This is a genomic window from Frankia umida (assembly GCF_023242945.1).
In the GTDB taxonomy this organism is placed as follows: Bacteria; Actinomycetota; Actinomycetes; order Frankiales; family Frankiaceae; genus Frankia; species Frankia umida.
Map to the genome: position 1 here is coordinate 1 of NZ_JALKFT010000016.1, position 55,776 is coordinate 55,776.

Here is a 55,776-nt window from a genome sequence, read left to right on the forward strand (position 1 = left end):
CTGGTGGTGGGGGCTGGGGCGGTGGGGTTGGCGACGGTGCTGGCGTTGCGGGCGTTCAGTGAGGCCGGTGCGGTGGCGGTGGTGACCGGGGGTGGGGCGTTCGCGGCGGGGATGGCGGCCCGGTTCGGGGCGTCGTCGGTGGTGGGGCCGGCGGCGGCGGTGGCGGGGGTGCGTCGGGTGACGCGGGCGGTGCGGGTGGCGCCGCGCGGCGGCGAGGATTTTCTGCTGGGTGGGGTGGATGTGGCGTTTGAGGCGTCGGGGCGGGCGTCGGGGTTGTCGGTGGCGGTGCGCACGACCCGTCCGGGTGGTCGGGTGGTGCTGGTGGGGGTGCCGTCCGGTCGGGTGGATCTGGCTCCGGTGTGGGCGCGTGGTCTGACGCTGGTCGGTGCGGGCGGGGTGGGCGACAGGGATGTGGACACCGGCGATGCTGTCGGGGCGGGTGATGCCGCGGGCGGGGTGGCGGCGCGGGTGTGGGAGCTGGCCGGGGATCGGCGGTTGGATGCGGTGGTGGGGGTGGTGTATCCGCTGTCGCGTTGGCGGGAGGCGGTGGATCATGCGCTGCGGGCCCGGCGGACGGGTGTGGTGCGGGTCGCGTTCGATCCGGCGGTGGGCGGGTGACGGGCCGTCGGGGGGGTCTGGCAGGGTCGGGGGCTGGCAAGGTCGGTGGTGTCGGGGTCCGTGTGGAGGGTGACTTCATGCGGCGGACGGAAAAGGACGTGCGTCGGTGAGACCGGGGTTCGTGCTCGAGGTGGACGAGCGGACTCCTCCGCTGTTGGTGCACCAGGGCGACGGGGTGTTGTTGGAGCGTTTCCCGGTGGGGACGCGGGTGGTGTATCCACCGTTGCCGCGGCCGGGGGTCGACGCGGTGGGGGCCGCGGTGGACGCGGCGTTGGCGGCGCCGGTGGGCAGTGCGCCGTTGGTGTCGTTGCTGCGTCCGGGGCTGCGGCTGGTGCTGGTGGTCTCGGATGCGGGGGTGCCGGCGCCGCGGATGCGCGGGGTGGACGTGCGGGCGCGTCTGCTGGAGCGGGTGCTGTCGGTGGTGGCGGCGGCCGGCGTCGATGAGGTGCGGCTGGTGGTGGCCACCGGGTTGGGGCGGCGCCGGTCGGCGGCGGAGGTCGAGGCGCTGGTGGGTGAGCGGGTGTTCCGTTCGTTCTGGCCGCAGCGGCTGGCCTGTCATGACGCGTTCGACGAGGCGAACCTGGTGGAGGTGGGGGTCAGCGGCGCCGGGGAGGTGCTGCGGGTGGCCCGGCCGGTCGCCGAGGCGGATCTGCTGATCTCGGTGGAGGTGGTGCAGGACCCGGGTGTGGGGGGTCTGGCGGGTCTGGCGGCGGGGGTGGCGTCGTACGGGTCGTTGCGGGCGGCGCGCAGTGTGTCGGCGGCGATGCGGGATGCGGCCGGCTGGTTCTCCTCCCCCACCCCGGTCGACTCCCCCGGTGTGTCCGAGGCGGCCGCATCGTCCGGCTCCCCCGGCCCGTCCGGCTCGTCTGGGACGGTGGGTGTCTCCGGCTCCCCTGGCTTGTCGGAGGTGGCTGGTGTGGCCGGGGGTGGGTCGCGGGCGGTGCTGGGCCGGTTGGGTGGGGTGCTGGCGGGCGCGGTGCCGGTGTTCGCGGTGACGGCGACGGTGAACGCGGCGGTGGGTCCGGCGGCGGCGGGGTTCCTGACCGGACGTGAGTGGGAGTGGTCGCTGCCCGATCAGGTGATGGCGTTGGCCGCCGCGCGTGGGCTGGACCGTCTCGGGGGCTGGGCGCGACGCCGGGTGTGGCAGGAGACGGCCGCTGACTATGCGGTCACCTCGGTGGGGGCCGGGGATGTGCGGGCGGTCACCGAGGCGGCGTGGGCGCTGGTCGAGGGGGGCCAGCGGGTCGGTGTCGAGGGCCAGACGGATGTGCTGGTGGTGGGGTCGGCGCCGTTCGGGGTGCACCACGGTTCGGGTGCCGGGGACGCGGTGCTGGGCGCGCATGGGGCGCTCGCGGAGGTGCTGGGTCGGCACACGGGCCGGCCGGTGGTCCGCGAGCATGGTGCGATGATCGTCTACCATCCGATGGCGGCGCGGTTCTCGCAGGTGCATCAGCCGTCGTATGTGGATTTCTACGCCGAGGTGCTGGCGGAGTCGCACGAGCCGGCGACGATCGAGGCGAAGTTCGAACGTCAGTACGCCACCGATCCGTGGTACGAGTCGTTGTACCGGTCGTCGTTGGCGTTGCCCGGGGTGCATCCGTTCCACCGCTGGTATGAGACGGCGCCGGGGCGGGCGTATCTGGGTGAGGTCGTGGTGGTCGGGGGGGATCGGGTGGTGTGCGCGCGGTTGGGGTTGCGGGCCGCGTCGACGTTGGCGGACGCGTTGGAGATCGTGTCCGGGTCGGTCGGGCGGGATCCGTCGGTCACCTATCTGCACGCTCCGCCGCGGCTGGTCGCGGATGTCCGGTGAGGGCCGGGCGCAGGCGGGTGGACGGTGTGTGTCGGCGGGTCAAGATCGGCAGAGGCGGGGATGAGCGGTATGGGTAGGCCACGGCGGGGTGTGGGGCTGCGGGAGGCGGCGCGGGAGCTGCGGGCGGCCGGTGGCTGGCCGCGGCCCGTCGAGGCGCCGCCGTCGGTGATCGCCGCAGCCGCCTCCGACGCGGCGTCCGACGCCGCGTCGGACGCGGACTCCGGGTCGGAGGCGGACGCCGGGTCCGGTGTGGGGGCGTCGGCCGAGGCCGGGTCGGCGGGCTCGGGGGGTGTCGCCGGGCCGGTGCGGGTCGCGGGGCCGGGACGGTCGGCGGCGCGGGAGTTCCCGACGGGATGGGCGCGGTCGGGGGCGGCGCGGGTGACGCGGGGGGTGTTCCTGCGCGGGGTGATGAGCCCGCTGCTGCACACGACGTTGAGCGTCGACGGTTTCGGCGCGGACGTGTTCGACACCGTCGGCGACACCCCGGTGATCATCGTGTCGAATCACAGCAGTCATCTGGACGCCCCGATGCTGCTGTGCGCGCTGCCGCCGCGGGTGCGGTCCCGGACCGCGGTGACGGCGGCGGCCGACTACTTCTTCGGCAGTGTGTGGCGGGGGGCGTCGAGTGCGTTGGCGTTCGCGACGGTGCCGATCGACCGTAGCGGTGGGGTGCCCTCGACGATGCCGTTGGATCTGCTGCGTGACCGCTGGAACCTGGTGATCTTCCCGGAGGGGACGCGGTCGAAGGACGGGGCGCGCGGCCGGTTCCGGTTGGGCGCGGCGTATCTGGCGATCAACGCCGGGGTGCCGGTGGTACCGGTGGGGGTGCGGGGGGCGTATGCGGCGATGCCGCGGGGCCGGAGCTGGCCGGTGCCGGGTCGTCCGCAGGTGACGGTGCGTTTCGGTGCGCCGATGCGTCCGGTGGACGGGGAGGATGTGCGCACGTTCACGGCCCGGTTGGCCGCGGAGGTGGACCGTCTGTGCGCGGAGGACGCGACGACCTGGTGGGAGTCGACCCGCGCCGCCCTGGCCGAGGCCGCCCCGCCGGCCGCGGACACCTCCGCTGATGTCACGGGCACGGCCGGGGTCGCCGGCTCCCCCACGGTTCCCGTGTCTCGCCCCCCCGCCGAGCCCGCCGCCGAGCCGGGTGTGGTGGAGCCGGGTGTCGCGCAGGAGGATGTCGCGGTCGGCGTGGGAGCGCCACGCGCGTTGGGACGTCGCGGTGGCACCCGGCCGACCACGGGCAGCGCGGTGTCGGTCAACGCCCGGCTGCGCGGCGCCCCGGGCACACCCGGGGCGCGCTGGCGGCGGATCTGGGCGGCCACCGAACCCGTGCCGCGTCACACCTCCCGCTCCCCCTGGCGCCGCTGAGCGTCGCCTGCTCCGGTGCTACCGGGTCACGGCGCCCCCTGCCGGCCGGCGTCGGCGTCGCTGGTGGGAGCAAGGGTGCCGCTGGTCGGGTGGGCGGTCAGGGGTGTCGGCGGGGGCCGCGGGTGGGCGGGTCGGCGCCGGGGTGCAGGGCGGCGGTCCGCTCGCGGGTGATCTCGATGGCGGTTTCCAGGTGGTGGATGAGGAACCGCAGCTGGTCGGTGGTGTAGGTGGCGTGGAGCCGGTCGAAGGCGGCGCCGATGCCGAGGTAGACGTTGTCGCGGGCGGCCAGGCCGGCGAGGTCGACGGTGACGACGACCTTGCGTTTGTCGTGCGGGTCGCTCTGGCGGTGGGCGAGCTGCTGGGCGATCAGGCGGTTGATGACCCCGGTGACGGCGCCGGAGGTCACGGCAAGCTGGCTCATCAGGGAGCCGGCGGTCTGCGGTCCGTCGCGCAGCAGGATGCTCAGCGCTTTCATGTCGGTGACGCCGAGGCCGTAGGTGGCGGCGGCGCGCTGGTGGAACAGGGCGGTCTGGGTCGAGTCGATCTCGCCGAGCAGCCGCAGCCGTTCGATCAGGTCCTGCCGGAGCTCGGTGTCCGGGTCGTTGGTCACCGTTCCATGGTGACATCCAGATATCTTAGTGACTAAGATAAAAGGGTGGCTGGGAGTGTGGACGTCGCTGACAGTGTGGTGCGGGCCGCCGATGGCACGCCGCTGGGGTGTCGCAGCCTCGGGGCGGGCCCGGGGCTGGTCGTCGTGCACGGCGCGATGCAGGACGGCGGCAGTCAGGCGGATCTGGCCGGGCTGCTCGCCGCGGGGCACCGCGTCCATCTGGTCGACCGGCGCGGGCGTGGTGCCAGCGGCCCCTACCCGCGGGCGGCGGGGACCGCGGTGGAGGTGGACGATCTGCGTGCGGTGCTCGCCGCGACCGGTGCCCGGTGTGTGCTGGGGGTCAGTTCCGGTGCGATCATCGCCGCGCGCACGGCGCTGGCGCATCCGGGGATGATCGACCGTCTGGCCCTGTTCGAACCACCGCTGTCGGTGGACGCTTCGATGCGTCTTGATCTGGCGCCCCGGTTGGACGCGGCGGTCGCCGCGGGTGATCTCGCGACGATGATGGGGCTGAGTCTGAAGATCGCGCAGATGGGGCCGCCGTGGCTGTTCGGGCTGCCGGTCGGTGTGCTGGCGGCGCTTTCGCGTCCGATGCTGCGTTCCGCGCCGCGGCGGGCGCAGGCCGCGGCGCTGGCGGTGGACTTCGCCGTCGTGCGGGACAACGCCGACCGTCTCGCGGAGTTCGCCGCGATCAGCGGTTCGGTCCTGCTCGTGGACTGCGCCGCGACCCGGCCGTATCTGCGCACGGCGGTGGCGGGTCTGGCCGCGGTCATCCCCGGTGCGCGCCGGGTCACCCTCGCCGGCCACCGGCACGGGGTCACCCAGAACCGTGACGAACGTGGCCGTCCCGATGTGATCGCCCCGGCCCTGCTCGACTTCTTCGGTTAGCTCCCGCGCCGCGGGTGTCGCCGGTCTGGCCTCATCCGCTGCGGGGGGCCAGGCGGTGGAGGTCGGCGGTTTCGGCGTACACCTGCGGTTCGCCCGGGCGGCGCACGACCACGTGGCCGAGCAGCGCCATCCACCCGCCGGGGTGGAGCACCTTATGCGCACGCCGCCAGCCGATCGCCGGGTCGACCCAGTGCCAGAAGGTTCTTCCGCGGCCAGCTGCCCGTGGTTCAGACCGGGTCGGGGCGGCGCAGGTGGAGGCGCAGCAGGGCGGTGAGGGCGAGGGCTGCCAGGGCGATGACGGCCAGGCCGTATTCGCGGCTGGTCTGCTCGAGGTTGACGTGGGTGACCCGCCAGCCGGCGGCGACGGCGGGTACGCCGAGGGCGAGGTAGCACAGGACGTACACGGTGGCCAGGACACCGGCGCGTTCGTGGGGGGCGGCCAGGGGCAGCACGACGCGCAGGCTGCCCTGGACGCCGGCGCCGATGCCGGCGCCGGCGAGCACGGTGCCGGTGAACAGGGCGGTGGTGGACCCGGCGGCGACGGCGAGCAGGGTCAGGGCCACGCCGACGATGAGCCCGACGAGGCCGGTGAGCATCATCGTGGCGGCCGGGGCGGTGCGGGCGAGGACGACGGTGAGGGCCGCGGTGCCGGCCAGGGCGAGCACGGCGAGGCCGCCGAGCAGGATCGCGTGGCGGCTGGTGGCCTCGCCCGCGCCCGCGACGCGGCGGGCCAGGGCCGGGCCGAGGGAGAAGGAGAAGCCGGTCAGGGCCCAGGTGGCCACCAGGCAGGGCCCGGCGGCGGGTAGGACGCGGCGTACCGGGGCGGGCAGGCTCAGGTGCGGTCGCAGGCTGGCCAGCGCCCCGGGGACCCGGGGCGACGTTTCGGTCATGACCAGGACGCCGGCGGCCTGGGCTGCGACGACGGCGAGCAGAAGCAGGTAGACGAGCCGGGTGGGCGCGGGCAGCAGTGCGACGCACAGGGCCGAGCCGGTGGCGCCGAGCGCGGTCCCGGCGAAGGAACCGGCGGCGTTGAACAGGGCGCCGCGGGTGGGGTGCAGATCCAGCAGGGCGGCGCCGAGGGCGCCCATGGCCGTGCCGGTGGCCAGGCCCTGCCCGGCGCGGGCGGCCACGAGTGCCGCGACGCCGTCGGCGCGCACGAACACGGCCAGGGCGAGGATCTGCACGGCGCAGGCGGCGAGCAGCACGGGGCGGCGCCCGAGATGGTCGGACAGGCCGCCGGCGACGAGCAGGGAACCCAGGACGGCCAGGGCGTAGACGCCGAACACGACGGTCAGGGTGATCGGGGAGAACCCCCAGTGCGCCTGGTAGACGGCGTACAGGGGGGTGGGGACGACGGAGGAGGCGAGGAAGGAGGTGAGCATCGAGGCGGCCAGGGCGAAACTGGCCCCCGCCCCGAGCCGGCCGGCGAGCCTGCCGCCCGCCGGCCTCGAGGGCCCCGCCGACGTCGAGGGCCCCGGGGGCAGGCCGGTGCGGGAACCCGCGGGGGGCTGGGTGCCCGCCGGCACGTGCCCGGTGGCGTGGGTGTCGGGTGCGAGGGTGGGCAGTGTGGGGGGCACGGGCATCGGGGTCCCTTCCACCGGACGGCGGGCATCTGGCGGGGTGTGGGCCACCATCCGGCCCGTCACAGCCAACCCGTTAAAGCCACAAGTTTGCGTTAGTGGGGACGGTAGTCCACCCCACCCGTTAACGCAAAGATTTCGCGTGGGGCGGGGGGTTGTGCACTACGCTCGAGACGTGAGTCCCGAGGGTCCGCGTCCGGGTGGGCGTAGCGCGCGGGTGCAGGCCGCGGTGCACCAGGCGGTGCGGGGGTTGCAGGCCGAGCGTCCCCGCGGGGAGATCACCGTGCCGCGGGTGGCGGCGCGGGCGGGAGTGACACCGTCGACGGTGTACCGGCGCTGGGGGGATCTCACCGAGCTGCTGGCCGATGTCGCCGCCGAACGGCTGCGCCCGGATCGTCCCCCCGTCGACGCCGGGGGGTTGCGCGCGGATCTGCTGGCCTATGTCGGGGGGTATCTCGAGGAGGTGTCGTCGCCGACGGGCCGGGCGGTGCTGCGTGACGTGGTGGCCGCCTCGTCGGCGCCGGAGCTGCCGGCGGGCCGCTGTGACGCGTATGTCCGCGCGCAGCTGGGGATCATCGTCGAGCGGGCGCGGGGCCGGGGTGAGCGGGTGCCGCCGGTGGCGCGGATCGTCGAGACGGTGATGGCGCCGATCACCTACAGCGTGCTGTTCGCGTCCGCGCCGCTGGCCGCCGCCGATGTGCGGCGTCTGGTCGACACCGCCCTCGCTCCCACGGTGACCGCCGCCGGGTGACCGTGGCGGGCATCCCCCTGACGGCCCCGATGGTGTGATTCCGGCCACATGATGATCGACATGTGGATAAGGGTGTCGATGGGGCGGTGGGTAACGTGGCGTGCGCCTGTGGACGTCCTGTGGAGAAGGTCTGATCCTGCGTGGCGCCGGGAAGTCAAGGGGTGGCGGTGTGTATGCGCTGCGGTATCACTGGTGCATGGCCTCGCTGCACCTGTCCACCCGTCACCGTCGCCGTTCCACGCCGTCCCCCGTTGCCGCCTCCCCCGTCGCCGCCTCCGCGGTCTCCGACGCCGGTGTCCCTGCGATCGCCGCCGGCGCGGGCGCACCCCGTCCGGTGTCGTCGCGTCGGGTGGGCGCGCGTGCGGCCGCGTCCGGTGCGGGTTCGTCCGGCGGTGCGTCGCCGCGCAGGGGGGTGGTCCGCGGCGCGGGGACGGCGCTGCCGCCGAGTGTGGCGCGGGTGGCGGCGCGGACCCGGTTGTCCGTGGAGCTGCTCGCGGCGCTGCTGGAGGTCGAGTCGCGTACCCACGCCACGCTCGAGGACATCGAACGCGCCGACGCGCTCGCCGAACGTCTGCTGGTACGTCGCGGCGACCGGCTGCGTGCCTCCGCCGGTCTCACCCCCGCCGCGTGAGCATCCCACCCCGCGCCGAACGGGGGTCGGTGGGCCCAGCCGGGGTCGGTGGACGGGCTGCGTCTGCCGCATCTGCCGTGCCCTGCCCGGCTGGGCAGCCTGTCGTGGACGTCGGGTGGGGCCCCGTCAGCGGCCGTGACCATGAGATGCCGAGGGCTGGTCGGGGATGGGGACCTCGCCACGCCGAACAACCCTCGGCATGGCGCCTCACAACCCTCGGCGTGAGGCCCCGACCCGACACCTGCGCATCTTGGCCGCCCCCACGGGGTCTGCCCGGGTGTTCCTGCGCGGACGCGGATGCCGCTGGGGTGGACGGAAGGCGGCGGCAGGGGGCGGGGACGCGGCGTAGGGTGCCGGCCATGGTGGCGATGGAGGCGGGGCGGTGGCGGGCGTTCGTGTCGGCGGGGACGCGCACGGGCAAGCTCGCGACGGTGCGGGCGGACGGGCGTCCGCATGTGGCGCCGATCTGGTTCCTGCTCGACGGCGAGGACGTGGTGTTCAACACCGGGGCGTCCTCGGTGAAGGGCCGGTCGTTGGCACGCAGGGGGGTGGCGTCGCTGTGTGTGGATGACGAGGCGCCGCCGTTCGCGTTCGTGACCGTGGCGGGGACGGTGCGCCTGAGCGAGGATCTGGACGAGGTGCGGGTGTGGGCGACGCGGATCGCCGCCCGGTACATGGGTGCGGCGGCGGCGCCGGCCTACGGGGCGCGTAACGGGGTGCCCGGGGAGCTGCTGGTGCGGCTCACGCCCACCTCGATCGTCGCCGAGCAGGGCGTCGCCGACTGACCTGCGGCCGACCAGCCCAGGCCCGGTCGGCCAGGACCCGACCAGCCCGAACCCGACCAGCCCGAACCCGACCAGCCAGGACCTGGTCGGTCCGGAGCGGCGGGGTGGTCAGCCCAGGCCGGTGGGGCGGGGGGTGCCGGTCAGGGGTGGGGCGGAGATGAGCAGCAGGATCTCGTGGACGCGGCCGGCGAGCACCCGGGAGGGGCGCAGGTCGAGGATGGCGACCATCTCGTCGAGGGCGGCGCCGGTGGCGGCGGGGTCGTCGTGGACGAGGGTGGCGGCCAGGGAACCGAGCGCCCAGCCGCGTTCGAGGGTGTCGGGGGTGGTCAGGGCCACGGCGCGGCGGGCGGCGGAGCGGGCGCCGGGCACGCGCAGGCGCCACATCGCGTCGGCGACGACGCAGGCCTCGCGGGCCTCGTCGAACGGGGGCCAGCCGGGGGTGCGCAGCGCGGGGACGCTGGGGCGGTCGCGCAGCGCGAACAGGGCGGCTTCCAGGGCGGGTTCGTCGCCGGTGGCGGCGGCGATCTGGACCTGTTGGGCGGCGGCCCAGCCGTGCAGGGCGGGATGGCGCACGGCGGCGGCGCGGGCGGCGGCGGCGCGGGCGGCGTCCAGGCGGCCGTCGGCGAAGGCGACGAAGGCGTCGAGGCTGTGGGCGGTGCCGGCGAGCAGGCGGTCGTCGAGATGGTCGGCGTACTGGGCGGCCAGCGTGGCGAAACGGCGGGCGCTGGTGTCGTCGCCGGTGTCGGCGGCCAGGTAGCCCAGGCAGAAGGACAGGTAGCCGGCGGCGCGGGTGAGTTCGCAGTGCACGGCGGGGGAAAGCCGCCGGCCCAGGGCCGCGGTGACGCGGCGCCAGTCACCGATGACGGGGCCGAGCAGGTCGGTGTGGGAGGCGCTGAGCAGGGTGGTGGCGTAGCGGTAGAGCCGTTCGTCGATCTCGCTCAGCGCCAGCGGGTCGGGGTCGGCGTAGGCGATCTCCCGGGAGATCATGGCGGCGGCGCGGGCGGCGGCGGCCAGGCCGTACCGGTCGGGCAGGCCGAAGCCGCCTTCAGGTGTGGTGTGCGTGGGCGGACAGTCGGCGTCGCCGGTGTCGCCGTCGCAGTCGTCGGGGTTGGTGGCCGCGGCCGCCGTCCCTACGCCCTCGGCGCCCATGCCCCTGCTCCTGCCCGCGGCACCTCCACTGCCACCGCTGGCACCACTGCCGCTGCCGCGACCGGTGCCGCTGCTGGCACCGGCACCGGTGCCTGGCCGTTCGGCGGAGTCCATGCCCAGCCTCCCCTCGCGTTCCGGGTGGTGGAGTGCGATACGCGCCGCAGCGGGTGTCGACAAGGTGACGCTCGGCACGGTATCGCGTGCGCGGGGGGGTCTGTACAGGGCTTTGGTGAAAGCCGACTCGTCCCCACGGTATCCATCCGGGACATTGTTCCTCTTGCGGACAGCATGGGTGGGGGCCATGTCTCAAAGGGGACCCGTTCGGGGGTTGTCGCACCCCCGACTCTGTCATCTCCGACCTCCCGAAACCCGGCCCGTCCGCACGCCACACCCCCCGGACGGGCACCCATCGCACCACCTGCGGCACCCATGGTGACCGGTTCCGGCGCGCCCCGGTGTGCCACGGCTTCGCTCCGTCCACCATGGTGCCAGATTTGGGAATAATGTCCGATATTTGGGCGGGTGGGGTGGCGGGTCCTGTCATCCGCGGGCGTCGTGTCCATTCCCGGGCGCCGACGGAACGGATTGGCACTGTTTCCGGCATTGGTGCCATTGTCGGGTGCGCCATTGTCGCAATGCGGCGCGGGTCAGCCGTGGATTCAGAGTCGGGTGAGGATGCGGGGTCCGTCCGCGGTGATGGCGACGGTGTGCTCGACATGGGCGGCGCGACTGCCGTCGCGGGTGCGCAACGACCAGCCGTCGGGATCGGTGTGGAAGGTGTCGCGCCCGCCGGCGAGCAGCATCGGTTCGAGGGCGAGGACCAGGCCCTCACGCAGCCGCAGGCCACGGCCGGGACGGCCCTCGTTGGGCACCGGCGGGTCCTCGTGCATGTGCCGGCCGATGCCGTGCCCGCCGAAGCCCTCGAGGATGCCGTAGCCGCCGGCGCGGGCGACGGTGGCGATGGCGGCGCCGATGTCTCCCATGCGCCCCCCGGGCACGGCGGCGGCGATCCCGGCGTGCAGGGCCGCGGTGGTGGTGTCGATGAGGGCGGTGTCGTCGGGACGGGCCGCGCCGACGGTGAAGCTGATCGCCGCGTCGCCGGTCCAGCCGTCCAGGGTGGCGCCGCAGTCGACGCTGACCAGGTCCCCGGCGCGCAGCGGGGTGTCGCCGGGGATGCCGTGCACGATCACGTCGTTGACCGACACGCAGATGACCGCCGGGAACGGGCTGGGCGCGAACGGTGGCTGGTAGTGCAGGAACGGGGAGAGGGCTCCCGCCTCGCGGATCACCGCGTGGGCGGCGGCGTCCAGGTCGCGGGGGGTGACCCCGACCGCCGCGGCCGCCCGGGTGGCGGCCAGCGCCCGGGCCACCACCGCCCCGGCCGCCGCCATCGCCTCGATCGCCTGCGGTGTCTTCATCTCCACCATCGCGTCCCGCCCACCCATCCCGCGTCCTGTGCCCCGATGCCCGTCCAGCCGACCGTGCGGCGATAACTATACCGGTATTACTATCGGGGGTATGGTGCGGACGGCGTTGACCACAGCGGAGCGGGCCCGTGGCGAGCGGCTCGGCGCGTTGCTGCGCCGGGCGCGCGGTGAGCGCAGCATCGTGGCGGTGGCGGCCGGCGCCGGGGTGTCCGCCGAGACCCTGCGCAAGATCGAGACCGGGCGGATTCCGACCCCGGCGTTCTTCACCGTGGTCGCCCTGGCCACCACCCTCGGGGTGTCCCTGGACGTCCTGGTCGACGCGTGTGCCGTCGCGGCCGCCGAGGCGGAGTCGGCGTCGCAGCGGGACGCGCGGGTCCCCGGGGCGAGGGTCGGCGCGGCCTGAGCGCGGACGTCACCCGGAGACGATCCAGTCACCCGGAGACGATCAGTGGCCTGTCCGCGCCTCGGGGCCGGCCATGCGGTGGCCGGGGTGTGGTGATCAGATGTGCTGTGGGAGGGAAGCGTCGGGTAGCGCGTCGGCGAGTCTGGCGAGGGTGTCGACGGCGGCGTTCAGTGTGGGGGCCGGCACGCGGATCAGGACGCTGTCGGCGCCGGCGTCGAGGTGTTCGGTGAGCCGTCGGGCGAGGGCGGCCGGGTCGCCGTGGGCGAAACGGTCGTCGATGAGCCGGTCGCTGCCGCCGTGGGCGAAGTCGTCGTCGCCGTAGCCGAGACGTCGCAGGTTCCTGGTGTACGGCGAGGTGGGGCTGCCTGCGGCCAGGTGGCGCCGTGCCAGGGCACGGGCGGCGGTCGGGTCGGGTTCGTCGAGGATGACCTGTTCGGGCACGAGGAGCTTGTCCGGGCCGAGGATCTCGCGGGCGAGCGCGGTGTGGGCGACCGGTACGGAGAACGGGTGGGCGCCGTCGGCGTGGTCGCGGGCCAGGGCGAGCATCCGCGGGCCCAGGGCGGCGAGCAGGCGGGGAAACGGCGCGGCCAGCCCCCCGGCGGCGGCGTCGGTGTCGGCGGCCGCGGTCATGGCGTCGAGGTAGCGGCGCATCACCGCCACCGGCGACGCGTCCGAGGTGGCGCGGGCCGCCGGGACCTGCGGATCCTGCGGGTCGCCGGTGTTGGCCGTGATCCCCACGCCCAGGCCCAGCAGGAGCCGGCCGGGGAACGCCTCGGCGAGGGTGGCGGCGCCGGCCTGCATGGCAGCCGGGGTCCGGTTGCCCACCCGCGCGATCCCGGAGCCGACGAGCAGACGATCGGTGGCCGCCAACAGCAGGGCGAGGTGGGCGAAGATCTCCTTGGGGCCGTGGGCGCCCTCGCCGACCCAGACCGAGCCGAAACCGAGCGCTTCGATGCGGGCGACCTGCTCCCGCTCGAGCGCCGCGGGGGTGGCTCCCAGCACCGGGGCGGGCGCCAGCCACACGCCGAAGCGTCCCAGCCGTGCCCGGAACCCGTCTGTTGTCGTGGTCACCCGAACCTCCTACGGCGGCGCCGGAACGCCGACCAAAAAACGGAACAGCTTTCCGATTTGATCGGCTACCCTACGGAAACATGTTCCGTTTTGCAATGCCGAGGGGATGACCATGAGCGCGCCGCAGCGGGCCACCCCGGACGCCGCACCGGCGCGGGCTGATGTGCGACGCAACCGTCGCCGGCTGCTCGACGCGGCGCGCGCCGCGTTCACCGAGGGGGGCGTGGACGCGCCCCCCGCGGAGATCGCCCGTCGGGCCGGTGTCGGCGTCGGCACCCTGTACCGCCACTTCCCCGACCGGGCCAGCCTGGTCGACGCCGTGCTCGGCGACCGTTATGACACGCTGCGCGACGAGGCCGACCGTCTCCTCGACGCCTGCGCCGCCTCGGGGGCCTTCGCGGCGCTGACCACCTGGCTGGATCTGTTCGCCTGCCACCTGGCGCTGTTCCAGGGGATGGCGGACTCGCTGCGTCCCACCCTGCTCGAGCCTGCGGTGGACGCCGCCCGGGGATGCGACGCGATGCTCGCCGCCTGGGACCGCCTGTTCACCCGGGCCCAGCAGGCCGGCGCGATCCGCCGCGACGCCCGTCCCCGGGACATCCTGCGCGCGGTCAACGCCCTGCGCTGGGCCACCCAGGGCACCCCCACCGCCACGCAGGAGGCCGACCGTCTGCGCGCGCTGCTGCTCGACGGCCTTCGCTACCAGCACACCGACGGCATCCGGGCAGGTCGGTGATGTCGGCCGGTGCCGCTCGGTCGGTGGGCTGACCTGGATGTCGGCTACGCACATCCGGTGTTCGGGTGTCGGGCGATGGCGAGGGTGGCGCGGGGGCTGGTCTGTTTGCGCAGGACGAGACGTCCCGGGGACGGTGCGACGGTGTCGGCCCGGGTGGAGGTGGTGGGCAGGGCGAGTTGGCAGGCGGCTTCGGCCACGCTCGGGGTGCCCAGGGCCGCGGCGGCCGCGGCGCTGGGGTGGGTGACGTCCACGGTGGCCAGCAGTGCGGCGGGGTGGGCGATCAGCGGCCAGCCGTGATGGGCGGCCGCGCCGCGCAGGCCGGGTTCGCGGGCGCGGACGTCGACGGTGGCCAGGGCCCGCACGGACGCGGGGGACGCGCCCAGGGCGCGCAGGCCGTGGTCGATGAGGGCGAGGACCTCCCGCGTCTGCACCCCGGGCCGGGCGCCGATGCCCACCACGAGATCGCGTGCGCTGTGGTGGGGCGGCGGGTTCCCGGGTGGGGTCCTGGTCTGCGGGCCGCGCGGGGTGGGGCCGCCGGTGTACTCAGGCAGCTCAGGCGGCGTCGATGGCATCGGCGGGATGTCCGGTGTCGGCGGGATGGGCGGGGCGGGTCGCGTGGGCGGCCTCGAGCAGGCGGCGGGCGATGTCGGGCTGGCCGGCCCAGTGCAGGTGCAGGTAGGAGGCGTGGACCTGGCCGCGCACGAAGCCCTCGGCACGCCACCGGGTCGCCGTCTCCCCACCGCCGCCCCGGGCCGCGCCGCCACCGCGGGGCGCGGTGTCACCCCGGGGTGCGGTGGTGTCCCGGGCGGGTGGGAGAGGGTCGTCGGCGACGGGAAGCCACCAGGCGGCCCCGGTCGCCGTGCCGGGGGCGGGCAGGACGGTGCGGTGGAACTCGTGGGCGCCCAGCGGGGTGCCGGCGGGGGTCAGGGGGCTGGCGGTGGCGGCGATGGCGTGGCGGTAGCCGAGGGTGAGGCGGGGGCCCATGACGGCGGCGACGTCGAGCACCCCGCACATGGGGACGCCGTCCAGGGTGGTGGCGAGGTAGAGCAGGCCGGCGCATTCGGCGCTGATGGGACGTCCGGCGGCGGCGAACGCGGCGATCGCGGCGCGCAGCGGGAGGTTGGCGGCGAGGTCGGCGGTGTGTTCCTCGGGGAAACCGCCGCCGAGGATGAGCGCGTCGGTGCCGGCGGGCAGGCTCTCGTCGCGCAGCGGGTCGATGGTGACGACGTCGGCGCCGGCGGCGCGCAGCAGTTCGGCGTGTTCGGCGTAGCCGAAGGTGAACGCCGCCCCGCCGGCCATCGCGACCCGCACCGGCCGTCCTCCTGTGCGCGGCGACGGCGGCCGCGAAGCCGAAGCCTGGACCGGAGCCGGAGCCGGAGCCGGAGTCGGGGCTGGGATCGGGGAGGGCGAGGGTGCGGGGGTGGTGAGGGCTTCGGCGGGCTGCCAGGTGGGGGTGTGCAGGGGTGGGGCGGCGCGGGCGACGCGCAGCAGGGCGTCCAGGTCGCAGGTGGTGGCGACCAGGTGGGCGAGGCGGTCGACGGCGGCGACCGCGGCGGGGCGGCGTTCGGCGGCGGGGACCAGTCCCAGATGCCGGGACGGGGTGTGCACGGTGGTCTCGCGGGGCAGCGCGCCGAACACGGGCATGCCGATGTCGGCCAGCGCGTCGGTGAGCAGCCGGCGGTGGCGTGCGGAGCCGACCCGGTTGAGGATGACACCGGCCAGGTGCAGCCGCGGGTCGAACATCCGGAAGCCGGTGACCAGCGCCGCGATCGACCGGGACGCCCCGGAGGCGTCGACGACCAGGACGACGGGGGCGTCGAGCAGGCGGGCGACATGGGCGGTGGAGGCGTGGTCGGCCTGCTCGCCGGCGCGGGGTGTGGCGACCCCGTCGAACAGGCCCATCACGCCTTCGACGACGGCGATGTCGGTGCCGGCGGCGGCGTGGGCGAACAGGGGGGCGAGCCGCTGCGGTCCGCACAGGACGGCGTCGAGGTTACGTCCGGGTCGGCCGGTGGCCAGCGTGTGGTAGCTGGGGTCGATGTAGTCGGGGCCGACCTTGTGTGGGCTGACCCGCAGGCCGCGGGCGACCAGCGCGGCCATCAGTCCGGTGGCGACGGTGGTCTTGCCGGCGCCGGAGGTGGGTGCGGCCAGCACGAGCCGGGGCAGGTCGAGGCGGCGCGTCGGGCCGGTCACCATTCGATGCCTTTCTGGCCTTTCTGGCCGGCGTCCATGGGATGGCGGACCTTGGTCATCTCGGTGATGAGGTCGGCGGCGTCGAGCAGGGGGGTCGGGGCGGCCCGGCCGGTGATGACGACATGTTGGGCACCGGGGCGGGTGCGCAGGGTGTCGACGACCTCGTCGAGGTCGAGCCAGCCCCAGCGCAGCGGGTAGGTCATCTCGTCCAGGACGTAGAGCCGGTAGGTCTGCGCGGCCAGGTCGCGGCGGATCTGCGCCCAGCCTTCGGCGGCGGCCGCGGCCGGGTCACCGGCGGGGTCGACGCGGTTCTGGATCCAGCTCCATCCGGCGCCCATCCGATGCCAGGTGACGGTGCCGCCGGCGCCGGACTCCCCCAGTGTCTCGAGGGCCTTCTCCTCACCGATGCGCCATTTCGCCGACTTGACGAACTGGAAGACGCCGATCGGCCAGCCCTGCGCCCAGCCGCGCAACGCCAGACCGAACGCCGCGGTCGACTTTCCCTTGCCGTCGCCGGTGTGCACGATCAGCAGCGGCCGGCCGCGGCGCGCCCGGGTGGTCAGCCCGTCGTCCGGCACCGTGGACGGCACCCCCTGCGGACTCATCGGGACGGCTCCTTGATCTCGACGCGGACGGCCCGTGGGGCCGGCGGGGCTGGTGCGGCCAGCCGGGCGGCGGCTGCGGGTGCTGCCGGTCGGGTGGGTGGGGCGGGTGGGTGCAGCAGGGGTAGGGCGTCGAGCGGGATGGTCCGGGCGCCGAGGGCGTCGGCGAGACGGGCGGCCAGACCCAGCCGGATCATGCCGGTCTCGCAGTCGACGACGACACTGGCCAGCCCACCCGCGGCCGTCCCCCGCCCCCCACCGCCGCCGTGGGCGCCGGACGTTGCGGATGCGGCCAGGGCCGTGGGGGCGCTGCGGCGCAGGGCGCGGGCGACGGGCAGCGGGTCGCCGCCGGCGGTGGCCCGTCCGTCGGTGACGACGACGAGCAGGGCACGGCGGGACGGGTCGCGGCGCCGTTCGGCGGTGAGCACCTGCCCGGCGCGCAGCAGGCCGGCGGCCAGCGGCGTCCGTCCGCCGGTGGGCAGGGCGTGCAGGCGGGCGGCGCCGGCCTCCACACTGGAGGTGGGGGCGAGCACCACCTCGGCGCCGGCGCCGCGGAAGGTGATCAGACCGATGCGGTCGCGGCGCTGGTAGGCGTCGACGAGCAGGGCGAGTACCGCGGTGGTGACCAGGGTCATCCGGGCCCGTGCCGCCATCGACCCGGACGCGTCCACGCAGAACAGCACCAGGTTGCCTTCGCGGGCGACACGGTGCGCGCCGCGCCGGTCGGACGGCACCAGCCGCAACGCCCTCCCCCCACCCTGGCCGCCGCCCCGGGAGGCCTCCGGGAGGGCACCCGGGACACTGCCCGGGGTGACGTCCGGGGTGAGGTCCGGGGTGGACGGGGGGGTGCGGCGGCCGCGGGCGTGCTGGTGGGGGGCGGCGGCGAGCAGGGTGGCGGGCAGGTGCAGGCCGGGGGCGGTGGCACTGGTGGCGACGACCGCGCCGCGGGTGGTGCGCGCCGGGGAACGGCGTCCGCTGGCCGACGAGGTGGCGCCGAGTCCGCCGACGGTGAGCGTCCGCGGCCGAAACAGCGCTCCCGGTGCGGCGGCGGTCCCGGTCGCGGTGGCCCGTCCCGGCAGGCCCACACCGCCGTCCCCGCCGGTGCTGGTGGCGGCGCCGTGTCGGCCGCGCTGCCCGGGTGGGGCCAGGGTGGGCCCGGTGGGACGGGGCGGGAAAGCGGGGCGACCCGCACCCGGCGGGTGGGCGCCGGATGGTGCGGCGGCCCGCGGGTCGTCGGCCAGGGTGTCCACGGTCGGGGCGTCGGCATCCGCGCCGGCAGCGGCCAGCTCGGGATCACCAGGCTGCGCGCTGTCACCGGGCCGGGCGGCGTCCCGGGCGGTGTCGAGGTCGTGGTCGTCCGGGGTGAGAAGATCACCGTCCGGGTCGAGATCGTAGGGATTGTCCAGGTCGTAGGGGGTGGTGGCCCGCGGGTCGCCGGTGTCCGGGTCGCCGGTGTCGGTCATCCCGCCCGGTTCCGCGGAACCGTCTCCCGGACCCTGACCGGACCCGCCGGGTCCCCCAGACCCGCCAGATCCACCAGGACCGTCGGGACCGTCCTCATCGTGATCGCCGTCGTCGTTCCCGCCGGGGCCCTCCGACCCATCAGGATCCTCGGGGCTGTTCCCGGTGTCGGGGTGGCGGGCGGTGGCGGCGTTCGAGGACGCGCCGGCCTGGCGGCGGGCCTCGGCCTGCTCACGGGCGGCGGTTTCGGCGGCCACGGCGTCATCGAGGCCGGCCAGGGCGTCGGCGAGGACCGCGGCGAGGGTGGCGTCGTCGAGGTCGGGGGCGTCGAACGGGCCGCGGCGGCGCCGATGCGGCAGGGCGAGGCGGGCGCCGGTGCGCAGGTCCGCGGCGCGCACGGTGTCGCGTCCCGACCAGGCGGCGAGCGCCAGCGCGGTGCGGGCCAGCACGACGTCGGCGCGCATCCCGTCGACGTCGAGGCCGGCGCAGATCGCGGCGATCGCGTCCAACGCGGCGTCGGTGAGGGTCACCGCCGGCAGCCGCACGGTGGCGGCGGCCACCCGGGCGGCGAGGCGGGCCTGCGCGGGCGCCCAGGCGGCGACGAACCCGGCCGGGTCGGCGTCGTAGGCCAGGCGGCGACGGACCACCTTGGCGCGCAGCCGCGGGTCACGGCTGGCGGCGACGGTGACGGTGAGCGCGAACCGGTCGAGCAGCTGCGGGCGCAGCTCACCCTCCTCGGGGTTCATCGTCCCGACCAGCACGAACCGCGCCGGATGCCGGGCGGACACCCCGTCGCGTTCGACGTGGGCGACACCGGTCGCGGCCGCGTCCAACAGGACGTCGACGAGATGGTCGCCGAGCAGGTTCACCTCGTCGACGTAGAGGATGCCGCGGTGGGCCGCGGCCAGCAGCCCCGGACGCAGCACACTCACCCCGTCGGCGAGCGCCCGGTCCAGGTCGAGGCTGCCGGTGACCCGGTCCTCGGACGCGCCGACCGGCAGCTCCACCAGCCGCACCGGCCGCACCACCGACACGGCCACCGGCGAGGTGGACGCGGACGAGGTGGACGTGGGGTCCGCGCCGGGTGGGGAGGCGGGCGGATGCGGTCCGTCCGGGCAGCGCGGGTCGGGGGCGGCCGGGGCGCAGGCGAACCGGCAGCCGCGGACCACCTCGACCGGGGCGAGCAGGTCGGCAAGCCCGCGGACCGCGGTCGACTTGGCCGTGCCCTTCTCCCCGCGCACCAGCAGCCCGCCGAGTGCCGGGCTGACCGCGTTGAGCAGCAACGCGAGCCGCAGATCGTCCATCCCGACGACCGCCGCCAGCGGGAACCCGCCGACCCGGTCCGCGGCGAACGGATCGGCCCGACCCGCCGGCGAGGTGGTGACACTCGACGGTTGCGCGCAACCAGACGGGAGGGCCGTGGCCGGTTCCGCGGAACCGGGTGCTGCTGTGGAACCGGGTGGTGCTGTGGAACCGGATGGTGCTGTGGGTGGTGCTGGCATGCCGCTGGTCCTCCCCAGGTCCTCGCCCGTGGTCGTCCATCGCGACGGCCGGAGTATCCTGGCTCCCGGATCCCGCGCGCCGCCGTCGGCCTTCCAACCGCGCTGGCGGTCGTGACCTGCCCCTGTGGCTGTAGGGCACGTGGAGGGCGGCGCTTTCCGGTGACAGTGGCGGGACCGCGCCGGATTCGCACCGGCTTCCTCCGCTAGCTGTCGCGTCCGCCAGCATGTCACATCCGCCAGGCCGCGGTGGCGTCGTCGTCCAGGCCCCACCTGCCGGCCCGACCCGCCGACGTGCCGCGCTCCCGGTGGGACGAGGCGAAGGAGACCCCCCGTGTCCACCCCCCGACCGGACGGCCCACCCCCCGCACCCGCCTGCACCGACCCGGAGGCGACGGGGACGGCGGGGACGGCCACGGGGTCCGTCCCGGCCGCCGGCCGGGCCACGGCGGTCACGCTCACCCTGGTGGACGTGGCGCGGGTACGGGCCGGGCTGCGCGCCGACTGCGCCCGATGCGCGGGATTGTGCTGTGTGATGCCCGGGTTCACCGCGTCCGCGGACTTCCCGATCAGCAAACCCCCCGGTGTCGCCTGCCGGCATCTGGACGGCGAGCATCGCTGCGGCATCCACACCGAGCTGACCGGACGCGGTTTCGCCGGCTGCGTCGCCTTCGACTGTCTCGGCGCCGGCCAGCAGACCACCCAGGTCACCTTCGCCGGCCGTTCCTGGCGGACCCATCCCGGCGACGCGCCGGCGATGTTCGCCGTGTTCGGGGTCCTGCGGGTCCTACACGAGTCGCTTCACCACCTGGGCGCCGCCCTGAGCGCCCTCGACCCGTCGGGTTCGGACACCGCGGCGCTGGCCGCCCGCCTGCGGGAACTGTTCACCGCCACCCTCACCCTGACCACCACCACGGACGCGGACCGGCTGCGCGCCGTCGACCTCGACCTCCACCGCCGCACCGTCCATCTCGCTCTCACCGAGGCCAGCGCCGTCCTGCGCGGCCCGGCCGCCCCGTCCACCGGCCGGGCCGGCCCGAACGACGCCGGCACCCGCGGGGCCGGCGGGCGCGGGGTCCGCGACGGGGATCTGATCGGCGCCCGGCTGGCCGGCGCGGACCTGCGCGGCGTGGTCCTCACCGGACGTCTGCTGCTCGGCGCCGACCTGCACGGCGCGGACCTGCGCGGCGCCGATCTGCGCGGCGCCGACCTGCGCGGGGCGGATCTGCGCGGCGCGGACCTGCGCGGGGCGTGGTTCCTCACCCCGATGCAGCTCGCCGCCGCCCGCGGCGACGCCACCACCCGCCTGCCCACCGGTCTCGACCACCCCACCCACTGGCCCACCACGGCCAGGGCGGACACCACGAGCACCGGCAGCACGCCAGCTCCGTCGGCCACGCCACGGGGACGGGGACGCGGCCGACCAGCAGGTGACCGCCGCCGCGGCCGGCGCACCCCGCGCTGACCAACCACAGCCGCTGACCGACCGCAGCGAGGACGCCGTGCATGTCCGCTGATCAGCCCGTGTACCTCGCCGGCTACGACCCGGCCTGGCCCGCCCGGTTCGCCGAACAACACGACCGGCTCGCGGTCATCCTCGCGCCGTGGCTGGCAGCGCAGATCACCCACATCGGGTCGACGGCGGTCGTCGGCCTGCCCGCCAAGCCCGTCATCGATGTTCTCGCTCCCGTGCGTTCCCTCGACGCGGCGCGCGGCGGCGCTGTGCCGGCGCTGGAGGCGGCGGGCTGGCTGTTCTGGCCGCAGGATCCGTGCGGCCACTACCGGCTGTGGTTCCTGCGCCCCCGCCCCGAGGCCCGCACCCACCATCTCCACGTGATCGAACACGGCGACTCCCACGCCGAAGCCCTGCTGGCCTTCCGCGACGCCCTGCGTGCCGACCCGGCTCTCGCCCGTGACTACGCGGCGCTCAAGAGCCGGCTCGCCCGCGAGCATCCGACCAACCGCAACGCCTACACCAACGCCAAGGGCGCCTTCGTCGACGAGGTCCTACGCCACGCCGGCCTTTCACCCCCACCCCGCGTCCCGCTGCCCGAATAGACGAGGGTCACGGACGAACCGAGCACGATGGACCGGTTGGCCAACGCCCCGGCCTGTCGAGAAGGCCCTGCGTCGAGAAGGCCCTGCGCGGCGCCGGCATCGCACTCTCCGGTTGAGAAGTGTGCGGTGTGGCGCACGACCGCGCCGCGGACGGGACCTTCCTGACCGTGGCTGCCGCGCCCAGCCGGCTCGGCTGGTCAGCGGACGGGTTCGTGCGTCTTCATCGAGGGTCAGAGCAGGCCGGCGTCGTGGACGAGCAGGGCGAGCTGGGTGCGGTTGGTCAGGTGCAGGTGGGTGAGGATGCGGGTGATGTGCGCTTTGACGGTGGCGGTCGACAGGTGCAGCCGGGTGCCGATCTCGGCGTTGGTGTGGCCGTGGCCGACGCCGAGGGCGACGTCGTGTTCGCGGGGGGTGAGGCCGGCCAGGGCGGTGCGGGCGCGGATGTGGGTGTCGGCTTCGGTGGTGGTGCGTGCGAGCAGGCGGCGGGTGATCTGGGGGGCGAGGATGGGTTCGCCGGCGGCGACGCGCAGCACCGCCTCGACGATGCGGGTGGGCGGGGCGTCCTTGAGCAGGAAACCGCCGGCGCCGGCGCGCAGGGCGGCGAGGACGTTGTCGTCGGTGTCGAAGGTGGTCAGCACGATCACCTCCGGCGGGTGGGGGCGGGCGCGTAGCCGGCGGGTGGCGCTCAGCCCGTCGAGTCGGGGCATGCGCAGGTCCATGAGGACGACGTGCGGTGTGTGGGTGTCGACGGCGGTCAGGGCCTGCGCGCCGTCGCCGGCCTGCCCGACCACGGAGATCTCCTGCTGCTCGCCGTCGGGTGTTCCGCTGCCGCGGGCGCCGTCGAGCATCAGGGTCAGGCCCGCGCGTACGAGCGGGTCGTCGTCGACGAGCAGTACCCGTACCCGCGGGCGCACCCACCCGGCCGGTGCCGGTGTGGTGGAGGCCTGCGCGTCGGGCGGTTCGGGATGTGTCATCGGGGCCAGGGCAGCTGGGCGTGCAGGTGGAACGTTCCGTCGACGTGCTGGTGGTCGAGTTGGCCGCCGGCCAGGCGGACCCGTTCGGTGAGCCCGACCAGCCCCATCCCGGAGCCCGCTGACACCGGTGACGCTGTCTGGGGCGGGGTGGTCGTCGACGCGGGCGCTACCGGTGCTGTCGGCGTCGGGGGCGCGTCGGGGGTGGCGGGCAGCGGGTTGACGAGGTCGAGGGTCAGGCCGCGACCGGGGCCGCCGCGGACGGTGAGGTGGACGGGCTGGCCGGGGGCGTGCCGGTGGGCGTTGGTCAGGGCCTCCTGTACCACCCGGTAGGCGGCCCGCCCCACCGCGGGCGCCAGGGTGTCGATCTCGGGGAGGCGCCCGGTGGCACGGTCGCGGTCGTCTGCGCGGCGGCCGTCGGGGTCGGCGACGGGTTCGGTCTGGGCGCCACGGTCGTCCTGTTCGCAGGCGGCGGGGCAGGCGGCTGGAGGGGCGGGCAGGTCACAGGTGTGGCGGATGGGGGTGCCGGCGGCGCGGACCCGGGCGAGCAGCTGCGGGAGGTCGGTGAGGGTGGGTGGGGGCCCCGCGGTGTGCTCGTCGTCGTCGCGGAGGACGGCGATGACGTCGCGCAGCTCGTCGAGGGCGCCGGCCACCTGCTCGCGGATCACGCCGGCGGCCTGCGCCAGGGCCTGCGGTGGCGCGTCCGGCCGGTACTGCAGTGCCCCGGCGTAGGTGGCGAGCAGGGACAGCCGGTGGGCGAGCACGTCATGCATCTCCCGGGCCAGCCGGGTGCGTTCGCCGGCGCGGGCCGCCGCGACGCGACGGGCCCCGTCGGCTTCGGCGCGCCGCGCTCGTTCTTCCAGCGAGGCGAGCAGCGCCGCCCGGGCGCGGGCGAGCCTGCCCCAGCCCAGCAGGCCGGCGTGGGCGACGACGACCAGTGCCAGCAGCCAACCAAGCGGGAGCCCCTCCGGCGGTCGCAGCACCCCGCGGGTGACGTGCGCGCCGATGCCGGCCGTGGCGACGGCGAGTGCCACCGGCAGCCGGCGACGGGCCGCGACATGCAGGACCGCCAGGGTCGCCGGCACGGTGGCCGTCGAGGAGAACGCGGCCAGGGCCGCGAGTAGCAGCGCCGTGGGCACCGGGGCGCGGATCAGCGCCGCCAGCAGCGCCCAGCCGACCAGCCCGGCCGCGATGTCCGCTGCCGCCCAGCCGCTGTGCGGATGGTCGGCGATCTGAGCCCACACGGTGAGGCCGACCGGTGCGGCGCACACGACCAGTGTGATCACGGTTGCCGTGGTCCGCGCCTGACAGCGGGCCTGCCGATCCTGCGATGTCTGGCTGTCGCTGCGGCCGTCCGCGGTGCTCGGGGTGCGCAGGTCCAGGCGGCTCAGCCCGCTGAGGCCGCCGGCGACGACGGCCAGGCCCACCGGCCGCAGGCGCTGCGCTGGATGCATGAGCCGAAGGGTACGGGCCTCTCGCGTGCCTGCCCACCGACCAAAGTCGATGCGCTCTGGCCGGTCGGCTGATGTGCGCGGGGCCGCGGGTCGGAGATGGTTCTGCCGTGCAGACATCACCCGGGTTCCGCCCGCTCCGTGTCCCCTTCGCCCGGCGCGCACCGCGGGCCTGTCACCGTCGCGGTGGGCAGCGCCCGCACAGGCATGCCGGCCCTGGCGCGGCCGGGGTCTGGGGCGGGGTCGGGGTGCGGCGGGGGCGGGTGGTGCTGGGGGCGGTCGGGGTGGCCGTGGTCGGCTGGGTGGTGGCGGTGCCGCTGGCGGGGGTGTCCCTGCGGGTTCGTGCCGGTGGTGGCGGTGGCGAGCCGGCGGTGGTGCACGGTGTGGGGTTCGCCATGGTCGTCGTCGCCGCGGTGCTCGCCGGGGTTGCCGCCGCGGTGCTGCTGGCCGTGCTCGAACGGCGCACCCGGCGGGCTGGGCGCTGGTGGGTGAACATCGCCGGTGCCACGCTCGCGAGTTCCTTCGCCGGGCCGCTGCGGGCGGCGGATGTCGCCACCGGGATGGCTCTGGCCGGGCTGCACCTGCTGGTCGGTGTGACACTGCTCGTCGGGTTCGCCCGCACGATCCGCTGTTCGCCGCCCGCCGACGGATGCTGACCGTCCCTGCGCCGCGGTCGATACCAGGCGGTCGGTGGCAGATCAGTCGCGCTGGTCCAGGGTGGCGCGGGCGAGCCGCAGCAGGGCGGTGTGGATGTCGTCGGCGCTGCCGGTGGCGGGCAGCGGGTGGAACAGGTCGGCTTCGGGCAGGCCCGCGTAGGCGGCGGCGAACGCGGTCAGCCGGTCGAGGTCCTCGCGGTCACGTCCGCGCAGTTCCACCCGTCGCTGCGCCACCGTCACCGGGACCGTCAGCCAGACGACCAGGTCCGGGGTGGGCAGGTGCCGGTAGGCGGCCCGGACCCACCGTTCACCCCGCGCCGCGGCGCCCACGGCGGCGGGACGCTCGCGCAGGCGCATGGTGGCGTACTGGCAGTAGCTGTAACGGTCCATGACGGCGACCTCGCCGCGCAACCACGACAGGCCGAGCCCGATCGTGATCGCCGTGGCGCGGATCGTCGCCTCGACGGCGAGGTGACCGCGCGCGCCGAGCAGGTCCGGGCCGTCACGGCGGCCCAGGCGGCGGGCGAGCGGGTCCAGCAGTGGCCGTCCGCCGCCGTTCTCGTGGTAGCGGGCGGGCCGTCCGGCGGCGGACAGCGCCGCGGCCAGGCGCCGCGCCTGGGTGGTCTTGCCGGCACCGTCCACCCCGACCAGCGCGATGATCGGCATCCGGCGGCGTCGTGGCCCGCGCATCCGGTCAGGCGGGAGACGGCGCCGGGGCCGGCTCGTCGGGGAACAGGTCCCACAGGGCGGTGGTGCGGTCGGCCGACGCGGTGGCCAGCAGGCGGCTGTCGGGGGCGAAGGCGACGGCGTGCACGGCGCCGTGGTGCGCGGCCAGGCGCAACGGCGGGCCGGGACTGTCCGGGTCGGTGAGGATGCGCACGGTGACCGTGCGGTCGGCGGAGGCGGTGGCCAGCAGATGCCCGTCGGGGCTGAACGCGACGGCGTGCACGGCACGGCGATGCTCGCCGAAGGCGGCGATCTGCCGTTCACGGCTGGGTTCGGCCACCGAGTACAGGCGCACGACACGGTCGCGTCCGGCGACGGCGAGGGTGTCACCGTCGGGGCTGAACGCGACGGTGTGCAGGGGGCCGCGGGCACCGGTGAGGGTGACCGTGGCGGCGGGGTGGGTGGGGTCGGCCAGGTCCCACAGGGTGACGGTGCGGTCCTCGGCGGCGGTGGCCAGCAGCGTGCCATCAGGGCTGAACGCGACGGCGCGCACCGGGGCGCGGTGCCCGGCGAGGATCGCCGCCCGGGTCGGGACGTCCGGGTCGGCGAGGTCCCACAGCAGGACCGCCCGGTCGTCGCCGGCGGTCGCCAGCAGGGTTGCACCGGGACTGAAGTCCAGGTCGTGGATGTGGCCCCGGTGACCGGTCAGGGTCAGCAGCGGCTGTGGCCGGGCGGCCGTGAGCCGCCACAGCACGGTGGTGCCGGCGTCACCGGCGGCGGCCAGGGTGTGACCGTCGGGGCTGAAGGTGACCACCCGCGCCCATTCCTGGTTGATCCGCCGGCCGTAGCCGACGGTCGCGGCCAGCCGCGGCGGGTCGGGGAACGGCAGCTGCCACAGGTGCACGCAGGTGTCGGTGCCGGCGGTGACGACCAGCGGTGCGGCCGGACTGAACGTGACCGCGAGGGGATGTCCCCGTTCCTGGCGCAGGGTCGCCACCAGCTGCGGCGTTCCCAGTACCACGGGTGTTCGCCGCGGCGGTGGTGGTGCGGGCCGGTCCGGGAACCCGCGGTGGGGCTGGTGCGCGCGGGTGGCCGCCGGGGCGGCAGGTGCCTCGACGTCGGTGCCGGCGGCGGGGGTTGCGCTGGCGGCGGCGGGGTCGCGCTCGGTGTCGGCGACGGGGTGGGTGTCGGCCTGGGTGGTGCTGGGAGACGGTGGCAGTGGCGGGGGGACCAGGTCGGCGGCCGGGTGCGCGGCGATGGTGGTGATCTGACGCAGCAGCCAGTCGCGGGCGGTCGTCGCGTCCAGGCCGAACAGGTCGAAGGCGAGCAGGCCGGCGTACGGCGCGGGACGTGGCTGGTCCGCCAGGCGGACCAGCAGTACCTGGCGGGCAGGCCAGGGTCCCAGGCCCGTGGCCGCGTCGAGCGCCCGCGGGTCGGCTGGGGCGTCGGCGGGCGGCGCCTGCCCGCCGACAGGCGAGGTGACCTGTCGCTGATAGGCGGCGGACCACAGCACCAGCAGCAGCCCGCCCGGCGGCCGCGTGCCGGGGGTGGCCGCTACCGGGGCGGCGGTCGTGACGCGGTAGCCGGCGTCGGCCAGATGCCAGGACAGCCACCGCGCCCAGGCCACGTCGGCGTCCGCGTGGGTCACCACCACATCCCAGACCAGGGCGGCCTCGGTGCGAGACGGCGGGCCCTCGTCGGCGGCGGCCGGGCCCGGGCCGCCGGCTACGTCGTTACTGCGCACACGTAGCAGCCTGCCACGGCCCGCACGATCACGAAAAATGACCATGACAGGTGCACCCGGCACCCCGCGCGTTGCCGGGCCGGGCACTGCCGGGCCCGGCAGAGGACGGCGGCCGATGCCCGGGGCGACGCGCTGTCGGGGTGCCGGTGAACACGGGGTGGCTCAGCCGCCCCGGACCGAGGTGGGGTCAGCGGGCGGGACCGGCCGCTGACCGGCACGCGCGGGGGACGGGCGGTTGCGCGGCGACAGGGGCGCCACCGCGGGCAGCCGCGGACGTTCCTTGCGTCGCGGCGCCGGTTCGAGACTCACCTCGAGTGCGGCGGGGGCTTCCACCCTGACAGGGGCCTCGGCGCCGGCGGTTTTGTCCTCGAGGGTGCGTGGCGTGGCCAGCGCCCTGCGATGTTCACCGCGGTGGTCGTGAATGTAGGGGCGCAGAACCGGGAGGGCTTCGGGTGGGAACCCCTCCAGCCCATCGTCGATGACGCGGAGTTCCTCATCGCACATCGTGACCATGGCGACGAGCGCTGGCATGCGACGCACCGTCGCGTCGAGCTTCGTCATGACGTCCCGGCACGGGTTGAACAGATGGTGGCGATCCAGCGCCTCGAGCAGGGACGCGGCGTGATCCAGGATCTCCTGTTCGGTCAGTGCCGCTCCCCGGTCGTCGCGGGCCCTCCACATCCGCACGCGGGCCTCGGCCGCACGTCGCCGGACGGTTTCCCGCATGCTTTCCATGTTATCGCTCGGGGTGCGGTAGGAGCAGTCGCGGGATTGTGGATAGGCGCGAAGATAATAGGTGGCGCACTCGGCCAGGAGTTCCTCCTGGGATTCGGGTGGGAACCCGAGCCGGATGTGGGCCTCGAGAAGGGACCAGCGCAGGCCTTCACTGCCGGTGCCGTCCTGGAAGAAACGGCCTATCTTACGCTCCAGGTTACGCCGATCCCGCCCCTGGGCGTCCGGTGCGATCCGATGCGCGACCTTACTCAGCGGTACGGGCCGCTTCAGATGCATCCTGTAGCGGAACCGTAGCAGGGCTGCCACGTGCGGATCGGCATGATCGCGTGGAGCGCCCTGCGTTCTACCTGACATCCATCCACCACTCTCCGTGAGTTCGGTGTCTCTGGTGCTGCGGCGATCCAGCCCCCCCGGGGGCACGGATCGCCGCGTGGAACACACCGTACAAGGCGGTCCGGGTACCGATGATGCGACAGTGGCCGTCGCATTGTTGGACGGTTCATCCGACGCCCCTCGTTTGCGACACTTTGACGCTCATTCGCGGACCCCGGTAGAAGACATCGCACCGGGTCTTTCGTCCCGGCGGTGGAGTCGGTCGGCCAACGCGCCTACACCGTTCGCCGACAGTCCCAACAATGCGACAACGCCGTCCCTCTGAGCTTCTGGAGTAATAGGTGACCCGACGTCGACGTTCACCGTCGCCTGCGGGCCAGGCCCCGCCCTGGCCCGGTCCGAAGCCGCGGGAGTCCGTCCGCGCCCGGCCCGCGGGGCGGCCTGCGACCGGCCCCCGCCGTCGCGCCGGCCGCAGCGGACCGCCCCGGCGGCCCGCGGACGGTGATCCGCGCCGCTACCAGCGCCAGCGCCAGCGGGTGCGGGTGCGGGTGATCGGACTGCTGGGTGTGGTCACCGCGGTGGGACTGGTCCTTGCCGGCACCGGGATCACCGATCCCGCGGTGACGGTCGGCCAGGCGTGGGGGGCGGCTCTCGGGGTCACCCTAGGCCGGGTCGGCGCCGTGCCCCGCGGTGGACGCCGATCGGGCCGGCGCCGGCCCCGTGGTCGCCGTGACCAGCCTGACCCGCGACGCGGGGCACAGACGACACCGGTAGGACGTGGTTACAGGCCGACGCGGCCCGAGGGGTTGTCCCGGTCGAACAGCCGGCCGGGGCGGACGTAGGCGTCCAGGCTGGCGGCGGAACGCCACCGTCCCTGGCGCATGATCGACCGGTCGTTGACGCCGGCGCGGGCGGCGGCGGTGGCGAACCCGGACCGCAGCGAATGTCCGGCGAAGTCGGTGGCGTCCAGGCCGGCGGCGGCCACCCGGCGTTGCACGATGCGGGCGACCGAACCGGGGTGCAGCCGGGTGGCGCCGATGCGGCCGTGCCGGTTGATACCGCGAAACGCCGGCCCGTCGGTGAGCGCCGCCAGCCGGGCCCAGGCCGCCCAGGCGCGGACCGGGCAGGTGGCGCGGTGCGAACCGTAGGTGATGCCGACCAGCGCGCCAGCGCCGTCCTGGTCGGTCTTGGACCGTCGGACGTCGACGATCAGACCGTCGGGGGTCTCGTCGAGGTCGGTGACGTCGAGGCCGACGAGTTCCGCGCGGCGCAGGCAGCCGGCGAACCCGACCAGCAGCAGCGCCCGGTCCCGCACGTCGGCGGGATCGTCGTCGCCGCAGGTGGCCACGACCCGGGCGAGCAGATCGGTGTCGAGGGCGGTCTTGCGGGTCGGACGCATCCCGTGGGTGCGTCGGATGCCGTCCCACACGGCGCTGACCTGCGGTGCGCCGGTGGGGCTGGGGGCGCCGGCGAGCTGGTGGCCCACCGAGATCGCCGCCAGACGCCGGCGGATCGTCGACGGTTTGTAGCCGCCGTCGGCGAGCGCGACCAGGTAGGCGGCCACCGTCGAGGGCTGCGCCGGGACCGCGACCAGCGCCACCGGCTGCTGCGCGCACCAGGCGTGGAAGTGGCGCAGGTCCGCGTCGTAGGCACGCCATGTCGAGGCGGCCCGTGAGGCCCGGGCGTAGTCCCCGACCCGTTCGGCCCGCACCGGTGCCAGCATCGGCGTGGACGGCCCGCGACGCCCCCGCACCGCCCCGACCGCGCCCAGCACCGCCACCTGCGTCGCGGCGTCCGACGACCCGTTCCCGGCGGAGGGCCCAACCTGGTCGGAGGGCCCAACCTGGTCGGACGGCCCAACCTGGTCGGCGGACGCACGTCCGGCAGCGGAGGGGGGGCGCTCGGGGGGCGGCGGGCTGCTGCTCATCGCCCTCATTGTGACCTGCCGGGAACCGTCGCCGACGGGCCCTCACGGTGACGGCGGGTGAGCGCGTACGCGCCGCCACCGGCGGCGAGCATCCCCAGACCCGCCACGACGGCACCCGGCGGCAGGGTGCACGCCAACGTCAGGCAACCGACCAGGCCGCACACGGGCACCCAGCGCGGCGGACGGCCCTCCTCGGGGCGCAGCGTCCACGCCGACGCGTTCGCCACCGCGTAGTAGACGAGCACCCCGAACGAGGAGAATCCGATCGCGCCCCGCAGGTCCAGGAACCCGGCCGCGACGGCCACGACCGCACCGACCGTCAGCTGCGCGTGGTGGGGCACCGCGGTCCGGGTCGACACGACGGCGAGGGTCCGGGGCAGATACCGGTCGCGGGCCATCGCCAGCGTGGTGCGCGACACCCCGAGCAGCAGCGCCAGCAACGATCCGCTCGCGGCCACCACCGCCCCCACCCGCACCAGCGGCGCCACAGCGCCCGCCCCGGCGGTGCGCACCGCGTCGACCAGCGGCGCACCGGAGCCACCCAGGGCCGCCGGGCCGAGCACACCCAGCACGGCCACGGCCACCCCCAGGTAGACGACGAGGGTGATCGCGAGGGCGACCAGCATCGCGCGGGGGATCGTGCGCGCCGGATCCCGCACCTCCTCACCCAGGGTGGCCAGCCGCGCGTAACCGGCGAAGGCGAAGAACAGCAGCCCCGCCGCCCGCAGCACACCGCCGGCGCTGGGCGTCGCCGCGTCCGGCGCCGCCCGAAGGCGCAGATGCGCGGGCTGGAACGTCGCGCTGGTCAGGCAGACGACGACCACGACCGCCAGCACGACCAGCGCGATCCCGACCAGGACCCGGCCCAGGGCCACCCCGCGGTGGGCCCCGGCGACATCCGCGCCGGTGAGCAGCACGACCGCGGCGACCGCGATCAGATGGGGATGCGCCGGCCACGCGTAGCCGCCGACACCCAGGGCCATCGCCGCGCACGACGCTGTCTTGCCGACGACGAACGCGACCCCGGCCAGATAGCCCCACAGGTCACCCAGACGTGCCCGCCCGTAGACGTAGGTCCCACCGGAGCTGGGATAGCGGGCCGCCAGGCGCGCGCTGGACGTCGCGTTGCAGTAGGCGACGACCGCGGCGACACCGAGGGCCGGCAGCAGTCCCGCGCCGGCCACCCGCGCCGCCGGCGCGAACACGGTGAACACCCCGGCGCCGATCATCGCGGCCAGACCGACGACCATCGCGTCCGCCGGTCCAAGCCGCCGCGTCAGCCGCCCCGGCCCCCCATCCGGCCCCAGCTCCCGGCCCGACCCCAACTCCCGGCCCGGACCCGCTTCCCGGCCCGGCTCCGGCCTGGGCCTGGACCTGGGCGTCCTGGTCGGTTTCGGTGTCGGCTCTGTCGGCTCTGGCTGCGCGCAGGTGTCCACCCGGGTGGGGTCAGGCGTCGTGGAGGGTCATGTGGTGGCGGGTGGCCAGCACCGGCAGGTCGGGCAGGCCGAACTCGGTGGTGAGCGCGTCGAACAGGTCGATCTTGTGCGTGCCGAAGCGGCGCAGCGACCGCCGGTAGGCCTCAGCGGTCAGAAAGCTGCCCGGGCGGCTTTTGGAGTGGAACTTGTCGGCGTACATGACCAGGCGTTCCTCGACGGTCTCGGCGAGGTAGTCGGCGGCGGGGACGGGCAGCCCGCCGGCCTCGATCTCCGCACGGGTCAACCCGACCCCGGTGTGGCAGGACGCGAACCGGCACACCGTGCGGGGCAGCCCCTCGGCGGCGAGCAGCTCATGGCCGAGCACCCCGTGGCGCAGGTACTGGGCGTGGTCGAGCCGGCCGGTGTCGTCGTAGAGCCGGTAGACGCCGATGTCGTGCAGCAGCGCGCCGGTGCGTACCAGGGTGACGTCGGCTTCGGGGGCGGCGCCGGCGGCCAGCAGGCTGGCGGCCACATCCCACACGATCCGACAGTGGGAGTGCACCTCGGTGAACGCGGCGGACGTCGGGGCGTACCGGCGGTGCAGCTCCTCGGCCCCCTGGTCGGTGGCCGCCCCCGCGGCTCCCGCCGCCGTTGCCGTCCCCGCCGTCGGGGAGCCGGCTGGTCCGGTGCTGGCGCCCCGCGCTGTCAGGCTCATGGCCCGACGGTAGCGGTCCCGTCCGAGCCGCGGGGCCCCTCCACCCGAACGAACCGGACGCGCGTCCCCGAATCGTGGCCGGTTGGCCCGACCATGACCGTGCCCAGCCGCCGCACATCCCGGCCCGGCCAGCGGGAGGGCACGGTCGGCTCAGCGCACGGGCTGACGTGCGTGGGGCCGGGAACGGGACGGCCGGGCAGCGGCGCCCCCACCGACACCCGCACCAGCGGCAGCCGCCGCGGGGACGGTCTCGACCTCGGCGTGGGACCGGGCGCGGGTGCGGGGGCGGCGGGCCCAGGCGGTGTCCAGCGCGCGGGTGAACAGGGCGCTGCCGCGGGCCCCGGACACGACGATGCTCCGGTCGATCAGCACATACGGGACGCCGGTGATCCGCAGGTCGTGGGCGGCCCGCTGGTCGGTGAAGACCCGTTCGGTGTAGGCGTCGCCGGCCAGGACACGGCGCGCGTCGGTGGGATCGAGGCCGGCGGCGGTGGCGACGTCGACGGCCACCGCGTGGTCGAAGATGTCACGGCCCGCGCCGAAATGCGCCTGGTGCAGGGCGTCGAGGGTGGGGGCCGCCCGGCCGACCTCGGTGGCCAGGTGCAGCAGACGGTGCAGGTCGAAGGTGCTGCCGTGATGCCGGTCGGCGCGGTAGGGAAGTCCCTCGTCGCGGGCGGCGGCGGCGACCCGCTGTTCGCCGCGGGCGATCTCCTCGGCGGACAGGTCCCGCAAGCGGCGTCCGGGCGCGCCGGGACGCGGCTCGCTGCGGCCGCGGGCCAGGCCCGGGTTCAGCTCGTAGGAGTGCCAGCGCACCGTCAGCTCGTCCTGGTGGGTGAAGCCGGTCAGTGCCCGGCGTAGCCGGGACCAGCCGACATAGCACCACGGGCAGACGAGGTCACTCCAGATGTCCACGCGCACGGCGGATCACCATCCTGTTCGTCACCGCATCTGAGGCCGCGACTTTCCGGCGGCGCCGAACCCACCACCAGCGCTGTCCGCCGCGGTGGCCGGCCGGACCCCGATGCGGGGCGGCGCGTCCCGGGGCGGGACGTGGCGGCGTGCGGCGTGCGGTGTGCGACAGACGCGGTGGCGGCCGGTGTCGCCGCCGTTAGCGAGTGAACACCTCGGACGTGCGCTCGGGGCCCGCGGTGGATGAGCGACCGCGCACACCCACGTCCCGCCGTGCGGCCGCAGAGGTGATCGTCGGCGGCCACAGGTGCGCGGGCCCTCCGGCCAGGCGAACGAAACCGCAGCTCACCGCCCCTGCGGGGACCTGCGGTCGACGCGGACGGCACGGTCGTGGGACGGGAAGGCGCCACCCGGGTGGCGCGGCGAAACACACCACGCCGAGGACCACCACCGGTCACCCCTTGGGCCGCCCGCCCCGTGGCAGCCACGGTGGCGACGGCCCGACGACGGCCAGGAGAGCGTCCAGGCGAGGGCCAGGAGACGGACAGCGAGGCTCAGGAGACGGACAGGTGTGCGGGCGATCGGGCCCCGCGCCGCGGTCCGGCGGAGGTCAGGCGGAGGGGGTGCTTCCGTTCGGCGAGACCGCCGCGGCGGACGGCGCGGCGACGGTGGTCGCCACCGGTGCGGCCGGGGCCGGCGCGACGATCACCGGGGCCGCGGCAGGAGAGGCGGCGGCGGGCGCTGCCACGACAGGAGCTGCCACGACGGGAGCCGGGGGCGAGGTCCGGGCCGGCGCGGCGGAGGCGGTGTCGGCGGGGTGGTCGTCGTCGTGCAGACCCTTCACCTCGGACTTGAAGATCCGCAGCGAACGACCGAAGGACCGGGCGGCGTCGGGGAGCCGCTTGGCACCGAAGAGCACCATGACCACCGCGACGATGATGAGCAGTTCGGGAACGCCGATGTCTGCCACGACAACCAACCTTCTGCCAGGGTCGGGATGTGACCGGACCGGCCGCCCCGCGACCCGTGGAGGACGGCCCTTCACAGCATGGTACGACCGTGCCGTGTCGGCCCGTCAGGGCTTGTGGGCGACCAGGCCGTACATGCTGACCTGGGCGTCGGTGGCGATCCGGTCGGGGTCGCCCTCGGGACGCCACCGGTGCGGCGCGACCAGGCTCGGGTCGATGATCGTGGTGATGGCGGATCACGACCACCCTGACAGGTTCACCAGGTCGAAGGCTGTCGGCACGGGCCCCGCGACCGGTGTGACTCGCTGACTGGACGCGGCCCGAGCCCGGAAGGTGCCGCGGGCGGGCGGTAGCGTCCGGGGCGCGGATGCCCGGCTTCGGCGCGCCGCGGCCAGCGCCCAGGAAGGACGGTCGTGACGGAGCAGCAGTTGACGACGCCGGAGCCGGCACCGACACCGGAGGCCCATCCTGGGCAGGGGCGCGACGCGGCTCGGCTGGCGCTGGTCGTCGGCGCGCTCGGTGTGGTGTTCGGGGACATCGGGACCAGCCCGATCTACACCCTTCAGACGGTGTTCAACCCGGACGACCCGCATCCCGTCCCGGTCAGCACGGACAACGTGTTCGGTGTGGTGTCCCTGGTGTTCTGGTCCGTCACGATCATCGTCACGGTCACCTATGTGCTGCTGGCCATGCGTGCCGACAACGAAGGCGAGGGCGGCATCATGGCCCTGATCACCCTGCTGCGGCGGGTGGGGACAGGAGGGGGTGGCCGGACCGCCGCCGTCCTGGCGGGGCTGGGCATCTTCGGGGCGGCACTCTTCTTCGGCGACAGCATGATCACACCGGCGATCTCCGTGCTGTCCGCGGTCGAGGGCATCAGGATCGTGGAGCCGTCGCTCGAAGAGCTGGTCGTGCCGGCCACCGCGGTGATCATCGTGCTGCTGTTTCTCGCGCAGCGGTTGGGCACCGCCACGGTCGGCAGGATGTTCGGGCCCGTGATGATCGTGTGGTTCGTGACCATCGGCGCGCTCGGGATGGTCGGCATCGTCGGGCACCCGACCATCCTCGAGGCGTTGTCGCCGACCTACGCCGCGAGTTTCCTGGTGCACCATTTCGGCACCGCGTTCTTCGCCCTGGCCGCGGTCGTGCTCGCCGTCACCGGAGCCGAGGCGCTGTACGCCGACATGGGGCACTTCGGCCGACCGGCGATCAGCCGCGCCTGGCTGCTTCTGGTGTTCCCCGCGTGCGTGCTCAGCTACCTCGGCCAGGGGGCGCTGATCCTCGGCGACCCGGACACCATCAGCGGCCCGTTCTTCCTGCTCGCCCCGGGCTGGGCACGGCTGCCACTCGTCCTGCTGGCCACCGCCGCGACCGTGATCGCCTCCCAGGCCGTGATCACCGGGGCGTACTCGGTCGCGGCCCAGGCCGCCGAGCTCGGCTATCTGCCTCGGCTGCGGGTCGCCCACACCTCGGAGTCCACGATCGGGCAGATCTACGTCCCGTGGATCAACTGGCTGCTGATGGTCTCGGTACTCACGCTCGTCTTCGCGTTCCGTAGCTCGGCGGCCCTGGCGTTCGCGTTCGGCATGGCGGTGACGGGGACGATCACCATCACCACCCTGCTGTTCGTCTACATCGCCCGGCGGACGTGGCACACGCCGCGGTGGCTGCTAGGCCTGGGCGCGAGCGTCCTGTTGGTGGTCGACCTGCTGTTCCTCGCGGCCAACCTGACCAAACTCGTCCACGGCGCGTGGCTTCCGCTCCTTATCGCGCTGACGGCGTTCACCGTCATGACCACCTGGCAGCGAGGCCGACGGATCGTCACCGCGCAGCGCGAACAGAGCGAGGGGTCGCTGCACGACTTCGTCGAGCAGCTACGCGTGAACGCGCCGTCCACCGCCCGGGTGCCGGGCGCGGCCGTGTTCCTCAACCGCAGTAAGCAGACCGCGCCGCTGGCACTACGGGCGAACGTCGAGCACAACCATGTGCGCCACGACCTGGTCCTGATCGTGTCGGTCCAGACCCTGCCGGTACCTCGCGTGCCGGCGAACGAGCGGATCGCCGTCGACGATCTGGGCTACACCGACGACGGCATCAGCCACATCACCGCACGGTTCGGCTACATGGAGACGCCCAACGTGCTCGGCGCCCTCAGAACGATCGACCCGGCCACCGTCGAAGGACGGCAGCTGAACCTGGACCAGGCGTCCTACTTCCTGTCCACAATCGAGCTTCGAAGTGGGAAGGCGCCGACCATGGCCCGCTGGCGCAAACGCCTGTTCATCGCGACCTCCTACATCACCGCTGACGCCGCCGAACACTTCGGCCTCCCCCGAGACCGCACCGTCATCATGGGCTCACACATCGAGCTGTAACGGGCGGCAACGAGGTGGGGTCCGCACCAGCCACCTCCGCACAACACCCGTCTCTGTCGTTTCGCCGCTGCCCCCGACCAGGACCCGGCTACCGGAGCACAGCGGCTTTCCGCCGTCCGCCACCCCGGATGCGGGATCATGACGATGCCGTCGCCACCGAACCGGCGCGGCGGGACCACGGGAGGCGCTCTGGACGGCGGTGACGGCGGTGTCAGCGGTGTCGGCGGCGACAAGGGGCTCGGCGGCCTCGAGGCTCTCGGGGCGGTGCGGATCGCCGCGCTGGTGCGGGAGGGGATCTGGTCGGCGTGGGAGGTGACCGGCGACGCCCTGGCGCGCATCCGGGTGGCCGACGAGGAGCTGCGGGCGTTTCGCGAGCTGTGGCCCAGGGCTGCCCGGGCGGCGGCCCTGGAGGTGGACCGTCGGCTGCGTGCCGGGCAGTACCTGCCGCTCGCCGGTGTGCCGCTGGGCGTCAAGGCCAGTGAGGGACGCGACGCCGAGCAGACCCGGCGGCTGGTCGCGGCGGGATGTGTGCCGGTGGGGGCCACGGCGGTGCCGGGGCCGGGAACCGCCTGGCAGACCTGGGGGCACACCGACCGCGGCCCCACCCGCAACCCGCATGATCCGACGTGGAGCCCGGGGGGTTCGTCGGCCGGATCCGCGGCGGCGGTGGCCGCCGGTCTCGTCCCGCTGGCCACCGGCAGCGACGGTGCCGGTTCGGTGCGTATCCCGGCCGCCTGGTGCGCGGTGCTGGGCCTCAAACTCACCACCGGACGGCTTCCCGCCCGCGACCGCGCCGGTCTGACCGCCCCCGGCGCGCTGGCCCGCCACCCCGCCGACCTCGCCGCCTACCTCGACGCCCTCCGTGTCTTCCCGCCCGACCGCTCCCCGCCCGGCCTCTCCCCGCCTGGCCTGTCCTGGCCCGTCCCGGATGGTGAGGGTGTCGCGCGGGGTGGGCGGCCGCTGCGGGTGGCCTGGTCGTCCACGCTGGGTTTCGCCCGCACGGACGCCCCGATCGCCGCCGCCGCCCGCGCCCACCTCGACCGTCTCGCCGCCGCGGGCGCCCTGGTCACGACCGGCGCCACCGTCGACCTGCCCGATCCGCAGGCCTGCTGGCTGGCCCTGCGCAGGCCCCCCACCCACGCTCCCCCCGGCTGGGATCCGGGCGGGACGCGGGCGGCGTCACAGCGGGCGTTGGCGGTGCTGTTCGCCGACCATGATCTGCTGGCCACCCCGACGACCCCCCACCCCCCGCATGGCCACGCCGGCCCCGGGCCGGCGATGAGCGTCGCGCTGACCTGGGCGTTCAACCTCACCGGTCATCCCGCCCTGAGCCTCCCCGCCGGATGGACCGATGCCGGTCACCCCGTCGGCCTCCAGCTGGTCGCCCGCCCCGGCCACGAGGCCGACCTGCTCACCGTCGCCCAGGCCGGCGAGCACCTCACCGTCCGGGCGAGACCGCCGGCGCGACACGGCTGACCGGCTGGTCGCCTGGGTGACCCGCCGGTCAGCCGCGCGGAACGCCTGTCGCCCAGCGGACGGTGAAGGTCGGGTTTGTGCCGGCCGCGACGGCGGGTACACCGAGATCCATCAAGACGTCGATCATCGTCCCGGCCCCCTCGGTGCGGGTGGTCCGCAGAACTCGGAGGTCCCTGCCATGGTCTGGACTCTCATCACGTGGATCGTGCTCGGTCTGGTCGCCGGCGCGCTGGCCCGGCTGCTCGTGCCGGGGCGGGACCCGATGAGCGTTCCCGCGACGATCCTGCTCGGCGTGGTCGGCTCGTTCGTCGGCGGATTCCTCGGCTACGTCCTGTTCGACAAGGATCTCGGTGAGGGCGCGCTGCAGCCCTCCGGCATCATCGGCTCGATCCTGGGTGCCATCGTCGTCGTGCTGATCTGGCGTGCCGTCGGTGGCCGCGACCGCGCCCTGCGCCGCTGACCGGCGACCCCCGCCCGCCGGCGGCCCCGGCCAGCGCCCCGCCCAATGTCAGGACGAGGTAGGTCAGCCGACACCGCGACGGGGTCAGCCGAGAGGGACGCGGGCGTAGGTGATGTCGTGGCCCTGGTCGTCGCTCATGTACAGCGCGACCTGGGAGTCGGGGACGGTGTCCGGGACGTTCTCCACGGTGTCGAGCAGCGTGTAGGTGCTCGCGCCGGCGGGAATCTGTTTGCCGCCCGGGTCTGTCTGCGAGTCGACCTGATGGACGCTCATCGCGCACTGGTCGTCGCCGCCGCCCGCGAGGCTGCTAAACGGAGAGTCGCATCCGCCGGATGCGTCGCTCACCAGGGTCCGTGCCACGTCGATCTCATCGATGCCTCCCCCGCCGGTCACGACAGGCAGGGGAGCGGGACGGTCGGTCTGGACGTTGGACACCTCGGCGAGGAACAACAGCTTGTGGTAGCCGGGCGGCGCGCTGTCGCCGACGACGGTGACCGTGTGGACCATGACCGCCCGGACACGGTAGGAGAAGCCTCGGCGGGTGAACGTGGCCCACGAGGCGTTCTCCAGCCTCCGGCTGGCCGTTTCCTGGACCGTGGTGTCGGCGAGGTCTCCGACGATCGGGCCCGTGCCGACCGGCGTCCGGCTCGAGGGTGCGGTCGTGGTGGGGCCGGAAGGAAGCACGGGTTGAGGCTGCGCGGAGGTGGATGTCGACCGCCGAGAGGTCGTCACCGACGCGGCCGGGTCCTTCGACCCGCGGGTGGAGAGTACGACCGCAACGATGACCGCCACCGCGAGCACCACGGCGCCGGCAGCGATCAGCAGGGCGAGTGGCTGGCGCCGAGCGTTCGCGGTCTCCGCGGCGCGGATCAGGTTGTCCACTCCGTACCCCGTGACGAGAACCGCCACAGGCGGTGGCGGGGCGTCGGCCAGCAACGCGCGCAGGGAGTGCAGGCCTCCCGCCCGGTCGGTACGCAGTTGGGCCAGCACGGCGCGTCCTTGCCAGCTGCTGTCCAGTGCGTCCCGCAGCGCCGTCCACAACTGCCCAGCGTCAGGAGCGGCGGCCACGCTATCCATTACCTGCCCGCCTGTCATGGAGTGGAGTCATTCGGGTAGTTTTACCACTCACTGTTTGCAGCTGTACCTCTTCCGTCGCACTGAAGACGATCCTTGAGCGCAGCCCGTCACTCGCCGTGACCGCGGCCCACGTCGCCGCCTTCGCCGAGATGCTCGTCGAATGCCACGGCGACCGCCTCGACGCCTGGATCAGCGCCGTCGAGAGCGCCAGATCCAGGGGAAACGCTCATAGCCGGTGTTCTCCCGCGCCGATCGTGGCCGTTTCGCGGTGACGGGCGGGGAACATCCCCGGTCGCGAGGGTCGTCCGTGGGCGGGCGATCGTGGTGGTCGGTGGGGCGGGCTCGCACGGACGGTGAGCGTCTGGCGCCCTACTCTTGGATCCCGTGCGGACATTCACGGTGCGGCTGATCTCGGCGCGGGCGGCGGCGCGGGCGAACGCCGCCATGATCACCGCCGGGATGCTGCTGGTACTGACCCTGGCCGGCTGCGGCGGTCACGACGCCGACGATCAGGACGCCCGCGACCGACCGGTGGCCATCACCGAGATCACCCCCACGGCCACGGCGAGCCGTTCCACTCCCACTCCCACCGCGTCGCGTGCGGCGTCGCGTGCGGCGACGGCTGGGGCGTCGACGCGTCCCGGGTCGGCGGCGGGTCTGGTGGGGGCCGGGGCGGCGGCGGGGGGCCGGCCGTACTGCGGGGCGAGCAGGGACGTCGAGGAGATCGTCGTCGAATCGTGGTCGTCGGGGGCGTTCCGGGTGTCGCTGCGCCCGACGGTGGCCTCCCGCAAGGCGCCGCGGACGGCGACGACGCAGGTGCTGTGGTCGGCGATCGGTGCCTGCGTGCCCGGGGTCGGTACCGCCGCGTCCGCCGAGAGCCTGCACCAGCAGCTGGCCTGCCATCAGGCGCTGGCCCAAATCCGTTCCGGCGACGGCTACGCCACCGGTGACACCTACGACCTGGAGAGCTGGCGTCCACCGATGACCCCGAACAGTTTCCCCACCTGGATCTCCACCCGGTGCGGCAACACGCTGGGCACCGACCCGGCCGGCGGCCCGGCCCGGGTCTACCGTCCCGACGGCGTCGCCGCGCGCTACCCCGTCCGCGGCGAGCACGGCTGACCCACCCGGACACCGTGATCCACACACCGTGATCCACAGCGGGTCCGGCGGGGGTGGTGGGGGCGGCGGGACGCTCGACGAAAGTGCGCTCGGGGGTGCCACCCCGACGCTCCCCCACCGCCTCGGAGATCAACAGCCGGTTATGATCCGCCGCCATGAGCGCGACTCCCGACGACGATCGGACCCTGCCGGAGCAGGATCACCCGCAGCGCGATCTGCCGGTCTCCGGGCGGGCGGAGAAGGCCAGCAGACGGCCCGGATGGGACGAGGCCGACCTGACCCGGACCCGTGACGCCTACGACGCGGTCGCCGATCTCTACGCCGACATGTTCGCCGGCCAGCTCCCGCGACGACCCCTCGAACGTGCGATGTTCGCCGCGTTCGCCGAACTCGTCGCCGAGCACACCGCGGCCACGGGTAGCCCCGGGCTGGTCGCCGATGTGGGCTGCGGTCCCGGTCACATCACCGCCCACCTGCACGGTCTGGGGGTGGCCGCGGTCGGCCTCGACCTGTCCTCGGCGATGATCGAACGGGCCCGCCGGGACCATCCGCACCTGTCGTTCGAGGTCGGTCTCATGCATCGGCTCGGTTTCGGCGCGCAGACCCTGTCGGGGATCGTCGCCTGGTTCTCGATGATCCACCTGCCGCCCGGGGCCGTCCCGCAGCTGTTCGCCGAGTTCCGCCGGGTGCTGGCGCCGGGCGGACAGCTGCTGCTGGCGTTCCAGACCACCGAGGTCACCGACACCGAGCCCCAGTCGCACGCCCACCGGGTCGCCCCCTCTCACCGCTGGCCCCCCGACCGTGTCGCCCTGCTGCTGCGCCGGGCCGGTTTCGTCGAGACCGCCCGGCTGCTGCGCGACGCCGACGACCTCGACGCCCTGCCCAGCGCCGTCCTGCTCGCCCGCGCCCGCGCCTGAGCCCCGTCCGAAGAGGAGCCCCGCTCGAACCTGCCCCGTCCGAACCTGCCCCGTCCGAACCTGAGCCTCGCTCAAAGAAAAGCGGCTCTGCGTCCTTCGCCACGCCTCGGCGGGATCGCCCCATCCGGGGCGTCCTCGGTGTCCTCGGCCTTGTGGTTCGAGCGTGGACGCCGCGCCCGGTCGCCGAGGCGCACGTGCCGCCCTGCCGAGGCGGCCTCGGCGAGGCGGACGTGCCGAGGCCGCCTCGCCGAGGCGGATGCGCCGCCATGCCGAGGGTTGTGCGGTGGCATGCCGAGGGTTGTGCGGAAAACGAGGCCCTCGATTCCCGAACAACCCTCGGCATGCGGGCGACCGGCGACCGGCGGGCGAGCCGGCTCGCGGCCACGCCCGGCCGTGACGGACGGGAGCGGACGACGACCCCAGTCGTGACGGACGGGAGTCGATGGCGACGGTCAGCGACGGACGGGAGTCGATGGCGACGGTCAGCGACGGACGGGAGTCGATGGCGACGGTCAGTGGCCGATGATGCGGACTTCCGGGTAGGTGCGGCTCGGGGCGTCCAGGATGGGAGCGGAACGTCCGGTCAGGGCGCGGGTGACGAAGGCCTCGACGTAGACGCGGGTGATCGCCAGGGCGCGGGCGCCGGACAGGGTGGGAGCGACCCCGTCCGGCGGCGCCGGATTCGACGTCGGGCCACCGCCACCGGTACTGCCAGCGCCGGTGCCACTGCCAGCGCCGGTGCCAGCGGCGCTGGCAGTGGCGCTGGGGGGTGGGGGGAGCTGGTCGGCGATGACCGGGTCGTCGGTGAAGCTGAAGTGGTCGGCGCCGTCGACGTCCAGCCACAGGCGGGGGGCGCGCAGCAGCGACCAGGCCTGCGCCCAGGTGGGGTCGTAGTCGTCGGGGCTGGTGCCGGGGGGTGCCTGGCCGCCCGGGCCGGGGGCGGGATGGTCCGGGGTGGCGCCGAGCAGGAGCACCGCGCGTCCGGGCAGGCCGGCGGGGACCAGGGGGGTGGCGGGGTCGGCGAGGGTGCCGTCCATGTCGACGCCGGCGCGGACCCGGGGGTCGTGGGCGAGCAGCGCCACCGCCGCCGCACCGCCGAGGCTGTGGCCGACGGCGGCGATCCGGGTCGCGTCGATGGTCGCCGAGGCGCGCCACGCCGGACGCGGGCCGATCAGACGATCCAGGACGAACGACAGATCGACGGTGCGGGAGCGCACCGCGGCGTCGAAGTCGGACACGTCCCGCAGGCGGTCGCAGGCCACGCAGGTCAGCATCCGGTCGCCGGTGAACAGGGTGCCGACCGACTCGTAGGCGTGGTCGACGGTGGCCGCGACATAGCCGCGGCTGGCGAACTGCTCGGCCAGGCCGGTCAGCGACCGGCGGCCCACCCCCAGCCCCGGGGAGAGCAGCACCAGCGGATGGCGTCCACCGAGGGGACGCACGCCGGTGCGGCTCACGATCGTCGTCGCGGCGATGTCGGTGGCCGACAGGACGCCGTCCAGCCCGAGCGAGGCCAGGTACAACCGGATCTCGGCCGGGTCGGCGTAGCGGGCCGGGCCGCCGCGACCCGCCCCGGGGCTGGCCGGGGTGGCCGCCGGGTAGTAGACGTCGACCATCAGTTCCCGGGGGCGTGTCGGCTCCCACGGGTCGCGGCGCGCGGTGTCCACCAGGTGCAGCGTGTCCCGTCCGACCGCGAACGTTCCCGTCGCAGGCGGCAGCGCCAGCCGGGCCGCGGCCGTCGACGAGGCCGACCTGGCCGACCTGGCCGCCGGAATCCCCGTGGTGGTCGCGGTGGCCGGGACCACCGTGGTGGTCGTGGGCGACGTCGTGCTGGTGGCGGCGGTCGCGCTCGGCCCCACCACCAGCACGGTCGCCGTCGCCACGACCGCCAGCACCGCTGTCATCAACCGATCTCTCACCGTCACGACTATCACCCTAGGTGAATCGTCGCGTACGCAGAGACGAATGCATGGTCCGGCATCCGACATCGCGGCCAGACCGCGACCCACCCCCGACCCCGATGGTGATGTTTGCGGTGATGCGCCGGTGAAGGAGGAAGGAAAGGGTCACAGGGCGGTGATGCTGGTGGGGGCGCGTTCGGCGCGGCTGAGTGCGCGCAGCAGCGCGACCGGCCCGTGGCGGCGGGTGGCGACCCGGGCCAGCAGGGCGATGACCAGGTCGGTCGCGGCCTCGGGCAGCGCCGGGGTGGGCAGGTCGAGACTGACGGCGAGGTCGTCGGCGTGGACGGCCAGTTCGAGGATGCGGGTGGTCAGCAGGTCGTCGACGGTCAGCGGGGGCGCGGACGTGCGCATCGCCACCAGCCGGGTGCCGTCGAGGGTCGCCATCCTCGTCCGGAGCTGGGTGAGGGTGGCGTCGACCTGGGCGGCGAGGGCGGGCGGGCCGTCCGCGGCGGTCTGCTCGCCGATAGTGCGCAGACCGGTGTTGAGGTCACCGTCCAGGGGCGCGCCGACCCACGCCGCCGCCGTGTAGTACTCCACCAGCGAGAGTGCCGGCCCGTCCGGTTCGGCGGCGTCCAGACGCCCCGGTACGGCGAGGACCTGCCAGGCCAGATGCCCCGCCAGCCCGCTGACCTGGAACTGCGCCAACGCGCTGGGTGTCTCCCACCGTCGCGCCAGTACCGGTTCGCGCAGCAGTCCCGCCGCGGCCTGGGCTGTCTGGACGAACACCGGCCCGATCACGCTCACGCTCATACCGCCCATCCTGACCCACGCGCGACCCACTGGACGCCCATCGCCACCGCGCTCTGTCTCCTGGTCGTGCTCTGCTCGCACAGAGCACCGGAACGCGGGATATCGTCCGACCCGATCACCCCAGGCTCGGGACGCGACTCCCGGGACGGGGACGCACCATCAGCCGGGGGGCGCACAGTGGCACGCGGTCAGCAGGGGGCATCGGTCGGGTATCGACTGTGGGGGTGGACGCGCCGCCACCCGATCATTTCCGGAATCGTCGGCGGCTTCTGGCTGCTGATCATCCTGATCGTGTTGACCGCGCCGAAGAAGGACCCGTCGACCGTCGGGGCCTCGGCCGACGCACCCGTGGTGTCGTCGCCGTCGCCCACGGCGTCCGCAGGCTCCCCGTCACCGCAGCCGACGGCGACGTCCGCCACGCCGGCCCCGCCGGTGACCACCGCCGCCGCACCGGTCGCCCCGGCCACCACCCGGGCGGCGGCCGCCGCGGTGCGGCCGGCCGTGACCTCCGCACCACCCGCCCAGGCCGCCGCGGCGCCCCCGGCCCAGCCTCAGCGCAACGTCATCCCCCCGGCCCAGCAGCAGGCACCGCCCGTCCAGCAGGCGCCCGCGGCCCAGCAGCCCGCCGCCCAGGCCCCGCCGCCGGCGCAGGAGAACCCGACCTCGGTGTACTACGCCAACTGCGACGCCGTCCGGGCCGCCGGGGCCGCCCCGCTGTACCAGGGACAACCCGGCTACCGGGCCCCGCTCGACCGCGACCACGACGGCGTCGCCTGCGACACCAGCTGATCCGACACCGCGACACCGACACCGCAGGGCCGGCCCGGGTGAATCGGCGCGGGTGCGTCGCTACCCGCGGCTGCCGGGTGCGTCCGTGGTGTGCGCCGGCGCCCGGCCCCAGGCCAGGACGGTCGCGAACGCAAGATCCGCGAAGTCGGGGTCGGCGAGCTGGGCGAGGGCGGCGTCCAACACGTCGTCGCCGGCCAGTCGCCGCTCGACGATGCGCGTACGCAGCCGGGTCAGGGTCAGCGCCCAGCACAGCGCGGACGCGTTCGCGCCGCCGGTGACGGGCAGATGCACGGTCATCCCCACCTCGGACAGGCCACGGGCACGCAGCGGCGTGGGAAAGGTGCGCGCCCAGGTGGAGTCGGTGCCGATGGTCGCCGCGAGCACCGTGTCGAGGGCGTCCATCGCCCGCCGGAACGCCGGCCGCGCGCAGGAGTCGAGCGGAAACCGCGCGATCGACTCGACGACCAGGGTCCCGCCCGGGCGCAACCAGCTCACCAGACGGTCCAGGACGCGTTCCCGTTCCGGCAGATGTTCCAGGACGAACCGGGCGTGGACGAGGTCGAACGGCCCCTGCTCCGGCGGCGGATCGCTGGTGACGTCATGGCGTAGGACGGTCAGCGGCCCGCGGCCAGGTGTGTGCCGCCGGCGGTCACCCTGGGCGTGCAGGCGGCGTTGTAGGGGGTCGATGTCGAGGTCGGTGGCCACGACGTGGCCGGTGGCACCGACCCGCCCGGCCAGCCAGAGCGCGATCGACCCACCACCGGCTCCCACCTCCAGGGCGTGCCAGCCGGGACCGACCCCGAGATCGTCCAGGACCCTGATGGTCGTGGGATCGCAGACGTCCGCCATCGCGGCCAACCGGGTCTGTTCGGCGTCCTGCGGGCCACCGAGCACTCCGTCGCCGTAACGCAGCCCCCGCGTCGATCCCATGGGAATCATCCTAGGAACCCCGGCCACCTGAATCCGGCGTCCGGTCGTCTCCACGCCCGGTCCTGGGCAGTCACTCGAGGTGGACGGGCAGGTCGTCGGTCTGACCACGGTCGAGGACGCTCAAGAATCACGGCTGATGGTGGCGCACACCTCGCCGAGCCTGGCGAACAGGCTCGGCGTGCGTTCTCGGTCCGATGGTGATCCGCCCCCGTTCCCGATCCGGCGGGTCGCATTCATTGATGCCCGACAATCACACCACATACCAAAAGGAACTAAAGCCACATATTCAAACATAATTTCGATAAACATGTGAAGCTGCTTTTGTTCTGCAAAGCCGTTGTCGCCGACTATCGGGGTCGTTACGATGGGCTCCGCGGAGGTTCGCTCGACTTGTTGGCAGCCGACTTCCGGTCCGGGGGATCCATGTCTTGACGTGCGTGGACCGGCCGGTCCGGGTCGGTTGGCCTCGGGTGAACAGAATTCACGGTACCCGCTGTTCCCGTTAAAGCGTGGCCCGGCGGGCCACGCCGACAGAAGGGGAAGACGCATGTCTCTTTATCACACGGAGATCCAGTGGGGCGGTCCGGGGGCGGAATGGCACAAGGACTCCGACCTGCAGATTGTCGTCGGCAACCGGAACCAGGTCGTGCCCTCGTCGGGCCGGCCGGAGACCGGGACCCAGGTGACCTGGTCGGGCCCCCAGGGCAACGGCAGCATCACGTTCTTCGACGACGGCGCGTCGTTCCAGGGTGCGGCGCAGTTCCCCGGCGAGGGCCCGGTCGCCTACCGCGGGTCGGCGACGTAGGAATCTTTCGGTAAAGCCTCGGTAACACGAGAGGAATCCCACGGCGACGACCCGGGTACGCGGGCCCTTGCCGCCCTCGGCGTCGTCGTGGAATTCTCCGGTTTCACCTCTCCAACCCTGCCGGGCCCGGCAGTCCTACCGGCGCGCTGCCGAGCTTGTCGCCGCCGTCACCGGGCCGATTTCCGACCCGACCGGACAGGCCGGCGGGGGGACGCTGCACCAGCATTGACAATCTCCCGACTTTTGCGTTTTAGCGGGGGGTGGCCTGCTGGCGTGCCGAGGATGGACGACGACGCGACGGTGTGGATCGGGACCAGCCCGCGCACTCGTAAACGAGCGGGTGGCGAGGTGGCAGCAGACGAGGCGACCACGGTAGGTGCTGGTCAGCGGCGTTGGCGCAGGGCGCTCAGGCGGTCGCGCAGCGCGGGCTCGTCGGCCGGCGATACGGCGATCTCCACGAGCTTCGTGCGGCTCGTGGCGCCGTGGACGAGGGACACCTCGCCGCGGCGCAGGCCGAGCGCGTCGGCGAGCGCGCGTAGCGCCGCCTCGGTCGCCTTCCCGTCGACCGCCCGCGCCGAGACCCGCACCACCAGGCTCGGTTCGTCGTCTGGGCCGCCCAGCTCACCGCCGACGGCGGTCCTGCTGGCCCCCGGTCGCACTCTGATCGTTACCCGCATGTCTCCCATCGTCGACGGTGCCGCCCCCGGCCGGGCACGCGCCGCCACCATGCGCCGGCCCGCGGCCCTACCTTCGGGCCCACCGCACCAGACATCGGCCGCCCTCTCCGTTTCCGTTTCCGCGGCCTTCCTGTCGGCGAAGGTGACCGGCTCACCACGTGGACCCTGGCATCGGTCGGCGCGAACCCCGTCCTTCTCACCACCCGGATCGGACGAGTCGGTTACAGTGCCGGTCTTGTGAGGTGGGCGGCGAGGCCGGTCGGACGGGGCGTGCGTGCCCTCACCGTCGCCGTCGCCGCGGTGCTGCTCGGTCTGGGCGCGCACACCGCCGCCTGCGGGCAGCTGCCGTCCCTGCCGGTGACGGCGATCGGGATGGCGCTGACCGCCCGGGTGTGCTGGGGTGCGGCCGGTCGCCGTCTGTCGCTGGCGCGGCTGGTCGCGCTGGTCGTGGGCGTGCAGTCCGCGCTGCACCTGGCGTTCACGCTCACCGCGTCCGCGGGTATGGCCGGGCACGCGTCCAGTGACAGCGTCGCGGCGGTGGCCGGGGCGGGTGTCGGCACCGGTGGCGGGGCCGCGGTGGGGGTGGATCTGCTGCCGGGCGGTCCGATCGTCGCGGTGGCGCATCTGGGTGCCGCCCTGCTGCTCGCCTGGTGGCTGGCCACCGGCGAACGTCTGCTGTGGCGGGCGGCCCGCGGCGCGGTGACGGTAGCCCGTGCCACCCTGCGCCGGCTGCGCCGCCGGGCGCTCACCTGGGTTCATCCGCCGCCCGCCCGCACACCGCCGGTGCGTCGACCGCCGCCGCGCACGGCCGGTGCCGCGCGGGTCGGGCACGACCTGGTTCGTCGGGGGCCGCCGGCGCGGGCATCGGTCTGACCGGCCGGCGGGTCCTCCCGCCGCGGCCATGGTCCGACCCGCTACCACCGTCCCACGCCTGCCGTGGGACGGCCCGTCACCGCGCCCGTCCCCGTTGTGCCCCGCGCGTCCAGACCTGCGATCCCGACCGATCGTGAGGTGCGCGTCGACGGCCGACCCTCGACGTCCGGGTCTGCTCGCGACGCCACGTCCGGCGTCCGGTTCCCCTGTCCTGCTCGGATGTCCGTTCCCACCGCAGCCCGCGTCCGCGTCCGCGATCGCGTCCGCCTGCGGTGACAGCGGACGCCGTGGGCGTCGAGGGCCGACGGGAAGGCGCGGTGTGCCCGCCTGCCCGCTTCCCTGCCTCCAGGTCGGAGACCCCATGGCCACCATCGATGATCGTGGTGTGCCCGCGGACGAATCCGCGGTGCCACCCCCGTCCACACCCTCCCCGTGCCTGCCGTCCTTTCCGTCCGCGTCGTCCCCGCCTCCGCCGTCCCCGTCCGCGTTTTCCCCGTCCACGTTGTCCCCGCCTCCGTCATCCCCGTCCGCGAGGGATCCGGAGCCCGCCGCGAAGCCGGCGCCGGGGGCACGTACGTCGTCGGTGGCGCCGCGACGGCTCCTGCTGCGGCTGCACTTCTACGCGGGGGTGTTCGTCGCGCCGTTCCTGCTGGTCGCGGCGCTGACCGGACTGGCCTACACCCTCACCCCGCAGCTGGACCAGCTCGTCTACGGCCACGAGCTGACCGTCGACGCGGGGGGAAACGCGCCCAGACCGCTGTCCGCGCAGATCGCCGCCGCCCGCGCCGCCCACCCCCACGGCACCGTCACCGGGATACGCACCGGCGACGGGCCGCGCCGCACCACCGCGGTCGTGTTCACCGTCCCCGACCTCGGGGACAGGCAGCGCACCGTCTACGTCGACCCGTACACCGCGCGGGTCCGCGGCACGCTGACGACCTGGTGGGGCAGCACCCCGCTGACGACCTGGCTCGACGATCTGCACCGCACCCTGCGGCTGGGCGCGTTCGGCCGCTACTACTCGGAGGTCGCGGCGAGCTGGCTGTGGGTCGTGGCCACGGGGGGCCTGCTGCTGTGGCTGGCCCGCGTGCGCCGCACCCGCCCGACAGGCCGGGCTGGCCGGGCCCGGCGCGTCCTGCTGCCCGATCTGCGCGCGTCCGGACGGCGACGCACCCTGGGCTGGCACGGCGCCACCGGCGTGTGGCTGCTGGTGGGCCTGCTGTTCCTGTCCGCGACCGGCCTGACCTGGTCACGGCACGCCGGCGCCCACTTCCGCTCCGCCCTGGACGCCACCCACGGCCACGCCCCCACCCTCGACACCGCCCTGCCCACCGCCCACGCCGTACCCATCACCACGTCGGCGCCGGGTGCCGCGGACGCGTCGTCCGGTGCGCCGGCCGCGTCCACCGGGCATCATCACTCCCTCTCCGGGGCCACCGCCCTCCCGGGAGCCGACCCGGCGGACCGGGTCCTCGCTGCCGCCCGCGCGGCGGGCCTGTCCGGACCGGTGGACATCGAACTGCCGGCGCAGGCGGGCACGGCCTGGACCGTCACCCAGACCGACCGGCGCTGGCCGATGCGCCTGGATGCCGTCGCCGTCGACCCGCATCCCACCTCCACCAGCACCGCCACGGTCACCAGCACCGCCACCAGCGCTGGCATCGGCATTGGCTCCGGCTCTGAGGGCGGCTCCGGCTCTGAGGGCGGCGCGGGCTCTGAGGGCGGCGCGGGCGCTCGGGTGACCGCGCACACCCGGTGGGCGGACTACCCGGTGGCCGCGAAACTGACCAAGCTCGGCGTCGCCGCCCACATGGGTCTGCTGTTCGGGCTGGCCAACCAGATCCTGCTCGCCGCCCTCGCCCTCGGCCTGATCTGCGTCCTGGTCTGGGGCCTGCGGATGTGGTGGCAGCGCCGCCCCACCCGCGCCCAGCAGCCCGACCGGCACCGCCTGCTGGGCCCACCGCCGGCCCGCGGCGCCTGGCGTGGCCTTCCCACGCCCCTGCTGGCGGCCGGGATTCTCGCCACGGTGGCGCTCGGCTGGGCGCTGCCGGTGTTCGGTGTGACCCTGGCGGCCTTCCTCCTCCTGGACGTCACCCTCGGCCTCACCCGCCGCGCCCACCATCACCGGAGGTGATCGGCATCCGCTGATCGCATATGCGGGAGAATCCGGGCGGACGGGGACGGGGACGGGGACGGGGACGGGGGTGCTCGGCGACACCGGTGGCGGGCCGACGTCCCCCACGCCCTCCGGTGCCCGTTGCGCCGTGGCCGATCTGCCCGGCCACGGCACATGCCGAGGGTTGTTCGGTCGCATGCCGAGGCATGTTCGGTATTGCGAGGCCGATATCCCTGAACAACCCTCGGCATCCCGTGATCACGACCATGATCACGGCAGCGAATCGGCCGCGATTCGGGGTTTTGGGGCCTTCGGTGCCGCATCATCGCACTCCGACAGCCGTCCATATTGGTGCATAACGGACGCACGGATGGCCGTGATCAGACCGCGCCGAGGGTGGGTGACGAAACGGGGACACCGTCGGCGGCGGTGCCGTCCGCGAGGGTGCCGTCCGCGAGGGTGCCGTCCGCGAGGGTGCCGTCGGCGGGGGGGTCGCCCGCGAGGGGGGCGGGGTCGGGGCGCAGGAGGGTCGCGAGCAGGGTGCGGGCGAGCCAGGTCTGGTAGTCGGGGCGGGTCCAGCCGCGTTGGCGCAGCATGCCGTCCACCGACGGGGAGATGTACATCCAGAGGATGTCGCGGGCGGTGTCTGCGGGCAGGTCGTCGCGCAGCAGGCCGAGCTCGGACCAGTGGCGGACCGCGGCGGTGGCCCCGAAGAGACGTTCCTGGTCGATGGTCGCGGCGAACGCCTCGAGGTCCGGGTCGCCGCCGCGGGCCTGGAACACGATGTCCATCAGGTCGCTGATGCGCCCGGACACCCCGGCGGCCATCGCCGCGTAGGCGTGGGCGGAGTCGAGGGCGCCGCGTGCCGCCCGGAACGCCTTCGACTCCGGACGGTCGATGAAGCTGATCGGTTCGTCGTCACCGGCCAGGGTGACGTCGTAGACGGCCTTGAGCAGCCCGGCCTTGCCCTCGAAGCGCTTGTAGACGGTCTCCTGGGAGACCCCGGCGGCCGCCGCGACCGTCCGGATCGTCGTGCGTGCGTAGCCGTGGGCCAGAAAGGACGCGCGGGCGGCGGCCAGCACCCGCTGGCGGGTCCGCCCCGCCCCGGCCTGGCGGGACCGGTTGTCGTACACGCGACCTGCCCTCACGTCCGCGGACCCTGGCATTCGATACAGCCTACTGTCACCATTGGATGCAGTCCGCTGTACCGAACTGGACGTCCATCAACAAGGTGGACGTCCACCACTAGGGAGCACCCCACATGCCCACCACCACCGACACCACGACCACCGCCACCGCCACCGTCCCGGCGGTGGTTCGTCCCGTCGTCGTGCGGGCGGCTCGGCCGACGGCCAGCGGACTCGACCGTGACACGCTCGCCGACGTGGCCGTGCGCAACATCGGCGCGATGGTCGACGGCGACCTCGACGACTTCGTCGCCCTCACCCATCCCCGGGCCGTCAACCGGGAGGCGCAGGCCGAGCCGCCGGCGACCCGCGGGTTGGGCCCCGAGGCGTTCCTGGCCACCGCCCACTGGCTGCGCGCGGCGTTCTCCGACCTGTCGTTCACCATCGAGGAGATCGTGGTCGAGGGCGACCTGGTCGTCACCCATGGCACCATGTCCGGCCGGCACACCGGTGACTTCGTCATCTGGACGCCGTCCGGTGAGGTGGAACGTGCCTTCGCCCCCACCGGACGGTCGTTCACCGTCCACCACGCCCACTTCCAGCGCATCCGCGACGGCCTGGTCATCGAACACTGGGCCGTGCGCGACGACCAGGCGATGGCGCTGCAGGCCGGCTGGATTCCCCCGACCCCCCGCTACCTGCTGCGCTGCGCCCTGGCCACCCGCGCCGCCCGCCGCGCCACCCGGTCCGCCCCCACCGTCTGACCGTGATCCGCCCGCGATCGGGCGGTGCGGCGGTCGGGTCAGGCCGTCGCGGCCGCGGCGTGGAAGGCTCCGGCGCGCAGGAGGGGGACGGTGATGTCCGCGCCGAGAGCGGCGGCGGCCGCGACGTCGTCGTCCCAGCCCAGAGCCAGCAGTTCCCGGCCGGAGGCCGCCTCGCGCAGCTCGTCGTGCAGGGTGGGGGCGGCGGCGTCGAACGCCGCCCGGGCGGCGCGGGCTTCCGGGGACAGCTGGGCCCGGGTGAGGTCACCGAGGTGGCGAAGGACCGCACCGGCGCCCAGAAGGTCCTCGACGGCGGGACGCAGCGGGCCCGCGTGCGCCACACCCGAGGCGTCGGGCCAGCGTTCCCCGGAGGCGATCACCGCGACCGTGCGGCCCGCGGCGACCTCGGTGGCGAGCAGACGTCCGACCGCGGGCGCGTTACGCAGGCAGCCGGCGAGCACCGTCGCACCGTAGCCGGCCGCGGTGGTCGACAGCGCGGAACCGTTGGGGGAGGGCAGGACCAGGCGGGTCCCGGCCGGGATGCGGGCGAGGTCGGTCGGGGACAGAGACCAGGCGCCCGGGTCCTCCCGCATACCGGCGAGGACCGCGCCGTGGTCGGCGGCGAAACCGGCGGCGCGGCCGTCACGCCACCCGTAGGGCAGCACCACCGCACCCCGGCTGACCGCGACACTCACCGCGGTGGTGAACCGCAGCACGTCGACGAGCACCACCAGGTCGCTCACCGGTGCCAGCACCGCCAGATCCCGCTCCCCCCACCCGAACCGCACCGCGAACACGCGCTGCTGCGGCATCGCCGTCTCCCCTCGTCCCGCTAGTCCCGCTAGTCCCGCTCGTCCCGCTCGTCCCGCTCGTCTCTCTAAAGGACCCTGTCGCCCAGAACACGTTCGAGTGCCGCCTGGCCGGCCGGTCCCCAGGTCGGTTTGCCACCGGGAACGCCCCGCCGCCCGTTCTCGCCGACCCTCAGCAGGACCAGGCTTCGGTGGAGGGCCAGACCGCGGGCACGGCGGATCGTCCGCGGGATCCCCGACGCACAGGTCACCGAAGTCGACCACACCGGCGAGTGTTCCGTCGGCGACGACGACGTTCGCCGGATGCAGATCACCATGCACCCACAGCGGTGGGCCCGCCCACGCGGGCGCCGCGTCCGTTGTCCTCGTGGTGAGACGGTCATCCCCGGTGGCACCGGTGCGAGATCAGCGCAGGGCGCGCAGCCAGGCGTCGGTCGAGGCGCTCAGATACTCGGCGGTGGCCTGCCAGTAGGGGCCGTCCTCGGTCCAGATCCTGGCCCACGGTTGCCGCCCGCGTCGCGCGCCGTCGCGCAGCAGGTCGTGCATCGCGGCGGCGCGCCGTCCCAGCAGGTGGGCCAGCTGCGGGCGGGACGGGGCGTCCAGGCCGTAGCCGTCGACGAAGGCGCGTAGCCGCGCCGCCGACCGCCCCATCGGACGGTCGGCGCGCAGGCCTGCGATGCTCTGCGCGGCGTAGGCGAGATCCCACAGCCGGGAACTCGGCGCGGTCGCGTCCCAGTCGATGAGCACCCAGCCGCGGGCGGAGTCGACGAGGTTCCACGGCGCGACGTCGTTGTGGCAGACCAGCTCCTCCCGGTCGGGTGGGATCAGCCGGTTCCACGTCGCCGTCGGCGGTGGGCGCCACGCGGCGAGGGCCTGGTGCAGGTCGGCCAGCATCCGTCCCAGCGAGGCCAGGCGGGCCGTCGGGTAGGTGCCGGCGGGGTCGCCGAGCGGCCCGGGGATGTACTCGAGCACCTGGCGTCCCCGCTCGTCGCGGCCCAGGGCCCGCGGGGCCCCGGTGAAACCGACCGCGTGCAGGTGGTGCAGGACCGCGTCCACCGTGTCGGTCCAGGGGCCGACCGGACGGCGCACCGTGTCGCCGACCCGCACCACCCCGGCCGTGACCCGCCCGGCCAGCGGCACCTCCCCTGCCCCCTCGCCCATCTCTGTTCCTTTTCCTTCTTCCGTTTCTTCCGTCACCCGGGGGCGGCCGCATCCCGGTCCGCCCGCGCCAGGTCCGCTGTAACCGGGCCGCCGGCCGCTTCGGATCAGGCCGGGGGCTGCCCGTAGCCGGGCTGGCCCTCCTGACCGAGCGGGCGCTGACCAGCCTGGCCGTGGCCGGGTTGCCCCTGACCAGGCTGACCGTAGACGGGCTGACCGTAATCGGGCTGGCCAGGGCCGGGCTGACCAGGGCCTGGCCAGACGGGCTGACCGTGAACAGCCTGGCCGGGTCCGGGCTGGCCGGGTCCGGGCTGGCCGGCGTTCGGCGGGCCGTAGCCGGGCGGGCCGTAACCGGGCCAGCCGGGTGTGGCGTCGGTGCCGATCTGGCCCGGCTGGGCCAGCGTGCGGTCGAACCACCACCGCGTCTCACTGCCCAGGACCCATCCGATCAGCAGGATCGCGAAGACGATCGCGACCACGCTGGTGCCGGTCCCACTCACCAGGCTGGCGATGCCCACCAGAATCACGATGCCTTCGGCCACCACCACGACCTGCAGGGCGGCCGCTATCCGACGGATCACCAGAACCGCGGCGAGAACCTGCGCCGCTCCCACCACGAAACCCAGGATGACAAGAAAACGGAGCAGGCTCACATCTTCTTCCTGGCCATGTTCGATCCGGTCGTCGACCAGCATCCGCACCAGGATCGATGACACGATGTTCAACGCTGCCTGGATGAACAGAAAAGCGACCAAGAATTTCAGCTTCCTCGGCATTCCTGTCTGCTGCGGCGCGAATCCCCCGGTCATTCCACCATCCTCCACTCGGCCATGATCAGGACCGGACCAATCGCATCATTATGGGGGGTCCGTCCATATCAGGACGACGTTCACAAGAGTTCCCGGAGCCCGACGACGGCGCCCCCGGCGTCCGTCCAGGCTCCCCACCAGGCACGATGCGCTACACCGGACAGGCCTGTCACCCACCGCTGTCAGATGAATGACATCGAGGGCGGCCCACCGACCGTCAGCCGCGGGTGACGGTCGTTCGACAACGGGCCGGTGTCGAGCGCCACGGAAAGCCCAGCGAAAGCGAACCGGCCCGCGCTCGCGGTCCTCGAAGTGAGCCCCGTCCTGGCCATGTCCGGAACCGAGCAGGTGTCACACAGCCCCGGGCCATCGCGGCCCACATCGTGGGGCTTGTCGCACGAGGGACGAGGACACCGAACCACCGCTGCCAGCGGAACTGATCCGCGCCCTGGCCAGGACGGACGGGGCGTGGGAAGGCTGGCAGGACACCGACCAGCGGACGAGCGGACGAGCGGACGAGCACAGCGCGCCGGTTGCGCCTGTACCGGCACCTGCTGCCCCGGTACATAGGATGCGCGGGTGGCGACAGCCGAATGCGATATCACGCTTCCGGACGGGCGCACAGTGCACGTCTATGACAGCGGCGACGGT

52 protein-coding genes and 1 riboswitch (1 of these 53 only partly in view) are annotated in these 55,776 nt (G+C 74.4%); of the genes, 23 read left to right on the top strand and 29 right to left on the bottom strand.

Annotated elements, in window-relative coordinates; all coding sequences use genetic code 11:
- The 3 genes from MXD59_RS16095 to MXD59_RS16105 form a co-directional block, all read left to right on the top strand.
- The coding region (locus tag MXD59_RS16095; protein WP_248825541.1) for a zinc-binding dehydrogenase at nucleotides 1–618 on the top strand (618 nt) is incomplete at its 5' end.
- A gap of 106 nt (nucleotides 619–724) precedes the next feature.
- Nucleotides 725–2,428 carry a lactate racemase domain-containing protein gene (locus MXD59_RS16100; RefSeq protein WP_248825542.1) on the top strand — a complete coding sequence of 568 codons (1,704 nt, stop codon included), beginning with the start codon at nucleotides 725–727 and terminating at the stop codon, nucleotides 2,426–2,428.
- A gap of 69 nt (nucleotides 2,429–2,497) precedes the next feature.
- Nucleotides 2,498–3,799 carry a lysophospholipid acyltransferase family protein gene (locus MXD59_RS16105; protein ID WP_248825543.1) on the top strand — a complete coding sequence of 434 codons (1,302 nt, stop codon included), beginning with the start codon at nucleotides 2,498–2,500 and terminating at the stop codon, nucleotides 3,797–3,799.
- Between the two features lie 97 nt (nucleotides 3,800–3,896).
- Here the strand turns inward: MXD59_RS16105 and MXD59_RS16110 are convergent, their stop codons facing one another.
- The gene (locus tag MXD59_RS16110) at nucleotides 3,897–4,409 is read right to left on the bottom strand and encodes a MarR family winged helix-turn-helix transcriptional regulator (protein WP_248825544.1); all 513 of its coding nucleotides are present in this window, start codon (nucleotides 4,407–4,409) and stop codon (nucleotides 3,897–3,899) included.
- Nucleotides 4,410–4,454: 45 nt separating this feature from the next.
- On the opposite strand from MXD59_RS16110, the gene MXD59_RS16115 reads away from it, so the two are divergent.
- A complete protein-coding gene (locus MXD59_RS16115) occupies nucleotides 4,455–5,297 on the top strand; it encodes an alpha/beta fold hydrolase (RefSeq protein ID WP_248825545.1) in 843 nt (280 codons plus the stop codon).
- Nucleotides 5,298–5,524: 227 nt separating this feature from the next.
- Here the strand turns inward: MXD59_RS16115 and MXD59_RS16120 are convergent, their stop codons facing one another.
- Nucleotides 5,525–6,880, bottom strand: a complete 1,356-nt coding sequence (locus tag MXD59_RS16120) for an MFS transporter (RefSeq protein ID WP_248825546.1) — start codon at nucleotides 6,878–6,880, stop codon at nucleotides 5,525–5,527.
- Nucleotides 6,881–7,052: 172 nt separating this feature from the next.
- On the opposite strand from MXD59_RS16120, the gene MXD59_RS16125 reads away from it, so the two are divergent.
- The 3 genes from MXD59_RS16125 to MXD59_RS16135 all read left to right on the top strand — a co-directional run bounded on the left by MXD59_RS16125 (nucleotide 7,053) and on the right by MXD59_RS16135 (nucleotide 9,044).
- Nucleotides 7,053–7,628, top strand: a complete 576-nt coding sequence (locus tag MXD59_RS16125; protein WP_163550583.1) for a TetR/AcrR family transcriptional regulator — start codon at nucleotides 7,053–7,055, stop codon at nucleotides 7,626–7,628.
- Nucleotides 7,629–7,797: 169 nt separating this feature from the next.
- The gene (locus MXD59_RS16130) at nucleotides 7,798–8,259 is read left to right on the top strand and encodes a hypothetical protein (protein WP_248825547.1); all 462 of its coding nucleotides are present in this window, start codon (nucleotides 7,798–7,800) and stop codon (nucleotides 8,257–8,259) included.
- Nucleotides 8,260–8,618: 359 nt separating this feature from the next.
- A complete protein-coding gene (locus tag MXD59_RS16135; RefSeq protein ID WP_248825548.1) occupies nucleotides 8,619–9,044 on the top strand; it encodes a PPOX class F420-dependent oxidoreductase in 426 nt (141 codons plus the stop codon).
- Nucleotides 9,045–9,152: 108 nt separating this feature from the next.
- Here MXD59_RS16135 and MXD59_RS16140 read toward each other — a convergent pair whose 3' ends face one another.
- Both MXD59_RS16140 and map read right to left on the bottom strand, forming a co-directional pair.
- The gene (locus MXD59_RS16140) at nucleotides 9,153–10,307 is read right to left on the bottom strand and encodes a hypothetical protein (RefSeq protein ID WP_248825549.1); all 1,155 of its coding nucleotides are present in this window, start codon (nucleotides 10,305–10,307) and stop codon (nucleotides 9,153–9,155) included.
- Nucleotides 10,308–10,852: 545 nt separating this feature from the next.
- A complete protein-coding gene (gene map / locus MXD59_RS16145; RefSeq protein WP_248825550.1) occupies nucleotides 10,853–11,611 on the bottom strand; it encodes a type I methionyl aminopeptidase in 759 nt (252 codons plus the stop codon).
- A gap of 100 nt (nucleotides 11,612–11,711) precedes the next feature.
- On the opposite strand from map, the gene MXD59_RS16150 reads away from it, so the two are divergent.
- Nucleotides 11,712–12,023 (top strand): helix-turn-helix domain-containing protein, encoded by a 312-nt coding sequence (locus MXD59_RS16150; RefSeq protein ID WP_248825551.1) that lies wholly within the window; start codon nucleotides 11,712–11,714, stop codon nucleotides 12,021–12,023.
- A gap of 96 nt (nucleotides 12,024–12,119) precedes the next feature.
- Here MXD59_RS16150 and MXD59_RS16155 read toward each other — a convergent pair whose 3' ends face one another.
- On the bottom strand, nucleotides 12,120–13,094 hold the full coding sequence (locus MXD59_RS16155) for a TIGR03620 family F420-dependent LLM class oxidoreductase (protein WP_248825552.1): 975 nt from the start codon (nucleotides 13,092–13,094) through the stop codon (nucleotides 12,120–12,122).
- A 112-nt stretch (nucleotides 13,095–13,206) separates the two neighbouring features.
- Between MXD59_RS16155 and MXD59_RS16160 the strand changes: the two genes are divergently transcribed.
- A complete protein-coding gene (locus tag MXD59_RS16160) occupies nucleotides 13,207–13,830 on the top strand; it encodes a TetR/AcrR family transcriptional regulator (protein WP_248825553.1) in 624 nt (207 codons plus the stop codon).
- A gap of 44 nt (nucleotides 13,831–13,874) precedes the next feature.
- Here the strand turns inward: MXD59_RS16160 and MXD59_RS16165 are convergent, their stop codons facing one another.
- From MXD59_RS16165 to MXD59_RS16180, 4 genes are read right to left on the bottom strand one after another with little or no spacing between them, the layout of a single operon-like run.
- Entirely contained in the window at nucleotides 13,875–14,402 is a 528-nt protein-coding gene (locus MXD59_RS16165; protein WP_248825554.1) for a cobalamin biosynthesis protein, read from the bottom strand.
- Entirely contained in the window at nucleotides 14,383–16,026 is a 1,644-nt protein-coding gene (locus MXD59_RS16170) for a cobyrinic acid a,c-diamide synthase CobB (RefSeq protein ID WP_248825555.1), read from the bottom strand. The genes MXD59_RS16165 and MXD59_RS16170 overlap by 20 nt, the downstream gene beginning before the upstream one ends.
- On the bottom strand, nucleotides 16,020–16,628 hold the full coding sequence (gene cobO, locus MXD59_RS16175) for a cob(I)yrinic acid a,c-diamide adenosyltransferase (protein ID WP_163550841.1): 609 nt from the start codon (nucleotides 16,626–16,628) through the stop codon (nucleotides 16,020–16,022). The genes MXD59_RS16170 and cobO overlap by 7 nt, the downstream gene beginning before the upstream one ends.
- Complete coding sequence (locus MXD59_RS16180) at nucleotides 16,625–19,390, bottom strand: VWA domain-containing protein (RefSeq protein ID WP_248825637.1); 2,766 nt, start codon at nucleotides 19,388–19,390, stop codon at nucleotides 16,625–16,627. The genes cobO and MXD59_RS16180 overlap by 4 nt, the downstream gene beginning before the upstream one ends.
- Nucleotides 19,391–19,640: 250 nt before the next feature.
- Nucleotides 19,641–19,788, bottom strand: a riboswitch (cobalamin riboswitch).
- Between the two features lie 131 nt (nucleotides 19,789–19,919).
- Between MXD59_RS16180 and MXD59_RS16185 the strand changes: the two genes are divergently transcribed.
- Both MXD59_RS16185 and MXD59_RS16190 read left to right on the top strand, forming a co-directional pair.
- Nucleotides 19,920–21,050, top strand: coding sequence for a pentapeptide repeat-containing protein (locus MXD59_RS16185; protein WP_248825556.1), 1,131 nt, complete (start codon nucleotides 19,920–19,922; stop codon nucleotides 21,048–21,050).
- Nucleotides 21,051–21,091: 41 nt separating this feature from the next.
- Entirely contained in the window at nucleotides 21,092–21,643 is a 552-nt protein-coding gene (locus MXD59_RS16190; RefSeq protein WP_248825557.1) for a GrpB family protein, read from the top strand.
- Between the two features lie 230 nt (nucleotides 21,644–21,873).
- Here the strand turns inward: MXD59_RS16190 and MXD59_RS16195 are convergent, their stop codons facing one another.
- Nucleotides 21,874–22,617, bottom strand: a complete 744-nt coding sequence (locus MXD59_RS16195) for a response regulator (RefSeq protein WP_248825558.1) — start codon at nucleotides 22,615–22,617, stop codon at nucleotides 21,874–21,876.
- Nucleotides 22,614–24,068, bottom strand: coding sequence for a sensor histidine kinase (locus MXD59_RS16200; RefSeq protein WP_248825559.1), 1,455 nt, complete (start codon nucleotides 24,066–24,068; stop codon nucleotides 22,614–22,616). Before MXD59_RS16200 ends, MXD59_RS16195 begins: the two co-directional genes overlap by 4 nt.
- 107 nt (nucleotides 24,069–24,175) lie before the next feature.
- Between MXD59_RS16200 and MXD59_RS16205 the strand changes: the two genes are divergently transcribed.
- Complete coding sequence (locus MXD59_RS16205) at nucleotides 24,176–24,721, top strand: DUF6069 family protein (RefSeq protein WP_248825560.1); 546 nt, start codon at nucleotides 24,176–24,178, stop codon at nucleotides 24,719–24,721.
- Nucleotides 24,722–24,763: 42 nt separating this feature from the next.
- Here MXD59_RS16205 and MXD59_RS16210 read toward each other — a convergent pair whose 3' ends face one another.
- From MXD59_RS16210 to tatA, 8 genes are all read right to left on the bottom strand, one after another.
- Nucleotides 24,764–25,387, bottom strand: coding sequence for a dTMP kinase (locus MXD59_RS16210; protein WP_248825561.1), 624 nt, complete (start codon nucleotides 25,385–25,387; stop codon nucleotides 24,764–24,766).
- Between the two features lie 28 nt (nucleotides 25,388–25,415).
- Nucleotides 25,416–27,131, bottom strand: coding sequence for a hypothetical protein (locus MXD59_RS16215; protein ID WP_248825562.1), 1,716 nt, complete (start codon nucleotides 27,129–27,131; stop codon nucleotides 25,416–25,418).
- A gap of 162 nt (nucleotides 27,132–27,293) precedes the next feature.
- Nucleotides 27,294–28,142 (bottom strand): hypothetical protein, encoded by an 849-nt coding sequence (locus MXD59_RS16220; protein ID WP_248825563.1) that lies wholly within the window; start codon nucleotides 28,140–28,142, stop codon nucleotides 27,294–27,296.
- Nucleotides 28,143–28,980: 838 nt separating this feature from the next.
- Entirely contained in the window at nucleotides 28,981–29,922 is a 942-nt protein-coding gene (locus MXD59_RS16225) for a tyrosine-type recombinase/integrase (RefSeq protein ID WP_248825638.1), read from the bottom strand.
- 209 nt (nucleotides 29,923–30,131) lie between these two features.
- Nucleotides 30,132–31,376, bottom strand: coding sequence for an APC family permease (locus MXD59_RS16230; RefSeq protein ID WP_248825564.1), 1,245 nt, complete (start codon nucleotides 31,374–31,376; stop codon nucleotides 30,132–30,134).
- 196 nt (nucleotides 31,377–31,572) lie between these two features.
- Nucleotides 31,573–32,256 (bottom strand): HD domain-containing protein, encoded by a 684-nt coding sequence (locus tag MXD59_RS16235; protein ID WP_248825565.1) that lies wholly within the window; start codon nucleotides 32,254–32,256, stop codon nucleotides 31,573–31,575.
- 150 nt (nucleotides 32,257–32,406) lie between these two features.
- Nucleotides 32,407–33,174 (bottom strand): DsbA family oxidoreductase, encoded by a 768-nt coding sequence (locus tag MXD59_RS16240; protein ID WP_248825566.1) that lies wholly within the window; start codon nucleotides 33,172–33,174, stop codon nucleotides 32,407–32,409.
- Between the two features lie 601 nt (nucleotides 33,175–33,775).
- Nucleotides 33,776–34,135 (bottom strand): Sec-independent protein translocase subunit TatA, encoded by a 360-nt coding sequence (gene tatA / locus MXD59_RS16245; RefSeq protein WP_248825567.1) that lies wholly within the window; start codon nucleotides 34,133–34,135, stop codon nucleotides 33,776–33,778.
- A 411-nt stretch (nucleotides 34,136–34,546) separates the two neighbouring features.
- Between tatA and MXD59_RS16250 the strand changes: the two genes are divergently transcribed.
- From MXD59_RS16250 to MXD59_RS16260, 3 genes are all read left to right on the top strand, one after another.
- Nucleotides 34,547–36,508, top strand: a complete 1,962-nt coding sequence (locus MXD59_RS16250; RefSeq protein ID WP_248825568.1) for a potassium transporter Kup — start codon at nucleotides 34,547–34,549, stop codon at nucleotides 36,506–36,508.
- A gap of 144 nt (nucleotides 36,509–36,652) precedes the next feature.
- Nucleotides 36,653–37,984 carry an amidase gene (locus tag MXD59_RS16255; RefSeq protein ID WP_248825569.1) on the top strand — a complete coding sequence of 444 codons (1,332 nt, stop codon included), beginning with the start codon at nucleotides 36,653–36,655 and terminating at the stop codon, nucleotides 37,982–37,984.
- Nucleotides 37,985–38,162: 178 nt separating this feature from the next.
- Nucleotides 38,163–38,444 (top strand): GlsB/YeaQ/YmgE family stress response membrane protein, encoded by a 282-nt coding sequence (locus MXD59_RS16260; RefSeq protein ID WP_248825570.1) that lies wholly within the window; start codon nucleotides 38,163–38,165, stop codon nucleotides 38,442–38,444.
- A gap of 84 nt (nucleotides 38,445–38,528) precedes the next feature.
- Here the strand turns inward: MXD59_RS16260 and MXD59_RS16265 are convergent, their stop codons facing one another.
- Together MXD59_RS16265 and MXD59_RS26505 are read right to left on the bottom strand one after the other, a co-directional pair.
- A complete protein-coding gene (locus MXD59_RS16265) occupies nucleotides 38,529–39,512 on the bottom strand; it encodes a hypothetical protein (protein ID WP_248825571.1) in 984 nt (327 codons plus the stop codon).
- 116 nt (nucleotides 39,513–39,628) lie between these two features.
- Complete coding sequence (locus MXD59_RS26505) at nucleotides 39,629–39,751, bottom strand: hypothetical protein (RefSeq protein WP_283096998.1); 123 nt, start codon at nucleotides 39,749–39,751, stop codon at nucleotides 39,629–39,631.
- Nucleotides 39,752–39,905: 154 nt separating this feature from the next.
- Here MXD59_RS26505 and MXD59_RS16270 point away from each other — a divergent pair, with 154 nt between their 5' ends.
- Nucleotides 39,906–40,643 carry a DUF2599 domain-containing protein gene (locus MXD59_RS16270; protein ID WP_248825572.1) on the top strand — a complete coding sequence of 246 codons (738 nt, stop codon included), beginning with the start codon at nucleotides 39,906–39,908 and terminating at the stop codon, nucleotides 40,641–40,643.
- 155 nt (nucleotides 40,644–40,798) lie between these two features.
- Nucleotides 40,799–41,560, top strand: a complete 762-nt coding sequence (locus tag MXD59_RS16275; RefSeq protein WP_248825573.1) for a class I SAM-dependent methyltransferase — start codon at nucleotides 40,799–40,801, stop codon at nucleotides 41,558–41,560.
- Nucleotides 41,561–42,072: 512 nt separating this feature from the next.
- On the opposite strand, the gene MXD59_RS16280 is transcribed toward MXD59_RS16275, so the two are convergent.
- Both MXD59_RS16280 and MXD59_RS16285 read right to left on the bottom strand, forming a co-directional pair.
- Nucleotides 42,073–43,485 (bottom strand): alpha/beta hydrolase family protein, encoded by a 1,413-nt coding sequence (locus tag MXD59_RS16280; protein WP_248825574.1) that lies wholly within the window; start codon nucleotides 43,483–43,485, stop codon nucleotides 42,073–42,075.
- Between the two features lie 141 nt (nucleotides 43,486–43,626).
- Nucleotides 43,627–44,271: a maleylpyruvate isomerase N-terminal domain-containing protein gene (locus MXD59_RS16285; RefSeq protein WP_248825575.1), complete on the bottom strand. Its 645-nt coding sequence runs from the start codon at nucleotides 44,269–44,271 to the stop codon at nucleotides 43,627–43,629.
- Nucleotides 44,272–44,448: 177 nt separating this feature from the next.
- Here MXD59_RS16285 and MXD59_RS16290 point away from each other — a divergent pair, with 177 nt between their 5' ends.
- Entirely contained in the window at nucleotides 44,449–45,060 is a 612-nt protein-coding gene (locus MXD59_RS16290; RefSeq protein ID WP_248825576.1) for an excalibur calcium-binding domain-containing protein, read from the top strand.
- A 60-nt stretch (nucleotides 45,061–45,120) separates the two neighbouring features.
- Here the strand turns inward: MXD59_RS16290 and MXD59_RS16295 are convergent, their stop codons facing one another.
- Nucleotides 45,121–45,990, bottom strand: a complete 870-nt coding sequence (locus MXD59_RS16295) for a class I SAM-dependent methyltransferase (protein ID WP_248825577.1) — start codon at nucleotides 45,988–45,990, stop codon at nucleotides 45,121–45,123.
- 547 nt (nucleotides 45,991–46,537) lie between these two features.
- Here MXD59_RS16295 and MXD59_RS16300 point away from each other — a divergent pair.
- Nucleotides 46,538–46,795: a hypothetical protein gene (locus tag MXD59_RS16300; RefSeq protein ID WP_248825578.1), complete on the top strand. Its 258-nt coding sequence runs from the start codon at nucleotides 46,538–46,540 to the stop codon at nucleotides 46,793–46,795.
- Between the two features lie 383 nt (nucleotides 46,796–47,178).
- Here the strand turns inward: MXD59_RS16300 and MXD59_RS16305 are convergent, their stop codons facing one another.
- Nucleotides 47,179–47,472 carry a DUF167 domain-containing protein gene (locus MXD59_RS16305; RefSeq protein WP_248825579.1) on the bottom strand — a complete coding sequence of 98 codons (294 nt, stop codon included), beginning with the start codon at nucleotides 47,470–47,472 and terminating at the stop codon, nucleotides 47,179–47,181.
- A 270-nt stretch (nucleotides 47,473–47,742) separates the two neighbouring features.
- Between MXD59_RS16305 and MXD59_RS16310 the strand changes: the two genes are divergently transcribed.
- Both MXD59_RS16310 and MXD59_RS16315 read left to right on the top strand, forming a co-directional pair.
- Nucleotides 47,743–48,345: a hypothetical protein gene (locus MXD59_RS16310; RefSeq protein WP_248812433.1), complete on the top strand. Its 603-nt coding sequence runs from the start codon at nucleotides 47,743–47,745 to the stop codon at nucleotides 48,343–48,345.
- A 583-nt stretch (nucleotides 48,346–48,928) separates the two neighbouring features.
- Nucleotides 48,929–50,479 (top strand): PepSY-associated TM helix domain-containing protein, encoded by a 1,551-nt coding sequence (locus tag MXD59_RS16315; RefSeq protein WP_248825580.1) that lies wholly within the window; start codon nucleotides 48,929–48,931, stop codon nucleotides 50,477–50,479.
- A gap of 362 nt (nucleotides 50,480–50,841) precedes the next feature.
- On the opposite strand, the gene MXD59_RS16320 is transcribed toward MXD59_RS16315, so the two are convergent.
- The gene (locus MXD59_RS16320; RefSeq protein WP_248825581.1) at nucleotides 50,842–51,609 is read right to left on the bottom strand and encodes a TetR/AcrR family transcriptional regulator; all 768 of its coding nucleotides are present in this window, start codon (nucleotides 51,607–51,609) and stop codon (nucleotides 50,842–50,844) included.
- 113 nt (nucleotides 51,610–51,722) lie between these two features.
- Here MXD59_RS16320 and MXD59_RS16325 point away from each other — a divergent pair, with 113 nt between their 5' ends.
- A complete protein-coding gene (locus MXD59_RS16325) occupies nucleotides 51,723–52,352 on the top strand; it encodes an ester cyclase (RefSeq protein WP_248825582.1) in 630 nt (209 codons plus the stop codon).
- Nucleotides 52,353–52,390: 38 nt separating this feature from the next.
- Here the strand turns inward: MXD59_RS16325 and MXD59_RS16330 are convergent, their stop codons facing one another.
- The 3 genes from MXD59_RS16330 to MXD59_RS16345 form a co-directional block, all read right to left on the bottom strand.
- On the bottom strand, nucleotides 52,391–53,161 hold the full coding sequence (locus MXD59_RS16330; RefSeq protein ID WP_248825639.1) for a 2-phosphosulfolactate phosphatase: 771 nt from the start codon (nucleotides 53,159–53,161) through the stop codon (nucleotides 52,391–52,393).
- Nucleotides 53,162–53,563: 402 nt separating this feature from the next.
- Nucleotides 53,564–54,319 carry a phosphotransferase gene (locus tag MXD59_RS16340; protein ID WP_248825583.1) on the bottom strand — a complete coding sequence of 252 codons (756 nt, stop codon included), beginning with the start codon at nucleotides 54,317–54,319 and terminating at the stop codon, nucleotides 53,564–53,566.
- A gap of 104 nt (nucleotides 54,320–54,423) precedes the next feature.
- Complete coding sequence (locus MXD59_RS16345) at nucleotides 54,424–55,125, bottom strand: hypothetical protein (protein WP_248825584.1); 702 nt, start codon at nucleotides 55,123–55,125, stop codon at nucleotides 54,424–54,426.
- 579 nt (nucleotides 55,126–55,704) lie between these two features.
- On the opposite strand from MXD59_RS16345, the gene MXD59_RS16350 reads away from it, so the two are divergent.
- A protein-coding gene (locus MXD59_RS16350; protein WP_248825585.1) for an alpha/beta fold hydrolase crosses the window boundary here: on the top strand, nucleotides 55,705–55,776 show its start. The gene runs 792 nt beyond the window's last position; the window shows 72 of its 864 coding nt (coding positions 1–72); its start codon is at nucleotides 55,705–55,707; the stop codon falls past the right edge of the window.

What these genes read in the sequence shown, in the direction of transcription:
- MXD59_RS16105 (WP_248825543.1), top strand. Translation starts at nt 2,498, where the DNA reads ATGGGTAGGCCACGGCGGGGTGTGGGGCTGCGGGAGGCGGCGCGGGAG.
- MXD59_RS16120 (WP_248825546.1), bottom strand. Translation starts at nt 6,880, where the DNA reads ATGCCCGTGCCCCCCACACTGCCCACCCTCGCACCCGACACCCACGCC.
- MXD59_RS16135 (WP_248825548.1), top strand. Translation starts at nt 8,619, where the DNA reads ATGGTGGCGATGGAGGCGGGGCGGTGGCGGGCGTTCGTGTCGGCGGGG.
- MXD59_RS16140 (WP_248825549.1), bottom strand. Translation starts at nt 10,307, where the DNA reads ATGGACTCCGCCGAACGGCCAGGCACCGGTGCCGGTGCCAGCAGCGGC.
- map (WP_248825550.1), bottom strand. Translation starts at nt 11,611, where the DNA reads ATGAAGACACCGCAGGCGATCGAGGCGATGGCGGCGGCCGGGGCGGTG.
- MXD59_RS16150 (WP_248825551.1), top strand. Translation starts at nt 11,712, where the DNA reads ATGGTGCGGACGGCGTTGACCACAGCGGAGCGGGCCCGTGGCGAGCGG.
- MXD59_RS16160 (WP_248825553.1), top strand. Translation starts at nt 13,207, where the DNA reads ATGAGCGCGCCGCAGCGGGCCACCCCGGACGCCGCACCGGCGCGGGCT.
- MXD59_RS16165 (WP_248825554.1), bottom strand. Translation starts at nt 14,402, where the DNA reads ATGCCATCGACGCCGCCTGAGCTGCCTGAGTACACCGGCGGCCCCACC.
- MXD59_RS16170 (WP_248825555.1), bottom strand. Translation starts at nt 16,026, where the DNA reads ATGGTGACCGGCCCGACGCGCCGCCTCGACCTGCCCCGGCTCGTGCTG.
- cobO (WP_163550841.1), bottom strand. Translation starts at nt 16,628, where the DNA reads ATGAGTCCGCAGGGGGTGCCGTCCACGGTGCCGGACGACGGGCTGACC.
- MXD59_RS16180 (WP_248825637.1), bottom strand. Translation starts at nt 19,390, where the DNA reads ATGGACGATCTGCGGCTCGCGTTGCTGCTCAACGCGGTCAGCCCGGCA.
- MXD59_RS16190 (WP_248825557.1), top strand. Translation starts at nt 21,092, where the DNA reads ATGTCCGCTGATCAGCCCGTGTACCTCGCCGGCTACGACCCGGCCTGG.
- MXD59_RS16195 (WP_248825558.1), bottom strand. Translation starts at nt 22,617, where the DNA reads ATGACACATCCCGAACCGCCCGACGCGCAGGCCTCCACCACACCGGCA.
- MXD59_RS16200 (WP_248825559.1), bottom strand. Translation starts at nt 24,068, where the DNA reads ATGCATCCAGCGCAGCGCCTGCGGCCGGTGGGCCTGGCCGTCGTCGCC.
- MXD59_RS16210 (WP_248825561.1), bottom strand. Translation starts at nt 25,387, where the DNA reads ATGCCGATCATCGCGCTGGTCGGGGTGGACGGTGCCGGCAAGACCACC.
- MXD59_RS16220 (WP_248825563.1), bottom strand. Translation starts at nt 28,142, where the DNA reads ATGCATCTGAAGCGGCCCGTACCGCTGAGTAAGGTCGCGCATCGGATC.
- MXD59_RS16225 (WP_248825638.1), bottom strand. Translation starts at nt 29,922, where the DNA reads ATGCTGGCACCGGTGCGGGCCGAACGGGTCGGGGACTACGCCCGGGCC.
- MXD59_RS16230 (WP_248825564.1), bottom strand. Translation starts at nt 31,376, where the DNA reads ATGGTCGTCGGTCTGGCCGCGATGATCGGCGCCGGGGTGTTCACCGTG.
- MXD59_RS16235 (WP_248825565.1), bottom strand. Translation starts at nt 32,256, where the DNA reads ATGAGCCTGACAGCGCGGGGCGCCAGCACCGGACCAGCCGGCTCCCCG.
- MXD59_RS16255 (WP_248825569.1), top strand. Translation starts at nt 36,653, where the DNA reads ATGCCGTCGCCACCGAACCGGCGCGGCGGGACCACGGGAGGCGCTCTG.
- MXD59_RS16260 (WP_248825570.1), top strand. Translation starts at nt 38,163, where the DNA reads ATGGTCTGGACTCTCATCACGTGGATCGTGCTCGGTCTGGTCGCCGGC.
- MXD59_RS26505 (WP_283096998.1), bottom strand. Translation starts at nt 39,751, where the DNA reads ATGAGCGTTTCCCCTGGATCTGGCGCTCTCGACGGCGCTGATCCAGGC.
- MXD59_RS16275 (WP_248825573.1), top strand. Translation starts at nt 40,799, where the DNA reads ATGAGCGCGACTCCCGACGACGATCGGACCCTGCCGGAGCAGGATCAC.
- MXD59_RS16285 (WP_248825575.1), bottom strand. Translation starts at nt 44,271, where the DNA reads ATGAGCGTGAGCGTGATCGGGCCGGTGTTCGTCCAGACAGCCCAGGCC.
- MXD59_RS16295 (WP_248825577.1), bottom strand. Translation starts at nt 45,990, where the DNA reads ATGGGATCGACGCGGGGGCTGCGTTACGGCGACGGAGTGCTCGGTGGC.
- MXD59_RS16300 (WP_248825578.1), top strand. Translation starts at nt 46,538, where the DNA reads ATGTCTCTTTATCACACGGAGATCCAGTGGGGCGGTCCGGGGGCGGAA.
- MXD59_RS16305 (WP_248825579.1), bottom strand. Translation starts at nt 47,472, where the DNA reads ATGCGGGTAACGATCAGAGTGCGACCGGGGGCCAGCAGGACCGCCGTC.
- MXD59_RS16325 (WP_248825582.1), top strand. Translation starts at nt 51,723, where the DNA reads ATGCCCACCACCACCGACACCACGACCACCGCCACCGCCACCGTCCCG.
- MXD59_RS16330 (WP_248825639.1), bottom strand. Translation starts at nt 53,161, where the DNA reads ATGCCGCAGCAGCGCGTGTTCGCGGTGCGGTTCGGGTGGGGGGAGCGG.
- MXD59_RS16340 (WP_248825583.1), bottom strand. Translation starts at nt 54,319, where the DNA reads ATGGGCGAGGGGGCAGGGGAGGTGCCGCTGGCCGGGCGGGTCACGGCC.
- MXD59_RS16345 (WP_248825584.1), bottom strand. Translation starts at nt 55,125, where the DNA reads ATGACCGGGGGATTCGCGCCGCAGCAGACAGGAATGCCGAGGAAGCTG.